Consider the following 57,671-nt stretch of genomic DNA (forward strand, 5'->3'; position numbering starts at 1 on the left):
ATTTATCAAAACCGATTTTCCCTGTCCTGGTGCTCCCATAATACAAAGACCAGTAGCAAGAGAGATTCTAGGGATTACAAGATCTTCCACTTCATCATAATATTGATCATCCTCTTCATTAAGGTGTGTCATCTTAATTTTAAACATTTCTAGCGACTTAGGATTATGGCTTAATGCCTGTTCTTCTTCCATGTACTGCTTTATATTTTTGTTAAAATTGACCAATGTATCAAATTTTGCACCTTTCTGATAGACATCTTCACTTAAATCATTTGTTTCTTTTTTTAGGGCTTCCTCGACTTTCGGTTTTGCATATTTAATAGAGGCGATGCTTATCAAACCCCCTAAAAAAAATACGATAATTCCAGGGGTTTGAAAGTAGGAATAATCAATGCCATAGGGTGCAAATGCATTTTTTATAGTAATGTAAAACCACCATCCTGCGACCAAAAATAACATAGGAGCAAAATATATCCCCTCTTGTATCATCCAGCTTTTAATCCTCATGTCTGTTTCATGTGATATTTTTTCGATCGCTTTGTAACGTTTATTTTCTAGCGATTTTTCGATTATATTTTTTTTCTTCATTTTTCCCCTCTCTACTTCAAGATTTTAAGGTATTCAGAATTTAATACTTCTTCATCATCATCCCATGTCCCTACCGCTACCGCTTCATTCAACGCATCAATTTCTACTTTGACATCGAAATTCTTTAAAGAAATAAAAGTAAAATCACCGTTGTATTTTTCTTCTTTTCCCTTGTTTAAAATTTTAAAATTAAGATTTTCAAATCGATCTAAAATGATAGAATTTCCACTCACTAATCTTGCGGTGTTTACAATTTGTTGTAGCAGTCTTACGACTGTCTCATCATCGCTCCAAACTCCGTCAATTTGCATAATCTTGTATTTAAGAAGATCTTTACCGATATACACTCGGTTTTCATCTTTCACATAAAAAAGATATTTTTTATATCTTGGATCCACAACGGTTATTACGAAACTTAAAAATTTAGCAATTGACCAAATTTTTGATGTGATCTTTTCAAGTTGACGAGGTAAACAGAGTGAATCAATCAATTGCTCTTCTTTTTCCCGCAAACTTAGGCTCGCTGTTCTTTTCCGTTCTAGCTCTCGTTCCAACTCTGCGATACGAGCCTTTTGCAACTTCTCTTTTTGCAACGCAATCTTTGCCTGCGCTTTTTGTTTATATTTAATAAAGGCGTTATTTCTTGCTTTGGTGCTGGTTTTTTTAATATGCCATGGTTTTTTTGTGTTGGGGGCGATTAACCCCCATGCACGTTTCCCTCTTGTCGATGCTCCTTTCCCTGCTCTTGCAACCTCTCTTTTGCAGGGATGTCTTTTTGTTGCTCTTGTTTCTTGCTTTCTTGCTTTTGCTGAATTTCTTCAAGTTTTTTGTTGCCCTGTACTTTTGTTTTTTCTGCCTTTTCCTTTGCAACTTCTTTTGAAGGTTTTTGAAGTTGGACACGATTATCTTTTTTGTCAAGCACGAAGTTGTCTTTGTGCTCTTCTAGGCGATTATTTACGCCCGCCTTAAGCTCCTTAAACCCATCCTTGCCCAATCCAATTTCTTCTCCAAATTTTTTGAGATCCTGATGTAAAGATGTCGTATCTAACTTCCCGTCTTTTAAATTGTTTTTTACGAGATAATCTGTCGTTAATTTATGTAATTCAAGTTTTGCCTGTGCGGTTGGCAGTTTAAGATTATGCATCTGCTTAAGATCACCTCTAATCTCTTGTCCATCTTTCATTTTGTTTCTGGCTTCTTTTACGAACCCTTTAAACTTTTCTTCTCTTTGCTGTGCCATTTTGCTCACACCATCGAGATGTTCGGACTTTGTAGGAGAATTTGAATTATATGTTTGATATGTATGTACTAAAGATTGGGATGATTGGGATAGCATTTTGCCCGTTTGTTTAAAAGCGAAGCTTCCTGCTTTTTGTAAACCTTTGCTGATCGCCGGTGCATTTTTTGCAATTGCGATTGACGTTATCGCCCCAACTGCGGCAATACCCGCGACACCTATTAGTGGCGCGGGTATTGCCGATATACCTAGCACCGACATACTTTTACCTATTGCCATAAGCCCCATTGATTTTACCGCCCCTGCTGCTGCAAGAGCCCCACCTCCAGACGCAATCGCTTTGTCTGTATCATTGGCTCCTCTGGAGGAGTATGAACTAGCAAGACCCTTCCCACCCCAGGCAGATACGATCCCTCCCATATTTGCCATGCTTGAGTTACCATAGCCACCGCCACCATAACCACTCGTTCCCCAACCATTACCACCTTGATAGTATCCACCCGGAGCATCTTGATATGCTGTTGTCATTATTTCCACCCTTCCTCAGCTTTGAATTTCTGCCAATCGTACTTTAAAAATTCCCAGTTTGTCATCTGACTTTCTTTCACAATCTCAAATTTTTGCGCTTGTGATAAAGTTGGATATACCGTAGCATAGTAATGATGTACTAGCAATTTTGCACCTTGAATCGTTAAAAAACTTGCAAGTAAAACCGCAAAAAATCCGGTTAATTTGCCTCCTTTGGTTTCTTCGTTCATTTTTTAATCCTTGTCATCTTGAAAAACAGTGTCATACCCGATGTCATTCGCTTCTTTGGCAATTGCTATCGCACGTTCAGGTCCATCCGAAATATCTGCATGCAACGTCATCACTTGATGTCTTACCGCATACTGATTCATTTGTAAATTCATAACCCTCGGTAGAATCTCATTTGTTAGCATCGCCTCTACGCGCGACATTTGCAAAACAGCCAAGCCGTTGTCAAAACTGTATTCGATCAGACCGTTTACGAACTCATCAACGCTCATGTTGTTTTCTTGCGCCGCCTGCGCAACTGCTGTGCTTACTGCTTCACTTAATTTAACTTCCATCTTTTCTCCTTTTTCTTTAATGTATATTCAGAAAATCATCAAATTTTTTTTAAAAGTTCTTCCAGTCCTTGTCAAACTTCGCGTCCCAATTGTTCTCAATATTTTGCGGTTTAATAATGACTTTAACTCTAATTTTGCTGCTGTTTGTTTCATTGCTCTCATTGTTGTCATTTACAACCGCCGTGGGCGGTTGTAAATGAAACTCTCTTGTTACGATTTCTCGCGCAATTTTATTATTTTGTAACGCTATTGTCGAAAATAGAATCGTGAGAATAAATGTAATAATTCCTAATCCTGCTTTCATTTTTTTTCCTTAAAATGCGAATGAATAGCCGAATCTGACGCTTACATCTTCTTGATTTTTCACCCCACTAAAGTGAAATTGATCGTATTGAGCGGTCAAATTCCATCTCTGATAGTGTATTCCTGTACTGACGCTATACGCACCTGTCATGTCTGAGCGATCGAGTGGTATTTTAAATTTTGCAGCTGCGGTTAAAATCACCCCATTATGCAAAACGATACTACCTTGCACCCCTGGTGTCAAATAGGGTGCTTTTTGCGATTGTATTGTCTTTTGCTCATTCACTTTTGATCGACTATCATGTTGCAAAAAGCCAATCCCAAGCGTATAACTAAAAATATATGTATTCCCGTTTTGAAAATTTGAGACCGACGGCAAAATAGTTTCGATTGAAAAATTTTTGTAAGGGTCGCTAACCGTCACATCGATGACACTATTGATTTTTGTGTTGAAATATTTTAAATTTACAAAATTTTCATTTTTGCCGAGAGTTTTAAAATTCTCGACCCCTACGCTAGTTTGTAAATAATTGTTATGCACTCCATTTTGTGCAAAATTTAATCCTTCTGCGAACAAAGGAATGCTCATCCCTAGTGCACAAATTGCACTTATTTTTATTATTTTCTTCATCTTCATCTCCTTTTAAATTTTTATCTAATATAAGTCAAGCTTATACAAAACCCAAAATAGCACCGGTACACAAGCCAAAGCAACCAAAATATGCAATGTCAACATTTTTTCTCCTTTTTGTTGATTTCTCTTATCTACATTCAGAAATTATCAAATTTCTTCACAAAATCTAGTATGTTTTTATCTTTCGCGATTTTCGCAATCTCTTTGATCTGTTGTTTTGTATCTTCGTCACTCAGCATTGCAAACGCGACAATCTTTAGCACAGCCATCATTTCTTTTACCTCGCCGGCAAGACCCAAAGAGGATCTCGCCTCTTTTAGTTCTTGCGCTGCAAGTTCCATCTTTGCCGTAGCAAAATTTATCTCATCGATCATTGACAGAAGATCGCTATCATATTTCATATTCCAACTCTTCCTTAATGGTGTCGATAAAAGAATCCAAAAAATCTTTTGATCTTTTACTTGCTCTAAATTCTCTCAACTCTTTAAGGTATAGTTCTTTGTTGTTTTTATGCTCGTTAAAGGCGACTTTTTGAAATGTTGCAAGATCAACGGCTCTCGCCTGTTGTGCAAAATCACTTATCGTCATCCTGCTTAACGACGCTAGCTCAAAAAATGATGATCTAGGGATGATTACGGTTTGTGGCTTACCCAATTTTTCAAAATAGCTTTCAAGACCTAGGGATTCATCTCCGAACCAAAAAAGCCAATCCTGCTTAATTTTAGAGATGTCTTCAACGGCATTTAGAGCAAAAATAATATTTTCATCTTTTAGAATTTTTGCCATGTCAACGGCATTTTTTGCTTGCACAAAAGAGTTCATGATCGGTACGATATAGGTTACTTTTGCGATTTCTTTAAGGTCCAAATCTTGTATCGCCTTAAGTACGCTCTTTGTGTCGTTACCGCCTCCGGCATCAATAATCAAAACATCTTCTGTATCTTCCAGAAGCGTAAAAGTAAGTTCTTCAAGTTTATTTTCACACTCATTGACTTTAATACTCTCAAATCTTTTAATATATCCGCTGTTTTTAAAGATATCAGATCTATTGTTATCGTCGATCTCTAAGATTTCGCAACCTGGAAAAACGGAAGACATAATGTGTGATGCAATTGTTGTTTTACCAACCCCTCCTTTTGTGCTTGCGATTACAAAAACTTTTTTCATTTTTTCTCCTTAAAATTTATTTTTTATATTTTTTTGAAAATTTAACAATCAAACCAAGCGTTTTTTAGGGCATTCCTAAATTGGGCTCTCGTGACTGAATCCGTTATTTGTATTAATCTTTCCGCTTCTTTTACATCTCCTTCCTTGTACATTTTAAAGCAATAGCAGACTTGCTTATCGCTCGTTAGTTTCTTAAAATCTTGATCCGAAATGTGATTATCCTTCGCCTTTTTTTGTATATTCTTGGTTACGGAGTTCTTACTCTCAATATTTTGTTTAGGCTGCGTTTTTAAAAAAATACAAATTGTCGAAATAGAAACCTTAATTTTTTTGTATTGGATCAAAAAATCTTGGATTTGAAGAAGAGAGCAGTTGTTATCTCTTAGGGCTTGGATCTCATTTCGATAGTCATTCAATTTCATCCGCCGTTTTTTTTTCTTTGGAATTTCCTCTAAGTATTTTTCAACTTCTTTCAATTTCACCTCCTTAAAACTCTTCCTTTGTTGGTTTTTGATTTCTCTTATCTACATTCAGGAATTTTTATTTATTTTTAGAATTTTCGATAAATTTCTGTTTATTTTTAATAGTTTTTATTTGTTTCGAGTTGTTTTAATGAGTTTAGGTTAATTTCGATTTTAGTTTTAATAAGTTTCGATTTGATATTTTTAAATGCCGATTGTATCGGAGTTTCAAAGCATTGTCATTTTTTTTCTTAATTTTTTGGAATCGTAGTAAATACCCTTGTCATCGAGCCCGAAGGGCAAAACAACACCTTGCGTAAGGTGTCTAAGAAAATAGAGCGATAAATAGGGCATTTTGTAAAAAAATATATTTGGGGAGAAAAGGGCGGTTGAGCTCGTTTATAGTCAAAATTATTCGTTATTTCTGAATATATATGTTAAGGATAATATTCAACTATTCAATTTTTTTGAGTAGTTCAAAAAGGAGAAATATGAATAATAATCCAATTTTAGAGTTTGAAAAATTTATCAAAAATTCTAAAAATAATGAAACATCAGAACACGTGAGAAGAGTATCCTCATACACAAAACAATTGTGTATTTTATTGGGGATTGAAAATGAGAAAACTAACATAATATCAAAGGCCTCAGTTTTTCATGATATTGGGAAAATACTGATTCCAGATGCGATACTCAACAAAGCAGACAAGTTAAATCATGAAGAATGGAAGACAGTTAAAACTCATGCTTTGCTTGGATACGAAATGCTAAAAAGATCTAATAATGATATTTTTCAAGTTGCATCTTTGATCGCATATAGTCATCATGAGAAATGGGATGGTACGGGCTATCCATTGTCTCTTAGAGGTGATGAGATTAATCTCTTTGCGAGGATAGTTGCTGTTGTCGATGTGTTTGATGCTCTCTGTAGCATAAGAAGCTATAAGAAAGAGTGGGCAGTTGAAAAAGCGCTTGACTATATAGCAGATGAAAGAAGCAAACATTTTGATCCTGGCATTACTGATATATTCTTAAAAAATTCAAAGCTTTTCATCAAAATTAAAAATGCCCATAGATGAAAAATAGCGTCGCTGCGCTTCACGCAGAATAGGCATAAAGCTTACGCATTATGCCTCTTGAAAAATGTTAGCCTATAGTAAGCCATGATTTTTCATTTTTTCATTTCTTTTATAAGTATCCTTATAGGATACGAAATAATAGCCCCTGTTAGATTTAGCAAAGTGGCTCCTACCCCTGCAATATATATAATAGGATAAAGAGGTAAAATGATTATTTTTTCGATACTATTTCTTTGCTGTGCTGTTGCATTTATGTCTTTTTTCTCTTTGATATTTCCGGCGGCGAACATTAAAGTCGTGCACAACAAAAGAGATATTAAAGTTTTCATTCTTATTCTATCTCCTTCATTTTGTAAAATGATCATGCAAAAACATTGCAGCAGCATAATAAATAGTAGCAATTACAATTACAATTGCCGGTAGAAATTTAAATATTAAGTTGATTTCGTGTAGTGTCATTTTCTTTTCCTTTAAATTTTTCTCTCTACTATATATTCAGAAAAATTCCATGAAATTTAGATAAAAGTTTTGAGTTACAAATACATTATAATCCTTAAATAAAAGTCGAGATGGTCATTCATTTAACAAGCCTTGCATGTGTAATTGTAGTGAATTGCCTACCATTCTATTTAATTTTCTCAAATTTAATAACTAGATAGCTGAAATCCCAATCGTCTTTAGCGGTTGGGCTGAAAGCTATAAGGCTTTAGCCTTGGTTAGCTATATAATTTCGTATTGTCTCAGGGTTGGCTTCCCCAATGCTACATACAAAATATCCATCAGTCCAAAAAGTTTTTTCTTTCCAAAAATGCTTTTGTAAGAATTGCTGATGAATTTTCCAGATTCTTTTTGTTGATATAGATTTTATACGATTGACAATAGCAGATATGGAAACCCTAGGGATATATTGTATCATTAAGTGTATATGGTCTTTATCTGTTTCCATCTCTATAATATCAAAATCACTGTTGCTCTCAATATCTCTAATGATATTTTTAGTATCTGTTTCTACTCCTCGCACAAGCAACTTTTTTCTATATTTGCATACTAATATTAAATGCACTTTTAGATTGTGTTTCGCCCTGTTTGTTGTTTGGTAGCCGTATAGTTTTTGATTGTTTTTCTTCATGCTTCTTGCTCCTTGACATATTTATAGATAAATACTATAATATTATAAATAAGTGAAAAATTAAGGATTGTCAATGAAAAAGATAGATGAACAGAGTCTTGAAAATGCCTATCGTCTATTTGATAATGGCGACATAGAAAACATTGAAGTAGGCACAATAAAAGGGCTACAGCAGATACATCTTTATCTTTTTGATGGACTCTATGATTTTGCAGGGCAAATAAGAGAACTAAATATCTCCAAGGGGAATTTCAGATTTGCAAACAGTTTGTACCTTAAAGATATTTTGCCAAAAATAGAGTCAATGAACGAAGATAGTTTTGAAGAGATCATTGAGAAATATGTCGAAATGAATATTGCTCATCCTTTTATGGAAGGTAATGGCAGAAGTATGAGGATATGGCTTGATCTGATCTTGAAAGAAAGGCTGCAAAGGGTTGTAAATTGGCAGTTTGTGAACAAAGAAGCCTATCTTCAAGCTATGGAGAGAAGCCCGATTAATGATTTGGAACTTAGAACTTTACTGGGCAACAACCTAACAGATGAGATTAACAATAGGGAGATCATCTTCAAAGGAATAGAGCAGTCTTATCACTATGAGGGCTACGAAAAAAGCGAGCCTCAAAAAGAGAGCGCAAAGAAGCAAGAGCAAAGCAGACCATAAAATGCTCAAAGCCTACAAATACCGTATCTACCCGACCAAAGAGCAGATCACGCTGATCGAAAAGCATTTCGGTTCTACACGGTTCTTGTATAACTACTTTTTGGAATACAGGCAAAAAGCCTATGCTAAGGGCAATCAGAAAGTCGGGTACATGGTCACACAGGCAGAACTTACCAAGCTGAAAAAACTCAAAGAGTATGAATGGCTTAATGAATGCGGAAGCCAGTCGTTGCAGATGGCGTTGAGGGATTTGGACTCTGCATACAGCAGGTTCTTCAAGAAACAAGGTGCTTATCCTAAATTCAAATCAAAAAAGCATACATCGCAGAGTTTCACTGCTCCACAGAACATTAAGTTAGCGAGCAACCGTGTTTATCTTCCAAAGTTTACCAAAGACGGCATCAAAGTAAAGCTGCATAGAGAGATGCCAAACAATGCCGTACTGAAACAGGCTACTGTATCAAGACAGAACAACCAATATTTCGTATCTATTCTCATTGATGATGGAAATACTATACCTAAGCCAACCAAAGCCAAAAATGCGGTTGGTTTGGATATGGGATTAACCGATCTCATTATTACTAGTGATGGAGTAAAGTATTCAAACAACAAATACTTTGTAAAGTCACAACAGAAACTCAAAAAACTGCAAAGACGATTATCTAAAAAAAAGAAAGGAAGCAAAAACAGACAAAAAGCAAAACTAAGAGTGCAAAAACTTCACACTAAAATTACAAATCAAAGAAAAGACAATCTTCATAAAATATCAAATGAGATAACCAATCAATATGATATTATCTGTCTTGAAACTTTGAATGTTAAGGGTATGATTAAAAACCATAAACTAGCTAAATCAATAGCTGATGTTGCGTGGGGTGAGTTTATGCGACAATTAGAGTATAAGGCAAGCTGGAGAGGCAAAACTATTATAAAAATAGACCAATGGTTTCCATCAAGCCAAATATGCTCTTATTGTGGAGCAAGTACAGGTAAAAAACCTCTAAATGTTAGAAAATTCGATTGCCCTGAATGTCATAAAAAAGATATAGACCGTGATATAAACGCATCAATAAACATTAGAAACTACGGCTTAGGACAAATAGATAATAGAAATACGGCAGGAACTGTCGAAGTATAAGCTTGTGGAGTGTCATAGAGTTTTTAGCACTTGCTAAAAATCACGGCATTATGAAGCAAGAAGCCCAATCGTCTAAACTTGTTTAGCGGTTGGGTAGTTCACTGGTTGACTGCCTTTTTTAGCACCGGATCATTCAAAATAAAATATCTCAAACTTGTAATCGTTATTGGCTTTGGAAGCTGTGCATTAACAATCTTTAAGATACTTGCATATGAAAGATTAAGATTAAGATATTTTAAAATCTCATCTTTGAGTGGATCTAAAACTCTTTCCCGGTTGCGTGAACCTTTTGGTCGCCCAAGCATTTTGCCTTTTGCTTTGGCTGCAGCCAAACCTTGTTTTGTACGTTCACTTATTATTTCTCGCTCTGTCTCTGCAAAATAACTATAGATAGAAAATAAAAGTTTTGAGAGAGAATTATTTTGATTTGTACTGAGTTCTGGCTGATTCACAAAAATAAGATTCACTTTCTTCTGATTAAAAAATTCTATGAGATTTAAAATCTCTAGCATATTTCTACCAAGCCGGCTGAGCTCTGTAACAATGAGAGTATTACCTTCTTGCAGCTTGTTTTTCAAATCATCAATGAGTCGTTTTTTTTGATCTTTTTGTGATGATATTTCTATTTCGACAAATTCATCAACCAACATTTTATGAGATTGAGCATACTCTAATATTTTATGTTTTTGATTATTGAGGTTTTGGGTATCTGTTGATACCCTTATGTAACCGATTGTCATTATTGTGAAATTCCAACAAAACCCAGAGGCCCTGGCACTAATATTGAATTTTTTGTTATAGAAACTGGTTTAGTGATATCGATTCGGTCTTCATCATAAAAAACGATTTTAATGTTATCTTTTTCTTTTGAGTATATTTCATTTTTCAATTCAATTTCCTTTTCCTTAACTATAGCCGTTTTGGTTAAGTTGCGCATATACTTTGTTCCTTTTTGTTTGAACTTTCCAGTGATCATATAATAATCATCATTTTCCGAAAAATAACATTTTTCATTTTCAATAGGCTCATAATAAAATTCCCAAACAGTATTACGGGGCGCAGGCTTAATAATATTCATCGAGAAATTTCTTTCTTGTTGTAATTGAACAAGTTCCTCTAACAAAAAGGTTTTAAGAATATCTTGTTTTGTGCACTCTTTCCTTTGTAAAACGCCATTCTCATCTCTATAAATTTCAAAATACGCTCTTTTGTAAGCTTGTGAGATATAATATCCAGTCTCTTGAATATTAAATTCCAAGACTCCTCTTTCTTTTCCCCAGTGTCCATTCATAAAATTCAATTTTAATGATGGGTCCATAACCTTGCCAATCCATGTTTTTCTACCTCTTTCGGCCATAAGATTAACTGTCATTTTCTTCTCCTTGAGTTTTTTTAGAGATTTTATACTCTTTATATATATTCAGAAAATTATTAATTTTTGCTAAAAAATATAAAAACCTTTTTTATCGAGTATATAAAATCAAAATAGAATATCAAAAGCTGGGGTTATTATATAATTTATAAAAATTGTTTAACGGCCGTTAATATATATTCTATGGAATCTATTATGAAAGATGATGATTAATTAATTAGCATTATTTAATGTGAGGGTAAAAATTCAAATTTGAGAAAATTAAATAGAATGAGCATTTTTTGAAATTATCATAAACATCTAATATTTTATATTTCAATTTAGAGTTACTGTCCTATAATTTTAAGTAATTTATAATTACTACTGCGTAAGTGAACTACCCAACCGCTAAACAAGTTTAGACGATTGGGATTTCAGCTATCTAGTTATTAAATAGAATACAAAGTATTTTATTGAATAGTGTACGGATATCCGGATAAGTTAGATAAGTCCTACTTTAGGAGTATTAAGGGAAGAGAGCTAAACTACTTAAGAATATTTATAACCTCAAGTAGCGCATCTTCACTTTTATCTGGGAAAAGAGTTTTTAGTTTTTCTAGCTTATCATTTTTCTTTATTTTATTTTCATCAAATACATCAAAAACCTTATCTAAAGTTTCTTTTACAGCTTGAATTTTAACATTGGAATATCTCTCTGTTATTTGCATATTTGAATGTCCTAATGTCTTGCTTATGGCTGCAAGAGAAACTCCCTCATTTACTGCGATAAAACCAATAAGATGTCTTAAATCGTGTAGTCTGATTTTAACTTCCAATTCCTTTGTAATTTTATTCCAGTGGTGTCTTATGTCTTTGTATGGTTCTCCGTCCTCTTTTAAAAATATATATCCATTTTTTTGAATACCTATCTCCTCTAGCACTTGAATTTGTAATTCAGATAGCGGAAAAGCTTGCTTTTTTCTTGATTTGTTTTGCCAATCTTCTAAATAATAAAGCTTTTGAGATATGTTTATGTTTTCCCATTTTAGGTTTAAAACTTCACTTTTTCTACGCCCGTGTAGTAAAAATATAAATATGCCTTTAATTGCTGGATTTTGATAATTTATAATAATATTATAAAGCTTTTGAGCATTTTCATCTTCAATGGTAAAGTATCTTTGGTTGTCAAATTTTGGTATCTCTACATCTTTTGCAGGATTTATTTCACAATAGTCATTTTTTTTTGAATATTCAAATACTGGTGAGAGTATGTCTTTTACTGTTTTAACTGTTCTTGGAGCTTTACCTTTGTTCAAAAGAGTATTGACAATATTTTGAATTTTTTTCGTAGTAATATTATTGATTTTTAAATCACCTATTTCTTCTCTTAGGTGGGCATCATACGAATATTTAGTTCCAGTATAATGGTCCTGTGAAATAGAGTTTTTTTTATATTCAATATACTCATCAAAAATTTGATTTAGCGTTTTTGATGTGTCTTTGGCTTTAAAAGTTTTTTCAATTTGCTTTATTTTTCTTTGAGCAGATATTTCATCACATATTTTTTTAACAGTTTTTGTATTATTAGTAATTGAGTATTGATCATATACAGATTTTTTACCCTCATAGAATCTTACGCAAATAGTGTAGGGTGGTTTAACTTTTTTTTGAATATCATTAACAGTAATTGCTTTTTGATTTGGAAATGCACAATTGCTATCTTGAAGATATAATCCAGTATAATTTGATATTTTAACGAGCTTCTCTAATAATGCCATTCATTCCCTTTCAAAAATGTGGTTGCGGTAATGGTAGCGGTAATTATAGATAAAACTTGATAAAAGAAAACTTGTAAGGTTTTATCAAAACCCCTAATAAAAGGGATTTGATAAGGTATGATAAGGTATGATTAATACTATGTTCTAGGCTTAGGATCTGGTGCTTCACGGCGTGGGAGTTCGAGTCTCTTCATCCGCACCATCCCTTAAATACGAACTTTCAATGACTTTAAACAAACTTTTAAAATTTTCCAAAAAATCTTTTTTACTACTTTTTTACTACAACTTTTTATTTATGTTTTTTTTCTTTGTCAATATCACACAAATCGAGAAGGTTTGATGGGAGCGAAAAAGCAGAGTTTGGCTGATGATAAAATCTAGTTTAACAACAACCAAACTCAAGTATCGATCAGGAATCGGGTCGCTTTATTTGGTAAATATTTTTATCCAATAATATTTAGATATAATTTAGAAAAGTGGAGAGGATTAACATGAAAAAAATAATTGTATTGTGTTTGGTTTTGGTTGCCTTTTTAAATGCTCAAGTTAAAAAAACTTATTATCCAACTGGTGAATTGAATACTGAAACCCCATTTAAAAATGGACAAAAAGAAGGTATTAAAAAAATATATTATGAAACGGGGGAGCTAAAAGCTGAAATTCCATTTAGAAATGGGAAAGAAGAAGGCATTCAAAAAGCCTATTATAAAAGTGGAAAATTGCTTCTTGAGGGAGCAAATTTAAAAGGAAAAGCTGAAGGTATCATTAGAATTTATTACGAAAATGGTAAATTACAAAGGGCACAATCATTTAAAAATGGGAAAGAAAATGGCGATTTGAAAGGCTATTACGAAACAGGAGAATTGCAATATATTACTCCATTTAAAAATGGGAAAAAAGAAGGTATTAAAAAACAATATTATAAAACTGGTGTGTTAAAAGATGAAACCCCATATAAAAATGGAATAATAGAAGGTATAGAAAAGCAATATTTTCCAACTGGTAAAATAGAATATCAAACCCTATATAAAAATGGAAAACCAGAAGGTGTTTCAAAAAAATACTATCCAACCGGTGAGGTAGAAATGGAAACTCCATATAAAAATGGAAAACTAGAAGGTCTTGGGAGAATGTATTACCAAACCGGAGAATTAAAAGCGAAAGTTTCATTTAAAAATGGGCAAGAAGAAGGAATTGAAAGAATGTATTACCAAACCGGAGAATTACAATTGCTAATCCCATTTAAAAATGGAAAAGTGGAAGGTGTTGCAAAGGCATATTATCAAAACGGCAAATTGCGTGCGGAAACTCCATATAAAAATGGAATAATAGAAGGTATTAAAAAAATATATTATGAAACGGGTGAGTTAGAGATGGAAGTTTGGTTGAAGCATGGGAAAGCTGTTAAAGGTTTTTTGTATTCGATACAAGGAAACAAAAGAGAAATGACTCCTGCTGATTTTGAGAATAGAAAAATACCATATGTTAATTTAATGAATGATGGTGTATCTGCATATTCTAAAGGAAAGGTGAAAGAAGCTGCTGAACTTTTTAGCAAAGCATGCGATAATGGGAATATGCAAGGTTGTTTAGCTTTAGGGATTTTACTTGATACCGACAAAGGAATAAAACATAATAGGAAAAAAGCAGGCGAACTATATACTAAAGCATGCGATAGTGGAGTTTTGTATGCTTGTGGTTTATTGGGAACTCTATACGCCGCGGGCGATGGCGTAGAAAAAGATACAAACAAAGCAATAGAACTCTTTACTAAAGCATGTGATGGTGGAAATTCAGCTAGTTGTAATAATTTAGGAGTTTTATATGCTACCGGCGATGGTGTCAAAAAAGATATAAAAACTGCAATGGAACTTTTTACTAAAGCGTGTGATGATGGCGTGGACTTAGGATGTAAGAATTACCAGAGTATTAAATCAAAATCTATCACTCAATAACAAGTAGCTAGTGTAGCAAAAGAGGGTACCTAGAATATTTAGCAATTCTGAGTATGAAATAGGGTTGACAGATCAGTGCATGATATTGCCACCAATCATTTAGAAAGAGAGCTTGAGAAGTGATATTCCTGATATTTTAATACTGACTAAGGCAGCCAAAACTAGCCAATGCGGTTGCATAGCAACATTGCTGTGAATACACCAGCCTTTGAGCATACAAATATCCTCAAACAACACAGTTGATAATATTGCCATTGAGAGATTTTTTAGAACGCTAAAATGCGATGAGATCTATATCTACGAATACTCACCGATTCATGAACGATTTCATTCAGCACTTGGATATGAAAAATCAATGAATGTTTATCTTGGAGGAGTAGAGAAAAGTGCTTAGGCACTCAAATAGAGGTTAGAATATAATTTCTCAGAATATTGTCTTGACTTTTGGTGGCAGTATACGTATATGTGGGAATATCCAAGATTCCCACATATGGTGCTAGTCAAAGGGCAGAACCACACCACCGTTTGGTTTGATAGTGACATCTGTTTTTGCTTCGCCTTGATTTTCGATGATTTCTGATTTTTTTCTTCTTAAAATCATGCCTTTTGAGATATGACCATTTAAAGCTCTTGCATATGAAACTTTAGGATTAACCTTGGTAATTATAATTTCACCTGCCTTAATCTCTTCATATCCAAGGAATTCATGGGTATATGGATCTGTTAATCTTTTTCCTGTTTTGTATGCCTTAAAAACCTCTCCATTTTCCATATTGTCTCCACCTTCATTGACAATGATACTACTAGGCGTTACCATTATAACCTTTGGAGGATATATGTTGGCCAAAATATTATTGAGTATTGTTGAAGAAATATTTTGTGAAGCGTTTGCTACTATAGCCTCAGTCGTATTTTGAGCAATTGTAAAAGATTTAGATATGGTTTGACTCCATTTGATTTGTTGAGTAGCCATCATGATAATACGATACGAGATAGTTGCATTACATGTAAGGTTTGGTGCCTGGGGCAAACCTATATTGTTGTGTTCTGCTATGTTTTCTATTGAAAAATTATTTATTTGTCCAATCAACAAATAATCAGCTCCTAATCTCTTACCAAGTTTCAACAATTCTTGCTTATTAGTATCACCTGAGAGGATAAAGCTTTTTTCACTCTTATAATATTTACTATTTTCTCTATCTAAAACAGTAAATTTTCTAGCTTGAGTTATTTTTGTTATTAAAGCTTGTGTAAATCTTCTTGAAATCTCTTTTCCTGAAACATTGTTGCTTAGCACGACATAAGAATTTTTAAATTCAAACGGTATTATAGCAATTTTCCTTCGTTTGCTTGGATTTAATCCAGGTGCTTTATATTGTTTAAATTCTATTTTAAGCCCCACGTGCCATTCATTATCAATCTTTTCTGCGCTAGTGATACTATAATTTCTTATAAATCCACTCGTAGCTTCTCTTATAAGCTTTTGCGTATGTTCTGTAATTAATGCGCTATGCTTACTATCTCCATTAGTAGAAGAACCAGCCTCTTTTATGGCTTTAAGATACCCCTTCTTGGATTCAATTTTAACTCCGCTTGTCTGTTTTACTGCTTCGATGAGGCCATCTTTGATAGCATCTGCTCTACTACTTCCAACACCTTCTATACTTAGATATGTCACTTCTACTTTTCCAAATAAAGCTAAAGGGAGCAATGAAAATATAAAAATTATGAATAATTTTTGCATCCTCATTCCCTAAAAGTCGTTTACGTCGTTAACTGGTTTGCTAACACTTAGCGATTTTTTGTATGTTGGTTTTTTAGTTTTTGATTTGGCTGATTTGTATTTCTCATTATTAAAATTATTGACAGCGCTAAGTGATTCATACTTCCAAACTCTAACTGCCCCAACAAATTTTACACCTTTATCTGTTGTATATCTCCAAGTTTTAACCGTACTGATGCCTTTTAAGCTCATACTAGCATGGCTTTTTGCACGATTATTGGTGATTTTGACGATATTTTTTATGGTTTTTTCAATAGTATCAGAATTAGGTTTCATTTTTCTTTGAACATATTTTTTGATTTCTTCACCGTTTTTTCTGCTCTCTTGAGCATTCATATAACCATTTACTATTTCTGCTATTTGTCCATCAGCATTGCTAATCGCATTATCTTTAGCCTCTGATTTTAGTTGGTCATTAATATAGCTATCTCCACTATTAGGAGTATATGAACCTACACCATAAGAGATAATCATTGGAGTTCCATCTAAATCATAAGATAATCTAACACCAAAAGTGCTTATGTAGTCCTTCGGTTCTGCGGGGAGGAGGTCTTCAACTTTTTTGCCTTTTCCTTTGATTAGTGTCGACCTTTGTAGGCTAATATCTTTAGCAATTTGTATCGTTTTCTGACTTGCTACAGCAATGATCCCAACAACATACTGTCCATTTGCATCTTTTGCAAGCGATGTTTGAATTGGAAATAAACCAGCAATTTGCTCTGATGCAGTGTGGATTATATTTTTTAAAAATTCATCTTTATATGTATTTTTTTTCATACTTGGGGTCATTTGGGCAAGCTCTTGAGGACTGGTACCGAGCTTGATTAATTCTGAATCAAGTTTTTTATTTGTAACATCTAATGTTTTGTCAAAGATTTTGAGTACTTTACCTAAAAAGCCTTTTGTCGAAGGAGCAGGCAGTTCTATATCATTTGCATTAGTAGAGTTGTCTTGGTGTAATTCTTTTATTTTGTGTATGATAACTTTTCCAGACCTCGCCATAATATATTCATTCTGAAGTTTCATCAGCGCTTTATCATAAGCATTTACAAGAGCATCTCCAAACTGTGGATCACTAGGCATAAGAGAGACACTTTGACTTGCAAAAAAGAAAAACTTTCCATTATGCTCACCAAATTCGTTAATACCAAATTTCTTGATTGCACTATGTGCCCAATCATCAATAGTGTCAGATGCAGACTGAACACTTTTGGGATCAGATAATTTGTTTAATTCTTGCACATCTTGTTTAGTAACACTAGAAATATTTTTTGTGTTTGCCGCAAAAATACCAGTACTCAATAAAATAACGGACGATACGATTAGTATAATTTTTCTCATGCTTAGTCTCCTACCAATTGACAGTTTTGCCACTGCCGGCTTTTGTTATAACTGTTTCACCTTCCCAATATGCCAAACCTGTTTTGATATCTGTTAAGGTTAACTGAATGTAATAGTCTACTTTTGTCTCTCCTGTCGCAAGTGTAGCATCTCTTTGTATGATTTTTCCAGAAAGAGAGAAATCCGGTGCAATCATTTGACCTTTTTGGGCTACAGTTTTTTGATTGAATTCATCAGAATTACGTAATTGTCTGGCCTCATAGCTCATGGTGTCTTCAGCGCCTCCAGCTCGAACGGCAGTGGTGACAATCACTTTGCCACTTTGCAAGAGTGAAATGCGGATACTTTTTACTAACTGATCCATATCGATTCTTTGGGTTGTATCGTTGATGATAGTAGAGATGGCTAATACATAGCGTCCACCGCCGGGTCGATTTAAAGCGCCACTTTGCAGCATAGATTGAATGGCATCAGATGATGCTTTCCTAAAATCTTGATAATCCAAACCTAATGTTTGTGCCTTGTTTGATTCAGGATGGTTCGCATCTAAATATCGTGGCTGTTCATTACAACCGGTTAAAAATAGTGTTGTAGCTGCTACACTAAAGACTAGCTTAGTTGCTGTTTTTAATAGTCTCATGTTGACTCCTTTGTTTGTTGTTATCATAATCTACAATTTTGATTTTATATCTTTTTGCTTTTGGTGAAGTGGAGATGATGCGAAAGGTCTTTTCTGCCTCGGCTCCTAAATGGATCTTCTTAAACGTATCGGTGATACTTTTAATCTTGAAACCATCTTGATTAAACCATTCGACATTAAAAAGCGCATCTACATCATGATCAGATGCTCGGTTTTTGAGGGTAAATTGTACTTCAGGGAGATTGTCATCTCTTTTTCTACTGATACAACTTAAAACCTTAATGCTACTTTGTAGCGATGAGTCGATTGTAATTGGCCAATTTCCCCTCATCGGCTGAGGTTCTTTTTGGCATCCAAACAGTGTGAAGCCGACGATAAAAATGAGTACAATTTTAAAAAGATACTTCATTTACAATCTCCTTTCCATCTTGATGTGGAATGCTGATATAAATAATATGATTTTTATTTTGATTGATATCAAGGTTTATACTCCATTTGGCTTGCGGGCTTCTTATCATCACGTGAGGATTTGCAAGCTCAATTCTTGCAATCTGAAAATCTTTTGGCAATAGATTCCATTGTCTTGTGTCGGCATGATTCATCAAGCCTTGATAAACCGCACCTAGGAGTCCACCAAAGACGCCCCCCTCTTTTTGCAATTGGTATTGGATGATACTTTGCGTGACAGCTCTTGTGATTGCACGTGTCATGATTGTTGGGAATCGTTTTTTAAATTCTGTTTTGATAATCTTGTCCATGCTTGCAATCTCTTTGGTTTTGACAAAGTGCTTACCATTGTGGACTATTAAGTAAGGATATACGGCGGGATTTTCTTGTAGTGTTGGAAGTGCAATACCGGTATAATAGACTTTATTGGTGACTAAAAATAGTGGGATATCAAAGCGCATCTCCTTTTTGCTGATGCTTTCGCCGTTTGCAAAGACAATCCAAGCATAATGCTTTTTCGAAACTCCGTTTAAAGAGGCACTAGCCTTCATGGCATATAGGAGATCCTCTTTGACATAAGAGGCTCCTGTGGCATTGGCTTGGATCATACCATAGGTCTCTTTGAAAAGATCGGTTGCCTTTGCATAGTCGTGAACACTTAAAAAGAAGAGTCCTGACATATAGGTCGTAAAGGGGTTGACAAAATCGGGATAGGGTTTAAAAGCAAAAAGATTGGAGTATCTTCTTTGTATGAAATCTTTTGTTCTTGCGTCATTTGAGGCTTTTTGGGTTTGTGCGAGGTTAATCTTTTTGTCTTTGGCTCTTGCTTTGGTATCCTCTTCTATTTTTTTCTGTTCTTGTTCAATCTCTTTTATAAAAAAATCTTTAGCCCTTCTTTGTCGCTCTAAGGCACGATTGAACTCAATGCGTGCATTTGTTAAATCTCCTTCGCTCATAAAGCCAATTCCCTTGTAGGTATTGACCATGATGCCCTCATAAATTTTTGGAGTGTAGTCCATAAAGGTATCGTTGGTTAAAATGGCACCTACGTTTGAAAACAGCGTGCCGGCCCAGACTTTTTTATTGAAGGCTTTGATTTTCTTTTCGGCTTGATCAAAAAAATGGGTGCTGGTATTGTAATCTTGTGCATAATAGGCTACTAAGCCCGCATCCATATACCAAAGCAGATCATCTTTTTGGTTTTTTTTCATGTTCGCGTTTTGCATTTCATAACTTTTTGTTTTTTGATTGCTCTCACAGTTATTTGATTTGCCAATTTTTCCTAGATTAGGCGTTGTCCCCGAACAACCTACGAGAAAAAGGGTACCAAAAACTATGCCCATTAATGTTTTCTTTCGCATTTTTAGCCTTTGTAATATAGTGATTGATAGTTAAAATTTTTGTAGTGATTTACTGATTTGTTACGGAGAACGGAGATACTTACTTTTTGTATGCGTTGTATTTTTGAACAATAATTTTTTTGTGTAGCCCACAATTTGCTCCTTTTCAAATTGATTTCCAGTAATTTTTCGTCTTTTATACAATTACCTTCATTTAAATATTAGGTGCATTAATGTTTAAAATTCTAACTATTGTTTGTTTAACTATCGATTAAAAATAATTTTTTTGTGATAATTTATAAATACGCAATTGTATGATGTCAAATTACTGCAAGATATTGATTTGTTTTGTTCTCGTATTTATTTCATGATAAAAGTTTGCCACAAGCGTGTCATAAATTGTGCCGGAGCGTTTATTTTTTTAATCTTGTGTCACAAATTGCTCAAAATCGATATTTTGGTCGGATATTCTTTTGATTTGGTCTTGAAAATGTGAAATAGTGATGATGGTCATATGACTTTTGAGGGAGATGAGAAATGCTTCTATCTTGAGTGCAAGGGTTTCGTTGAGCGAGGCGGTTGGCTCATCTAAGAGCAAGATTTTAGGTTTGATTGCCAGTGCTCGCGCGAGGATTAGTCTTTGTTGTTGGCCTCCTGAGAGCATGGTGGCTTGAGCGTTTAATCTCTCTTTGACTTCATCCCAAAGCAAGACATCTTTGAGTGCTTGTTCGACCCGTATTTTCGTCTTGGATTGACTCACATTTTGTAGATGCAAGCCAAACGCGACATTTTCATAAATTGAAAAAGGCAAAAGGTCGGGGTTTTGATTGACATAGACGATTTTTTTCCGTAATTCTGGCAATGATTTCTTGGGCAGTGTGTTGAGATCCATCACCGAATCTTCATCTTGAAATAAAATCTCGCCGGTGATTTTAGTATGTTCTTCTTCTCGAATCATTTGATTAAACATCAATAAAAGCGACGTCTTCCCGATACCACTTGGCCCCGATATTGATGTGATGGTATGCTCGGGCACCCGCATAGAAAGATCCCGAAATATCAATTTCTCACCATAGTGCAAACTCAGATTTTTGATTGTTATGAGATCGTTGGTCTTCATCGTATGATTCCTTTTTTGTTGATAAGCTTTCGAAAAATCGAAGCGAGTACAAAGAGTGCGAGGGAGGTGAACAAGAGAATCAATGCCGCACCAAAGCCTTGGTTGAGTTCGCTTTTGTCCGTGTATTCAGAAGAAATATGATAGATAAAAAAGGGCAATGCTTCATATTTTTGAAGTACAGAAGTCGGGATACCTGCCATCGCCACCGCACCGGTCATCATGATCACAGCAGTATCTTCGATAGCCCGCCCCATCGCTAAGATGATGGCCCCAAAAATCTCTTTGGTAGCATAAGGGAGCTCAATCAAAAAGAGATTTTGCATGGGTGTCGCCCCTAGGGAGCGTCCGATATTTTTAATCTTTTTGGGAATCGAATCGAGTGATACTTCCGTCATCTTTACCAGATAAGGCATCACCAAGATGGACAAAGAAAGGGCAGAGATGATGAGTGATGGCAAGAGATGGTGAAAGTAATATTTGTGCAAGAATATCGTCACGCTGAGCCCAAACAATCCGATGACAATCGAGGGAGTTGAGGCCAAGATTTCATATAAAAATCCCAGCGCTGATTTGACCTTCTTTGAGGCAAAACTTGAAAGATAGATACCGCTTAATAAACCAAAAGGCAACGCAATCATGATAGACAAACAGACGACAAAAAGAGAACCCACAATAGCATTGTAAATTCCATCAAAAACTCTCGCTTGACCCAATAGTGCTTTGATTGGGTCGGCACTACCAAAGATTAAATTCAAAGAGAGCGCTTGAAAGCCACGATACAGCACGAAAGAAAACAGCGCGACAAGGGCGAACAATGTCAAGATGGTGATGAGGTAAAAGAGTTTGACGAGAAGCTTTTGCATCTACTTTTTCCTCACATTAATCAATTTTAAAACCATCATGATACAAGCGGTGAACAAAAACAGAAGCAATCCGCATAAAAAGATAGCTTTAAATGCGATAGACTCATAATCACTTGCATTGATGAGGGCGATATGCGCGGTCAATGTCCTCGCAGAATCGAGCAGATGATGGGGAATTTGTAGCGTATTTCCTGCTAGCATGAGTGAGATGAGCGTATCTCCGACGGCTCGTGAAAATCCGAAAATCAAAGCGCTGATGATTCCTTTTTTAATTTGGGGCATGACCAATTTAAAAAAAACATCGTCTGTACTCGCTCCGATAAAATATAAGGCTCTGATTTGACTTTTTGGGATGGTGCGCATCGCATTGAGCAGTATCATCGCCATCGTCGGCATGACCACAAAACTGAGCACAAAAGAGGCCGTAGCCAGACTCAATCCTCTCCCACTGAGATAATCATTCATCAAAGGTACCAGCAAAAAAAGCGCGGCAAAAGCATACAATACTGTCGGTACCCCAAACAAAGAGGTCAGGATTCGCTCCAATTTGTGCGCGTATTTTCGTGGTAAAAAGTAGGCAATCAAAGCGGCCATCGAGAAGCTACTCAAAGCGGCTAACACCGTTGCCAACAAACTAATATAAATCGTACCCACGATCATCGGAAGCAATCCATAGAGTCCCCGTGTCGCATCCCATGATAGGGTGAAAAATTGCAGAAAATTACCCGAATCGAGCAAGGGCAGTGAAAAATAAATCAAAAACCCAAGAATCGCAAAGATAAACGAACTTGTCGTGATAATCGATACGACAAGTCCGAGATAAAATAATAAAGACATTATTTTTGGTAAGGTATAAATCCGTGTTTTTTAGAGATTGCTGCTCCAGAATCGCTTTTCATATAGCTGATAAACGCTTGTGCCAATGGTGTTGGCTTGCCGCTTGTTAACATATACAATCCTCTAGATACAGGATAAGTTCCATCGATAACACTGGTGACGCTAGGACATTTTTGATCCAAACAAACAAGTTTGACAGAATCATCAGCCACACCCAAAGAGATAAAACCGATACCGTTTCTGTCGCTGCCTACTGCTGTTTTCATCGCAGCATTTGAGGCGACGACTTTGGCACTTGAAGTGTACTTGATTTTGCCTAATGCTTTTTTGGTAAATACCGATCGAGTACCGCTTGAGGCATCTCGGGTATAGATGTTGATTTTGCCCTCTTCAAAGCCGAGTTGTTTGAAATCAGTCACTTCCCCACTGAAAATCGCTCTGAGTTGTTTTTTGGTTAGATTTTTGATTTTTGAATTCGGATTGACAACGATAGCAATACCATCAATCGCAAATACGAATTGTTGGAGATTGCCTCTTTTGACTTCATCAGGTTTTGGCGCTCTACCTGCATTGGCAAGATCGATTAAGCCTTCACTGACTTGTTTGATATCCACACCGCTACCGCCACCGGCTATGGTGATATTAATCGATGGATAGGCCATCATGATATCTTTGATTGCTTCTTTTTCCGCACCGATATGTGCGGTTCCCCCTGCGATATTTAAGGTACCGCTTAGACCTTTAAATAATGATAAGTCTGAAGCATTTAGAACTAAACTTCCCAATACCAGACAACATACTAACGCGATTTTTTTCATAGTGTTCCCCTCGTGTGGCACCGCTGCATCAGTAAGTAAGCTAGAAAACATACGTCTTTATGTCATGCTTAGAACCTAAGCAGTATGCCGATTTTGATGCCCGCAGTATAGTTGAAATCCTCTAACAAGTTTCTTAAAATGATGCCGTGTGACATTTTTCTTTTTAGGTATGTAGGGGTTGTGTATGAAATCGGTGTTTTTAGAGCTTTTTCAGCTGAAAACTTAACAATAATCCAAGACACAGTAACACAATACTGATACTATATATGAGTTGATAACTTCCCAAATACTTCAAAAGGATACCTCCTAAAATAGGGAAAAATAGTCCAATGGAAGTGATATTGGTTTGAAGTGCCGTATAGATGGGTCTTTTATCCTCAGGCGCAATCTCGATGACTAAGTTCATCCCGCTGATACTCAAACCATCAAAACCGATACCAAAAAGTAAAAAAATCGCACCATAGGTATAAACATTATCGGCAAATAGTGCGATGACAAAAGCTAAAATCATAAAAATAAAACTCAACGAGAGCATCTTCTCATAATCGCTAATACGCCTCCAAATCAGACTACTACCGATAATACTCCCAATCATCTGCAAGGTGATAAATCCACCTAGCATCCATCCGGTGAGGTGAAAGGAGTGGTTGGCATTTAAAATCACAAAAGGCATGGATAAAAAGTAACTAAAACTTAAAAAGATGGTAATAATTTGCTTTTGTAAGCGTTTATCTTGTTTGAGAATTTTGGTGGCATTTTGAAGAAAAAGTGTAAAGTTTTGTTCTTTGATGGAGACATTATTTTTAGCCGGTTCTTCTATCGTGACAAATGCCAAAAACCCGATGGCCATGATGGCGCTACTCACAAGAAAAAGATACGCAAAACTCAGGGGCGCTTCAAAATTTGCCAAGACATATCCTGCGACACCACCACTAATGATAGAGGCGATACTGCCAGCTACTTGGCGATTGGCCATGGTGGTACCACGGTATTTTTTAGAAAAGAGTTTGGCTTGTAATTCTTTAAAATAGATGGCTCCAAAACCCGCACTAAAAGAGAAGAAAAAGAGTCCTAGTCCGATAAAAAACAGAGTCAAAGGTTTATTGGAGTCCCCGATAAAATAGATACTCAAACCAATCGACAACCACGCAAGCCATCGTGCAAAAAATACTTTTCCAAGATAGGGTAAGACTTTTTTATAAGCTTGTGCATAAAACGCTGCATAGAGTTGAATCACAATGGCCCCACCGCGAAGCAGGGATACAAAAATACCGACCATGATAACGTTATTGCTGAAATGATGCACAATAAGCGGCAAGATTGTGGAGGGCTCGGCTATGGTGATGGCCAAGGCGAGGAAAAATGCGTGGGCGACGTTTTTATAATTATTTTTTGGATTGTCTATTTTATACATATACTTTCTCTAAACCTATTTTTGATGTGTCACATAGAGGCTTTCTTAAAATGCATAGAGTCTCGAGAGGTGTCTTTTATATCGCATCTAAAAGTTTTTCACGAATGTGTTTTCATATTATAGCAAACTTATCATGATAATCACAAATAATCGATACGCGGCTTCCTTGCTGCGCTTGTTTTGTTGTTACGTAAATTTTACTTTTGCTTGTTACCATCCTGCCATTGAAAATTTGGGTTTAGATAATAAACACGGTTTTGAATGAGGTTAGAACGATTCGTTCTTCATTTTATTTGGATGCTTACTGTTGTGTAATCATCCATTTTAGGGAAAGGGAATTCATGGAATTTTTAGAGTTGTCAATGATGATTCTAATCGCTTATTGGATCTGGAAGAAACCAGAGAAAGAGGGATTAGCGTTTAAATTGTTCGTCGGGGTCTTTTTGGTGATTGTTGTTGTGTTTTACGGCATCGACATCCAATATTTTGTGCTTCCACCAATGAATTTATAAGGAGATATGATGGAAAAAACTTCAAGATTTTATACATTGATATCTCTCGCCGTCATTGGTATCATAGCACTTCCTGTTGGAATTGCCAATATTGTTTTTGGTTATATGTTGGGAGATTCTCCCTGTACCAGTTGCTGGTCACTAAGAATCACGATGATCGTGATTGCGACATCAGCACTATTTATCATTCGCTATGGTCTTCGTCTCAAATATGTCGGGATGATGCTCATCGCTGCGGCTTATGGACTTTGGAATGCGTTTTGGCATCTTGGGATTTATGCGCAGTTAGATATGGGACAAGGTCAAGCGCTGATGGTTTTTAACTTGCACACACAATTGTGGGCAGGCGTCGTTATGTGGGCTGTGATTTTATTGTTTGCATTGATTTTGCTTTTTACGGGTCCTTCTTTGCAAGAGTTAGCAGCGGAGTTTAAAGGGCAAAAGTATCGAAAACTCTCCAAACTCGATGGTATTGCTTTTATTGTTTTTATTGTCATTGTTACGTCCAATGCGTTTCAAGCATTTGTTGCGGTGGGACCTCCTCCTTTTACCGGTCCGGATTCTCCAGCAAGATTTACTTTAAATCCAAAATATATTTCATGGCAAACAGGGTTGACAAACCTCTTCTCTGATCCATCATGGCGTGGCCCTATGGGTGTGAGTGATCCTGATCTTGCTAGTAGTCAGGCTCCTGGATTTGAATTCAATAATAACCCAGCAGATGCTCCTTTAGTGGTTAATGAAGCTCTTAATATTGAATCTAAAAAAGTCTTGGATTTACCTTTAAATAGTCCTATCAATGGCTTACGATTTAATCCAAAAAATAATAAATTTGCTTTAGTAACAGAGGATTGGGGTCTGTATTTGAGCGGGATTACTTTGGATTCTGTTGAGAAACATTTTGTCCTTGATCATCTCTATTTTCCTGTTGTATTAAATTTCGTCGGAGTAGATTTTATGGGAGATAATATCAAAGTCATGGGCTATAACAAAGCTTATATCACCGTGAAAGTAGATGATAATGCCGATGAAGTTGCGGGATTTGCTAATTTTTATGAAGGTGCTGATCAATTTACACCCGTTGAGCGCTCCATGTTTCAAACCGTTAGAGCAAAGACGAGTTATGTGGGTAGCTTTGTGGCAGATGAAAAATATAGTTATGCCATCTCGGTACCAAATAACCTAAATCCTAGCTTTATTTTAATCAAACAATCCAATGCAGATGGCATGCTATCAGCTGAATTAACACCGGAAATTGGCAGTGGTGTCACACTCAAAGAGAAACGAACCTTGGGTGAATTATATACAACCGCCCTAGCGTATAAAGATGGAAAGCTTTATGCCGCGAGCAAAAACTTTAACATTATCGTCGTAATCGATACGGCGACAGATTCAATCGTAGACACCTACTCTTTCCCTAGTGAAATAAAAAATATACGAGGTATGGATTTTGTTGATGACGCACTGTATGTCGTGAGTTATCAAGATAACAAAAACATGCTTTATATTTTGAAATAACATCAAGGTTTTTTGCCCCAGGAGTCATCTCTATGGGGCAATCTCAATCAACATAATTTCGCAAGGAGGATTTTTTGCAAGTTTTAAAAGAAGAGACTAAAGTAAGTCGTAGAAGCTTTCTTAAAGGCGCAAGCTTAGGTTTGATGAGTGTTCCACTTTTTGGTATGAAACGTACCATCGCCGGAGAAACACCACTTTTTAGCCCAACGCAACCCAAAGGCAATACCCAGCTACATCATGTAACCTGTCCAAGGAACTGCCGTGATGCGTGTGCGCTTATCGCTGAAGTACAAGATGGTGTCATGATTGATATCAAAGGAGACCCAGCCCATCCTGTGACACGAGGAACCGCTTGTGTTAAAGGTCAAGCTTATCGAGAGTATTTATATGCAACCGATAGAATCATGTATCCGATGAAAAGAGCCGGAAAAAAAGGCGAAGGAAAATGGGAGCGCATCAGTTGGGATGAGGCATTCAAATATACCGCAAAAAGATTAAAAAGTATTAAGAAAAGATACGGTGGAGAGGCGATTGCTGAGTTTGTATATTCAGGAAACGAAGGTTTCATCAGTAAATCAATCGCTCCGGGAAACTTTTTTGAAAAAATCGGTGCCACAAGGCTGGTGAGAAACCCTTGTGACTGGCCACGATATGTGGGTGAACCAAGTACAATTGGAACACCATTTTCCAAAGATGCTCTAGAGGCGCAATACTCTGATATGTACATCACATGGGGTTCAAATGAAGCGTATACTGCGGTACACTGGGCAAAATTTGGTCAAGATGTGAGAAAAAGAGGCGGTAAATTAATCACGATTAATACCGTGAGAACGCCTATGGCAAATCAATCTGATATGTTTATCCAACTCAAACCTTGTAGTGACGCTGCTTTTAGCTTAGGTGTATGTAAAGTTCTGATTGAAGAAAATTTATATGACAAAAAGTTTGTAGAAAACTATACGATGGGTTTTGGTGAGTTAGTCAAAGAGACCAAAGAATACACCCTCATACAATTGGCTGATATGTGTGGGATTACCGTGAAAGAAATCGAAGTGTTTGCGCGAGAATATGCAAAAGCAAAAGCACCGTTCATTTGTAGTGGTGATGGCGGACAACGACACTTCTGTGGTGCGAGGATGATTCGTGCTGCGACTTTCTTGCCAGTACTTGTGGGTGCTGTAACAAAACTCGGTGGCGGTATCTTCTGGGCGTATACCAATCTAAAACCATGTTATACGTTTGATAAAGTATCTCCAGATCTCTCACCAAAAGACAAACATGGTAAAAAAATCAAAAGACAAACTGCCAATTATGTCCAATTTGGTCGTGCCTTGAGATTAGATAATCCAACCAGTTTGGATACTGAGTCTGATTCTTACAAAGAGGTCAAACTCAAAACTCCAATTCGCGCGGTTATTAATTATAACACCAACTTGATGGTGACCGCACCAAATACACAACTCATCAAAGATCGTTTGGTAAAAGATGATTTGTTCTTGATTGTTATGGATCCATTTAATACCGACACGGTCGATTATGCAGATATCGTTTTACCAGCGGGTACCTTTTTGGAATCAGAAGATATTCAAAATGACCAAGTTTCTGGTTATGTACACTATAACGCCGCCGCCGCCAAACTGGTTGGTGAGAGTAAAACAAACCTAGAGATTTTCAACGGTCTTGCAAAAGCCATGGGTTATAATGATGAGTGTTTTAATTGGAATGCCGAACAAATTTTACGAATGATGCTCGATACGGATTTCAATAAATCTCAAAATATTACGTATGAAAAATTAAAAACCATCGGTTGGGTTAAACCAATCAGAAATGCCAAAACTATGAAAGATCATTTTCCTTATTATCCTTATCATGAAGAAAATAATCTTGTGTTTAAAACCAAATCAGGTAAATGTGAACTCTATTCTCAACATTTTAAAGATGAAGGTTTTCATCCGGTCATCGACATCGGAACCGATGAAGATTATTACCGATCACAAAAAAGATACGGTGCTGCGTATTTGAAAAAACATCCACTCTGTTTTATGACTCCAGGAACACAACTCCAAAACAACTCAAACTGGGGTAGCACCAAATATATTGCCAGTCGTGTGGATTATGATGGTTATCCTGAACTTTTCATGACCAAAGAAGATGCCGCACCTCGAGGAATCAAAGAGGGCAGTGTGGTGAGTGCTAAAAACGAACTGGGCGAAGCCTTCTTTAGGGTACGAATTACCACACAAATCAAACCAGGGATTACGTATGCTTGGAACAACATTTGGCATAAAACCACAAAAACAAAAACGGGTGCGAACTATTTGTGCTGTGATGGGATTGGTGATTTAGGTCAAGGTGCTGTATTTACAGCCACATTTATTGAAGTAAAAAAAGTATAGAAAGGAGTGGATGATGTCAAAAAGTCAAAAAGGATTTCTATTTGATCAGAATTTTTGTATCGGTTGTAAAGCCTGTGAAATTGCTTGTCAAGTATATCATAGACAAGAAGAACTTATCAATTGGAGACATGTTGATACTTTCTTCTATAACGATGGAAATATGGAAAAAGAAGTATATATCTCCAATGCGTGCCATCACTGTGAAGAGCCCGCTTGTGTAGAGGTTTGTCCTACTTCTGCTTATACGAAAAGAGATGATGGAATTGTCGTGCTTGATCGTGATAAGTGTATTAGCTGTGGTTATTGTGAAGAGGCCTGTTCTTATGGTGCCATCACACTAAAAGGCCAAGATCACAAAGCACAAAAATGTAATATGTGTGCAGAAAAACAAGATGTTGGCGAGCTTCCTGCTTGTGTTGCAGCGTGTCCTGTTGATTGTTTAAAATTGGTAGATACGAGAGTTTCAGATGCGGCGGGAATGTCAAAAACAGCCGTAGGATTTGTTCCATCTAAGATGAAACCATCTATCAGATTTTATCCAAAATTTAGAAGTGGCGATTACATAAAAATTAATTAGCATAGAGAAATAGGGAATCAAAATGGAAAATTTAGAATTAGAATATCATCAAAATATAGCAAATGCATATGATTTGTTGCGCGTTGTATTTTTCAATCAGTGGAGAGAAGAGACCGTACTTGATCTTAAACAAAAAGCAGATGCATTGAAGGATGAATCTAAAAAATTAGCATTTGTCCAAGATATTGAACTTATAAAAGGCGATGCTCTTGATACGGCAAGGTGGGAATATAATCGATTATTCATAGGCCCTCAAAAACCATTGGCGACTCCTTTTGAATCGGTTTATAGATCAAAGAAGAAACTCATGATGCGAGAGAGTACCTTTGAGGTAAGAGAATTTTATGCCAATGTGGGATTGGAAGTCGAGAGAAAAGACCATTTTCCTGATGATTTCATCGGCTTTGAATTTCAGTATCTTTTTTATGTATCCCAATTAACCGTCGCGTTGATTGAGCACAAAAAAGAAGACGAAGCCATCGCACTCATACATGAGCGAAAAGATTTTTTAGCGCAACATCCAAATCAGTGGTTTCCTGCATTTTGCGATGATATTTCAAACCACAGCAAAGAAAAAATATGGAAAGATCTTGCTGAATTTATTCTAAATATTTCGAAACAAGAGGAAACGTTTTTTGAACTTTTCTCAATAAAAAATAAGGAAAAATGATGTCAAAAAAAGTGACAATTGACCCATTAACAAGGATAGAAGGGCATTTAAAGTTTGAAACAACTCTGAATAACAGCGGAGTGGTTACGGATGCAAAATGTACTGCAGATATGTACAGAGGTATTGAAAAAGCACTGATTGGCTATGATGCAAAAGTAGCACAACAAGTGACACAAAGAGTATGTGGTGTTTGTCCTTATGCTCATGCGGAAGCTTCTGCATTGGCTTTAGAAAATGCCATGGGATTGAAGTTAAATAAAAACGGCTATCTATTGAGAAATTTGATTGTCGGTGCGTATCGTTTACAAGATTATTTGTTGCACTTTTATACCTTAAGTGCGTTGGATTTTATCGACATTACCGCAATCACAAAATATCAAGGCAAGGATAGTGGATTGTTGGCGTTGAAAGATTGGGTAAACAAAGAGCTCAAAAGTGGAAAGATTTTCCCAGCAGCACCTTTTTTACCACGATATGAAGCTGCATATACCACCAACCAAAATCTAAATATCTCAGCGGTAAAACACTATTTAGAATCGATTCAAGCGATGGCTGAGATTCATAAAATGGTAGCAATTTTTGGTGGCAAATCTCCCCATCCTGTTGCGATTGAAGCAGGGGGTGTGACGACACGACCAACTGTCGATGCCTTGATGAAATATGAAACACTCTTGAAGCGTACGAAAGCATTCATCAAAGATGCTTATGTCCCCGATGTCAAAGCGGTAGCCAAAGCGTATAAAGAGTACTTTAAGATAGGAAAAGGAACGGGGGATTTGTTGAACTTCGACTTTATGCCAGATGAAAATGGAGAAAATTTCCTCTTCATCGGGGGGTCTACTATCAATGGTAAGTTTGAAGCATTAAAAGATACAAAAATTTTAGAATCTCAAAAATATTCTTATTATAAAGATGGCAAAAAAGATTATGCTCCAATGGAACAAGACTCAGAACACCCTCTTAGCTGGTATGAATATGAGCGAGAACAAAAGAAATCAAATGGTAAATACAGCTGGAGTAAAGCACCAAGATATCGTGATAAAGTAGTCGAAGTTGGGGCTGTCGCTCAGGTAGTAAATACCTACAAGAGTGGCCATAATCCAGAGCTTAATCGATTGGTCGATAGTATCAATACCGAACTTGGAATCAAACTAAGCGATTATAACTCTGTGATGGGTCGCCATCTTTGCCGTGCTATTGTTTCCTTGATTGTGGTGGATAGATTGGAAAAAGATTTGAACAAAGTAGTCCCAGGAGAGCTTGGATTTATCGAAAAAGAAGTGCCTAAAAATGCTTCAGGATTTGGTTTTACAGAAGCCAGTCGTGGTGCTTTGGCGCATTGGATTGAGACAGACGACGAGGGACTTATTAAAAATTATGAAATGATAGTACCAACGACTTGGAATATCTCTCCTAAAGACAGTAAGGACAGAGCCGGTGCAGTAGAGCAAATGCTAATTGGAACAAAAGTAGCAGATGCCAACAACCCAATTGAGCTAGCAAGAATCGTCAGATCTGCTGATCCTTGTATAGCTTGTTCAGTACATTAAGGATAAAATGATGACAAGAAGAGAAGTACTCAAACAAATGTATGCAGTCGTAGTTGCTGTCGGAGCATCAAGTTTTCTAAGCTTTGACGATCTACTTGCAATGGATAAAGGTGAGATAGCTAAACCCAACCTCGTATGGTTGCATGGTACCTCCTGTTCTGGATGTTCTACATCCTTTCTCAATGTCGAGGGCGTGCCACTTGTCGATATTCTAACAGAATACACTAATGTCGTTTTTCATCCAGATATCTCATTGGCCACAGGACATCAAGTGACTGATATGTTGGAACGTGCGGATGAATACAAAGATTTTATTTTTGTATTTGAAGGTTCCATCCCGATGGCGATGCCCCATGCTTGTATGCTAGGTGACAAACCGATGACCTATTGGGTGGATAAATTGGTTCGCAAATCAAGTGTTTGTATTGCGGCTGGTACGTGTGCGAGTTTTGGTGGTATCACCAATATGGAAGGCATGGTAACCGGTCCAAAACCATTGGCAGATTTTATCAGTTATCAAGGGATTAAAAAACCGGTTGTGAACCTACCAAACTGTCCTATGAAACCAGAGCAATTATTGTATGTGTTGTTCTATTATCTTAAGACTCACAATACACCAGAACTTGATGATGAGAAACGTCCGCTTAGATTTTTCGGCAATACCGTGCATGAGAGATGTACGCGTCATGATGATTTCACCAGAAAGAAATTTGCTAAGAAAATCGGTGATGAGGGCTGTCTATTTTATCTTGGCTGCCAAGGAATTGTCACCAAAAATGATTGTCCGATCAATGGACACAATGGCAACACCAATATTTGTATCAAAGCAGGGCATCCGTGTATCGGTTGTGCTGGCAAATATTTCCCTCGAAAGATTATGTTGCACACTTATGATGATAAGCGCCCTAATGAGAGATTTAAAGTTATCTCCTAATAATTTATAACTGACATAGCGGTGTGAATCTTGATATATTCAAGGTTGGCACCGACTATGTTATCATTGCCGCGATATTTTTTATGATACTATCGCCATCTTCTTTAGAGTGGTTGTATTTGCCGTGAATATTTAATCCGTGCACGAGCGTGATAATGGTGAGTGCCATTGATTTAGGATCGCCACTGAACTCTTTATGTGCCTTCGCCTCTTTTAGATTTTCCTCGATTTGTTGTTGTAGCTTTGTAAAAAAATCTTTTGGGATATGAAAAGCTTCCGCTCTCATAAAGTCACCTTTGTTCATACAATTGGTAAATAGACATCCTTTAAATCCTCTATCAAAAGCAAATTTTTCCAGAAATTTAACGATTCCCTTTTTGCCCGGATGACTCTGGAGTAGTTGGATATTACAGAGGGCTCTTTTTGCATAATAGTGCTCAAGGGCTTCTTTAAAAAGACCTTCTTTATCGCCAAATAGCGCATACATCGTACGACGGTTTAATCCTGTAAAAGAAACCAAATCGGCCATCGATACTTTATCGTATCCTTTTTGCCAAAAGAGTTCCATGGCGTTCTCTAATACTGTGTTTAAATCATATTCTGCTGGTCTTGCCATACCTATCTCCCTTGCCACATTATAGAATTATAGTTCTACAATGTCAAGGATTATGATAAGGGCGGTGTCAACTCTTTGATGAAGCCAATCATCCTGATGGGGTTGTTGTATCTGTCATATTTGAAGATTCTACTACGCGATTCGACATATTTTAATGCCCCTGATTGTGAGATGATTCGAAATTGGATACGACAAAATTCATCGGTACTGTTAAAACACTCTTCAATATGCTGAATCACAGCGGGCAAATCTTTTTGATGGATAAATTCCTTTTGAAATTGATCTATGGGCATTGAGATTTCATTGTTTGAGCACTCAATCAATGCGGCAAATACTGAATTTCCCGTGATTGTTTTTTGCGGAATATCCCAATCCCAAGCGCCTATTTTTGCAGATTGCAAACTACAATTGAGCCACTCTCGGTTGCGTTTGAGAGAATTTTCTGTCGCTTTTCTTTTTTTTATTTCTTTTTTTAAACGATACGTCCAATAGAGAAAAATCCCAATCAAAATAGCACCAAAGGCCGATATTTGCCAGACGAGAGTATAATCAACCGCTTTTTGAAACAATGGTGGGAACCACTGACAATAGATATTGTCTTTGACTTCTTGGGGGATTGCATGAATACATTTTTGCAATATATCCCTCAAAATAGGCGCATCATCTCGCACTCCCATAGCATAATCAAATCGATACTTGGCGATGCCCGATATCGCCAGATTTTGAAAACCATCATTTTGGATAGAGTAGGCGATTTGAGATAAATTTCCAACATAAGCATACGTCTTGCCCGCAAGCACTAAATTAAGCCCCTGCGTCAAATTTTCGGTTTTGACTAAAAAGATATCTTTATGAAACTCTTCTAGGATGTGATGGCTCATATAATCATCAATAACTGCTACGGTTTTGCCGTTTAACTCTCTTAATCCATCAACATACCCCACAATCTTATTGGTCACAATAGCCATAGGAAAAGAGAGGTAGGAATGTGTAAAGAGGAGGTATTCTCCCCTTTTATGAGTGGGTGCGATACAAGAGAGTACATCAACCGATTTATCTCTTGCTAATTCTGTGACTTCCTTCCATGTTTTGGCGGTGACAATGTTGATTTTGATGTTGAGCATCTTTTTGATTTCAGCGAGATAATCAATGGCAATACCTTTAAATTCCCCATGACTATCTTGAAATTCAAATGGCGCATAATTTCTATCGATGCCTACGGTGATGCTAGGGTGCTGTGCTAGCCAATCTTTCTCTTTTTGCGTTAATCCAATATCGACTGCAGCCCATACGTTTATTTGTAGAAACAGACCGATACAGAGTAATTTAATCACTGTGAATTTCCTTCTTTTAATATTTTTGATGGGAGGTAATAGCAAAAGCGCGTATGCCCCTCTTGTGTTGATGTAACCTCAATGTTAATTTTATAGATATGACAGATATGCTCCACCATACTCAACCCTAAGCCAAACCCGCCTAAAATATTATCCCCTCGATAATACCTTCGAAAAATCTTTTTGGTGTCTTGAATCTGTTCTCCCCAATTACTAAAACACAACCTACCCATCGATGCGTCTTTAAAGAGTGTGATTTTAATTGTCGTTCCTTTGTTGGAATATTTGATAGCGTTGGAGAGATTGTTATCAATTAACCGTTGCAACTCGACCACATTGATGTGTAAAAACAGATTGTCTGTGATGTCACTCATGATTTTTAGATCTTTAATCTCTGCCAAAATACGAAAAAATTCTATTCTGTTTTTTAGCAAAGGAGCGACATGAACCCAATCTTTTGGATACGAGGTTTTTGAATTTTTTATGAAGTATTCGATACTTTCATAAACAGACGTGAGATTACGCAATCCTCCCTGTGCTCTTTTTAGTGCCATAGAGGATTTAATTGTATTTTCTAAAAACTCCAAATTGATTTGAATCACTCCCAAAGGGGTACGTATCTCATGCATGGCATCTTTGAGGAAAAGGTCTAGATTTTGATTGATGATATTGTGTACTTTAGTGGTGTGTAAATACAAAAAGATACTGCACAAAATCAAAAATGTGATAATACTAATGACTAAAATAAAAATCCTATTATTGATATCTGAATAATTCAAATCTTTTTCCAAGATAATGCGTACCGGCCCTGAGGGAAGAAATGTTTTGGTATGGTTATAAAAAAGATGATTGCCCCGCATATAAATCAGCTTATGGGGATTATATGTGGGAGTGTTGGTAAAGGTTGTATAGAGTATGGAGCCATTGGTATCGATGAGGGCAACGCGATATAAGAAGGATTCTAATGTCCCAAAGATAGACTCTTTGAACTCTTTTAGTGTGCGATTATATTTGGTGATTTTATTGGCATAATGCTCGATTTTGTACTGCTCTTGTATTTTGAGCATGGCTGTGGATTCTTGGATATAAAAATATGAAATGAGAGCAAATGCTGAGGTAATGATGATGGCAGAAGCAAATGAGTAAAGGGCTATAGAGATGTTAAGTTTTTTCAATTTGGTATCCAAGCCCTCGGGAATTGATGATGAGATTTTTGTCTGTTTTGTCGCGAATGCGTTTGATGTGCATTCTCAAATCCGCTTCAGTGATAAATTCATCATCCCAAAGGGTGCTAATGATATCATTGGTGGTGAAAAAAGAGCCTTGTCTCATGATGAGATAATTGAGGATTTTTTGCTCAATTGGTGTCAGTTTAATCATCTCCCCATCTCGGGAAAGTTCGTGTTTGAGTAGATCAAATATAAAGTTATATTTTAGTTTTATGATACTTTTACTGGTTTTGTATTGAAAATTATTGACCGTTTGTGTGATGCGGTATTTGAGCTCTTTTAAGGCAAAAGGTTTCCGGATATAATCATTGCAACCGACTTCATAACCGGTGCTTAAATCATCAATATCGGTGAGCGAGGTCACGAGGATGATAGGCACTTCTATGTCATTTTCTCGCACAGCCTTCACCACTTCATAACCTGAAATCGTCGGGACTCTCACATCCATCAATAACAAATCATAATCAGTTTCAAATACTGCATCTAGCGCGTCTTGACCCCTCTCAAAATCATCCACGTCATAATCTAAAGATTCAAGATACTCTTTAATGCTCACTCGGTAACTAAAATCATCCTCTAACAGTAAAATTTTCATATCAACCTTCCTATTGGCGCCATCTTAGCGAATTTTTGTTGAAAAAGATATAGTTTTTTCTAATAAAAATGGCATCAAAAAAATGAGAAATTTTGACGAAAAAATTTTAAAAAATTTGCAAAAAAGCCTAGAAGCCCAAGATTAGGGAACAAGATAGGGGAAATGTCCCTTCTATCATGATAAAAAATAACAATTTTTATCCTGTTTGTTACGTTAATTTTACATTGACATGATAAGGCAGATATAAGGGCTAAGATATGTCAATAAGATACATTTTTCTAATACTTCTACCCGCGTCAATTTGCGGTGATAGGGGAAATTAATTTTATATGATATAAAATGATAAGAGAAAAGAAAAAGGAGCCCTGTGGTGCGGATGAAAAAAACACTTGCAGACCTAGCAAAAACGGCGCAAAATGCGATACCAGAATTGCCCTCTTTGGAGGCGACGACAAAAATCGCCATTACTGGCTTGAGTCATTCGGGAAAGACGGTTTTTATCACCTCTTTGATTGATCAATTATTGAATCAAAAAAAAGTCTCATGGCTGACTTCAAAACACCGTCCATTCAAAGTGAGACTTGCGCCTCCAAAAGCCACTATGAAGCGTTTTGATTACTATACTTTTGCCCGAGAGATTAAGCAAAAATCAGCATGGCCCAACGGTACTGATACCATCACGTCGACGGTGTTAGAATTTGAAAAAAAGAGCAAGTTCTCATTTTTGAAAAATTCAAGATTTAAATTGGAGATTATCGATTATCCAGGGGAGTGGATTTTAGATATTGGCCTCTTAAATCTCAGTTATGAAGCGTGGTCTACTCGAGTACTAACATGGCTTCAAGAGAGCGAAGAACCCGAGGCATTGCGTTATTTGGATGAGCTTAAAACACTCTGCGACCAAAGTGGTGGTCCTGTACTTGAGCACAAGCTTCATGATAGTTACTGCACACTGTTGCATCATCTCAAAGAGCGTCACTACTCGCTTCTCACACCGGGACGCTTCTTGATGCCCGCTGATCTTGCGGGAGATCCATTGTTGGTTTTTGCACCGATTGCCAATACAAAGTGTGCCTTGCATGCGGTCTATAAAAAACGCTATGATGCTTATTTGCACGATATTGTTCGAGATATTCAATTGAAACACTTCCATGGATTTGATCGACAAATTGTCCTGGTTGATATGGTAGAGGCCTTGCAACATGGTCCCAAATGTTATCATGATATGAAAACAGGACTCGACCGAATGCTGTCGCTTTATAGCTATAAAAATAGAAAATTCTTTTTCAAATTTTTTCCCTCCATTCGTAATGTCACTTTTGTCGCAACCAAGGCAGATCTGGTGGCCGCCTCACAAAGTAATAATTATCTCGCACTACTTGATGAAATGACAGAGAATATTCGAGCAGAACTTGATATTAGCCACATCAAGACCAACACTCAAGTGATAGCTTCGGTGAAATGTACACAAAGCATCACCCAGCAATATCAAGGCAAAACACTCTCATTTGTGCGAGGTGTGAGTGCCAAAGATAAAAAACTGGTCGAAATCTATCCCGGAGAAATGCCATCTTCTTATCCTCCCCCAACACAATGGCGTGCGGACCATTATGCGTATGAAGCATTTTTGCCACCACAAAAATCGTACAAAGAGAACGAACCCTTTGATCACATCCATATGGATCGCGTGATTGAATCCCTTATTGGAGATTTGTTATGAGTATTAAACCGTTTAAAAAAATCATACAACCCCAACAACCCGATGATTTTAAAGAACCACCCATCAAGCCATTTAAGATGGAACCAACCGGAGCGCTAGATACACATATGGAGAATGTAGAAGATGCAACGGGTGCATATGATGCTAAAAATCGCTCCTCTTTTGAGAAGTTTTTTGCTTCTTTTCGTACTATTTGGGGAATTGGCATAGCACTTTTGTTTTTTATTGTTGTGATGATTGTTTCAGATACAATCCAAAGCATTCAGGACATCATGATAGAAGGAAGTGTTGCACAATATCTCTACCTTGTGGGGTTGTTGGTGTTGTTACTAGCCTTAATCTTGAATCTTTTTAGCACGGTCAAACAGTTAAAAACATTGCAGCGTGTCACCGATATCCAAGCTCAATTTGAGCGTCAAAAAAAGCAACCAACACAAGAGATTGTCGGTTTGGTACACCATCTTTTGAGGCGATATGAACACAACCCTGACCCCAAATTGCAACAGCACATTACCCAAATACGGACCGCACTCGATTCGGCTGTTGTGTATCATGAACTCTATCATGATATCGATGGCGGGTTGCTTTCAATATTAGATGAACATGCCAAAAAAAGAATCCACAAAGCTTCCTTGCAAGCGGCACTCTCCACGGCGATTTCTCCGATACCCCTTTTTGATATGCTGTTGATTTTTTGGCGGAGTTTGTTGCTGACCAAAGAGATTGCCTTAGTTTATGGGTTTTGCCCAGGAGGGCTCACGCGTCTTATCTTGCTCAAAAAAGCAGTCGTTCATATTGCTTTTGCCGGTGTTGCAGAATTGGCCGCAGACCTTGCCAATCAAGTAACAGGAGCATCCATGCTCACAAAATTTTCAGAATCTATAGGGCAGGGTATTGCCAATGGCGTGCTGCTCTCACGTTTGGGTTATGGTATCATGGACGCGTGTCGTCCCATCGCACTTGGAGAGAAAAAGAGCAGCTTTGCAAGAGAACTTCTCAAAGATATTGCGCAATATTTCAAAATTTATACCCCACATGAACCCATATAACCTGAAATCTCTTATTTTGCGAAGCATAAGTCTTATGTATCATAATTAAGGCAGTATCTCACAAGTAAAAAAGAAAAATTTTGTTAAAATACTGCCATTCTTTTAAGGGGCAGGTTGTCATGGAGAAAAAATTTAGTTTATTTAATTACTTTCATATTGCTTCGTATATGGTACTTCTTGCCCTGGTTACGGTTTTGATTACATTTGTTTTTTATGATGCCAATACCAAATTCAAACAAGAATCTATCAAGATAGAACAAGAGCAACTCAAGAGTAAAAAAAAGAAACTAAAAGAATCCGTACAAAATTTTGTCAATTATATTTATCTACGGCAAAAAGAAGTCTATGCACAGACTAAAGAGAGTGCAAAAGCACGTACTCTCAGAGCCTATGACATCGCGATGAATCTGTATCAAACTTATAAAAATCAACGCAGTGATGCTGAAATTCAAGAGATGATTATTGCGGTTTTGCAATCTTTTAAATACAAAAATAAACAAGAATATTATTTTATTGTACAACGTAATGGCACGGGGTTATTGTTCCCTATAGAGCCTAGTTTGAAGGGTAAAAATGTGCTAGAGACTACCAATCAGCATGCCAAAGAAGTATCCCAAAAGATTTTGAATACGATGCGCAATAAAAAAGAGGGGTTTTTAGAATACAAGTGGAAGCAATCCTATCATGATAAGCACCAATATGACAAAATCTCTTATATGAAAGTGTTTGAGCCTTATGATTGGATTATCGGTACGGGCGTTTATGTCAAAGACATTGAAGCAAAAATCAAAGATGAGATTGTTAATGATGACAATAGACTCAGATATAGTAAAAATTATATTTTTATAGGCAAATGGGATGGGACGTCATTGACCTATCCGACAAAAAACAAAAATATGTATGATGTTGTTGACAAATCTGGTTATTATGTTGTGCGAGAATTAATCAAAAAGGCAAAAGAAGGCGGGGGCTTTATCAGCTACACCATGCCTAAATTGCAACACGAACGCAGTATCAAAAAACTCAGTTATGTCCAAGGAATCCCACAGTGGCACTGGTATGTCGGCTCGGGTGTTTATTTGGATGATATGAATCATGAAATTGAAGTCTTGCGTAAGGCGATAGTACAACGTTCAAATGAACAATTGGTCTATATGTTGGTTTTTGTTTTGGGCGTGGCCGGTATCTTTGCGTGGTTTTACACTTTTATTACAAAAAAGATAAAAAAAGATTTTTTAGTCTTTTCTGATTTCTTTGATACCCTCTCTCACCGGAATTTTTTTATTAATACGCATGCTCTTAAATTTAGTGAATTTAGAGAACTGGCACATCATGCCAATAAAATGCTCGAGTCAAAATTAAAAGTTATGGAAGATTTAGAAGCGTATAAGAAGATTGTCTCAAATTCCGATGATTTTCTTGCTTTGATTGACCAAAATTATATTTATCGCGCGATTAGCGGAGGATATGAGACACTGTTTCAAAAAAGTAAAGAAGAGATTTTAGGCAAGAGTATTGCCTCGTTGTTGGGAGAAGAATTTTTCTATAAAAATATCAAAAAATATAGTGATCGTGCACTCTCTGGGGTATCGTTTGAGCGAGAGTATTGGTATGTCACAAATGAACAACGATACTATTTTCATGCCAAGTATTTTCCTTATTTTAATCATCCCGATGATACATTACCAGCAGCATATGTCGTCTCTGCACGCGATATTACAGAAAAGAAAAAATACCACGACCAATTGATTGCTTCAGAAAAAGAATTGGTATTTTTGGCACACAATGATGCTTTGACATCACTACCAAATCGTCTCTTATTGCTTGATCGCATTCAACAAGCTGTTGCGCATCATCATCGTTATGGTAACAAGTTTGCCGTGTGTTATATTGATTTGGATAATTTTAAAAAAATCAATGACAGTTATGGACACTCTTATGGCGATGAAGTGTTAAAACAATTCTCTCAAAAGGTTTTAAAAATCATACGAGAATCTGACACATTATCACGTATTGGTGGAGATGAATTTATTTTGTTATTAGAGACCATCAAAGACCCTGTTGAAGTGTTGTCGGTTATGTTAAAAATACAAAATATTTTTTTAGAGCCTTTTATCATCAAAGATTTTACATTTTTTCTCAGTTGTAGTATCGGAATTAGCGTCTATCCCGATCATGGCAGCAACAGTGAAACCCTCATAAAAAATGCGGATATTGCCATGTATAAAGCAAAAAATTCAGGGAAGAATACGCATGCCTTTTTTAAAGATGAGATGTCCATAGCCACCGTTGCAAAAGTCAATATAGAAAATGATTTGCGCGAGGCAATCAACAAGCAACAATTTCAAGTCTATTATCACCCTCAAGTCGATTTAAAAACTCAAAAACTCGTCGGATTGGAAGCTTTATTACGATGGAATCATCCTGAAAAAGGCTTGCTATTGCCGCGACATTTTATCGATATTTGTGAAGAAACACGTTTGATTATTTCGATTGGTGAATGGGTGATGCGACAAAGTTGTGAGGATTTATTGTCTTTGCAACACGAGGGATTACTCTCAAAAGATGTGCGAATTTCTATCAATGTTTCTGGCGTGCAGATTGAATACAGTGATTTTTTACCGGTAGTTCAAGATGTGATTGAAACAACGGCCATTGATCCGCAAATATTAGAGATTGAAATCACAGAATCGTTCATCATGCAGGATCCAAAGCGTTGGATTAACCTTTTGGAAGTATTACGCGAGATGCATGTCAAAATTGTGATTGATGACTTTGGTACGGGATACTCTTCGCTGAGCTATTTACTACGATTGCCGATTGATAAATTGAAAGTGGATATGTCGTTTGTGAGTAATATTCCAGAAGATGAAGATGCCTGTGCCATTGTCCGTACGATTCTTGATTTGGCATCGAATATGAAAATCTCCTCTTTGGCTGAGGGGATTGAAACAAAAGAACAAGAGCAATATCTCGCAAAACACGGATGCGAACAAGGTCAAGGATACCTGTATGCCAAACCAATGAGTTTGGAAATGTTGAAAACCTGGATAAAAAATAGAAATACGACACACCACTGATCTGATGGCATCTCAGATCAGCGTATGAGGGGTTATGCTTTTGGGATTTTAATAACCAAAACCCCCTGTTTATATTGAGTCTTCATCTCTTTCATCTTGGCGTTATTGGGAAGTAAAAAGCTCCTAAAATATGAATTTGTATAAGAGGAACTTTGATAGTTCTGTTGATTTTTCGTCACATTTTTTTGATAACTTCTTGCATTGATGTAGAGCATATTTTTATTGGTTTTGATATCAATATTACTCTGTTCAAATCCAGGTAAGTTTACCGTGATGACATAAGCATCTCGGGTGTTTTTAAAGCTGCTTTTTGCTGCTGTTACGGGATTTGTTATCGCGTGACTTCCAAAATATTTCTGATGCAAATCTCTAAACAGCTTTCCCATCGTTTGTTCCATATGCTCAAAATCACTAGAAATTGAAGATGGATTGGATGGATTCGTTTGCGCGTTGGCAGATATTAAAAATCCACTTAGAAGTGCTATTGTCAATGCTGTATTTACAGTTTTCATGCGTCTCTCCTATCTGTTTTTTAATATTTTCATTGATAATTTTAATACCCTTTTTTAAAGATTTAGTAAATAAAAAAACAACAAACTTATAAAAATTATTTTATAACTTAATTTTACATTTAAAAATAAAGTTAACTTTTATTCTGTCTTAGAGCTTAAAACAATCTGCAATAGAATCCATAAAAAGGTCATTTTAATCTTTTTAATTCAATATAAAGGTAGAAACAATGGTATATTCTAAACCGACATATAAACCTCGTTATGAGAATTTTATCGGAGGTGAGTGGGTCGCGCCCGTAAATGGTGTATATTTTGATAATCTTTCCCCTGTTGATGGTGAAGTTTTAACTCAAATTCCTCGTTCGAGTACGGCCGATGTTGATGCTGCAGTTGCTGCTGGTGTCAAGGCTTTTGAATCCTATAAGCACACTTCTGTGATTGAACGCAGTACGTTACTCAATAAAATGGCAGATGCTATCGAAGCAAATCTAGAATCCATCGCAATCGCTGAGACTTTAGATAACGGAAAAGCCATACGTGAAACACTGAATGCCGATATTCCTTTGGTGGTAGATCATTTTAGATATTTTGCTTCTGTGATTCGAGGAGAAGCAGGAAGTGTGGCTGACCTTGATGAAAATACTACTTCACAAGAAATCTATGAGCCCCTTGGTGTGGTCGCACAGATTATTCCATGGAATTTCCCTCTTTTGATGGCCGCATGGAAAATCGCTCCAGCTATCGCTGCTGGTAATTGTGTGGTTTTAAAACCAGCCAGTGCGACTCCGATGTCAATCTTACTCATGATGGAAGCCGTTCAGGATATTGTGCCAAAAGGGGTGATTAATATTATCAACGGAGCCGGTGGCAAAATCGGAAAACACCTCTCCACCCATCCAGATATCAAAAAAGTTGGCTTTACCGGTGAGACGACAACGGGTCAGTTGATTATGCAATATGCTACTGAAAATATTATCCCTTCCACGCTAGAATTAGGTGGCAAATCTCCTAATATCTTTTTTGAATCCATTATGGATAAAGATGATGAATTTTTTGATAAAGCCATCGAAGGATTGGTATTATTTGCCTTTAATAGTGGTGAAGTATGTACCTGCCCATCTCGAGCATTGATTCAAGAGTCTATTTATGAACCTTTTATGAAAAGAGTTTTAGAGCGAGTCAAAGCCATTACGCAAGAAAATCCGTTAGATACCGAGACGAAAATGGGAGCACAAGCCTCAGTCAATCAAAAAGAAAAAATCCTCGACTATCTTCGTATCGGTAAAGAAGAAGGAGCAGAATGCCTCATTGGGGGTGAAGAATACGTCAATAAAACATTTCCAAACGGCAACTATATCCAACCGACCATCTTCAAAGGTCACAATAAAATGAGAATCTTCCAAGAAGAGATTTTTGGCCCAGTGCTTTGTGTCACGACGTTTAAAGATGAAGCCGAAGCGCTTGAAATTGCTAATGATACAATCTATGGTCTTGGCTCTGGTCTTTGGTCACGAGATGTCCATCAGGTGCATAATGTATCACGGGGTATTGAAGCCGGTCGTGTTTGGGTGAATTGTTATCACCTCTATCCATCCCATGCTTCATTTGGGGGATACAAAAAATCAGGTATTGGACGTGAAACACACATGATGATGTTGAATGCTTACCGACATACTAAAAATATCTTGACATCATTTGACAAAAATAAATTAGGATTTTTTTAATCATGATGAGCGTATGGCATCGTGCTATACGCTCCTTTTAAGGAGATAAAAGATGGAAAAAGTGAAACGACTCGTCGCGACTCCCGAAGCACTGGAAGTCATTGAAATGCTCAAAAAAGAAAATGGTGAATTGGTTTTTAATCAAAGTGGCGGTTGCTGTGATGGTACCGCGCCTATGTGCTATGAAAAAGGTGATTTCCACATTCCTTCAAGAAATGTCAAACTTGGTGAAATCGGGGGATGTGAGTTTTTTATTGATAAAGACCAATTTGAATATTTTCGCTACTCCCAAGTTATCGTTGATGTTAAAAAAGAAAACGGCGCCTTTGGCAATTCCTTTTCTCTTGAAATTGATTTGGGGTATCAGTTTATCACCCGCTCGCGCATTTTTACTGATGAGGAGAATAAGGCCTTACAAGATAGTAATCTTACCTCCTCTTAAAGCCTACATCAATTTACTATAGACAATGTAGGTAATTATAAATCCAAACGCAGATGATGCGATTAAAGGGGCACCGTATAAGAAAGCGGCAAATACTTTAATCAAAATACTTTTTTTGATTTTGAGTAAAAATATAATAAGAGAACCGATAAATGTCGTCAGAAAGATGTATAAGAATACTTCTACCAACGAATGCCCCGCTTTAAAAAAGCCAAAATAACTCATGAAAATAGTAAAGACAAACATCACAGAAAAATAAAAAGTCACATTGCTTTGTGTGTTGTAACGTTCAAAGTTTTCATTGATGGTCATCTCACTCGCTTTGAAGCCATTTTTTTCATGCCTTCTTTTTGCTTCGATGGCCTTTTTTTCGAAGTATAAAAAGACAATGACGCTGATGATGACGCCGATAAATACCAGTGGAAATAATTGTGCCATGAAAACTCCTCTTTTAAAATAGATGTAACTTAGCTTTATTATAATATAAAAAACTATAATATTTATTAAAAATAAAATTAAGAATGAAAAAAGTGTGCGTCGTGATACTATCGGTGCAATAAGACCAAAATATGATGATATTTTGGTGATAGTTTAAATTCTGATAAAGTGATGTTATTATGTACAAAATTATAGTAAGAATCGCATCAAAAAGTTTTATAATTCCAAGGATAAAATATTAGGAGACACAGTGAGAACAAGAATCGAACATGATTTAATCGGTGAAAAAGAGATACCCAATGACGTATATTATGGTGTACAAACAGCCAGAGCGATGGAAAACTTTCATATTACAGGGGTGCGGTTGTCGCGTTTCCCTACTTTCATTGTTTCGTTAGCGAAAGTTAAAAAGGCCGTGGCTTTGGCAAACTTTGAATTACAGCTTTTGAGCGAAGAAAAAGCCGAGGCAATTTGCAAAGCTTGTGATGCTATTATCGAAGGAAAATATCATGATCAATTTGTCGTTGATATGATTCAAGGGGGTGCAGGAACTTCTACCAACATGAATGCCAATGAAGTGATTGCGAACATTGGATTAGAATTTATGGGACACAAAAAGGGTGAATATCAATACCTCCATCCTAATAATGATGTCAATCTCTCACAATCTACCAATGATGCTTATCCTACTGCTATCAATGTCAATCTCTATGAAAAATTGATAGAGTTTACCGAATCCTTAGCCGTAATTCGTGATGCATTTTTTAATAAAGCCTCAGAATTTAAAGATGTGATTAAGATGGGACGAACCCAACTCCAAGATGCTGTGCCGATGACATTAGAGCAAGAATTTCGAGCTTATGGTATTATGATTCATGAAGATATTTATCGTGTGAGTGAAACATTGCGCTTGGTCAAAGAGATTAATTTAGGCGCTACAGCGATTGGTACAGGGATTAACACCCACCCTGATTATGCCAAGACGGTAGAGGCGAAATTGCAAGAAGTGACCCATCGTCCTTTTGTGACAGCAGAAGATTTGGTAGAAGCCACACAAGGTACGGGAGCTTATATTCAAATATCAGGCGTACTCAAACGTGTCGCAACAAAAATGTCCAAAATTTGCAATGACTTGCGTCTTTTAAGTTCGGGTCCTAGAACCGGATTTGGAGAGATTAATCTCCCCGCAATGCAACCGGGTAGTTCTATTATGCCAGGCAAAGTCAATCCCGTGATTCCAGAAGTCGTCAATCAAGTATGTTTTCAAGTAATCGGAAGCGATGTAGCCGTGACCATGGCAGCAGAAGCGGGACAGTTACAACTCAATGTTTTTGAACCGTTGATTATCTACAATCTGAGCAACTCAATCAATATGATGAAAAATGCCTTTGAAACCTTAGCGTATAAATGTGTTGATGGGATTACCGCCAATAAAGAGCATTGCTTGGATTTGGTGCTCAATAGTATCGGATTGGTGACAGCGCTCAATCCGTATTTAGGATATGAAAATTCGACTCTTGTGGCCAAAGAAGCGCTCAAAACAGGAGGTTCTGTTTATAATATTGTTTTAGAAAAAGGTTTGCTCTCCAAAGAAGAGTTGGATGAGATTATCAAACCTGAAAATATGATTAGTCCTAAAAATATTACAACAAAACATTAAGGCAAGGCTTCCTCTTCCATCGCCATCATCAAAAATCCGGTAAAGGCGGCATTTTCAAAGCTGAGTGATTTATGAACCAGCGCTTGCATCTTTTTTAGTGTTTTAGTGTAGGCTACATAAAAGTCATACGAAGGTCTTGGTTTGTACACAAGCCCTTCGAGTTCGAAAAATTTGATGATATTTTTAGTCGTTGTCGGTTTGATAAAAAAATTTTTGTTTCGTGCATAGTAGTAGGGAATCAGCGTGATGATAGACCATTTGGCCAGTCGGTGAATCAAGAGGACATCTACCATACTCTCAAAACCGGCTCTTTTATCACCGTGTATGAGTTCATATAACCCGATGGAGAGCATATCTTTTTGCTCGTGCCCCATGCCTTTGATCATATCGCGTACTTTGGGTTTTTCAAACAGCGAAACAAGTGAGGAGCGAGAGACGATTTTCGTAAAATTTTCGCAAATGAGTTCGGGATTGGCAAATTGATCGGGGGCAAACAACGTACGCACATGCGCTTCTACTTTTGCGGTATTATGTCGTTTCATGACAGGTTGTAGACCAATATCTTCAAACCCTTTGGGATAGAGCTCGAAAAAGTATGCCTGGGTATTTTTGAGTTTTTCTATATTCATGAGATTACCTTTATAAAAAGGGTATTTTATCATTTTCTTATCAATAAGTTTGATTTTCAAAAAGTTAAGAGATATTTGAGCGCGAGATTTTGGATTTCTAGGCGTTATTTCTCTTCTTCTATATCAGCACTTTTTTATATGGGCTATTGTAAACTCTTTAGTATTATTAACAAAGATTATAGAGGAGTACCTTATGAGATTACTATTGATGATGGCGGTGATAATCGGGTCACTTTGGGCACAAACAGATGAGAATCCGAGTATGATGATTACAAAAACGCAAACATTTACCGCAACGGTTGCGCCTGATAAACTCTCTACAAAACTTGTCTTTAATATCATAGAAAAGGATTATACCAAAACATCCCAGACGCTCACATCGCTTTCTCATATACTAAAAAAGCATGAAAAGATTTGTAAAAATAGTGGTTACATGATCAACAAAGCTATGGAGTGGGACAGTAAAGCGCGCAAAAATGTCTTTATAGGATATCGTGGTGTGCTCACTCTTGAGTGTACCTATGACCAAGCCAGTCAGATTGAAACAGTCTATAACGAACCGGCAATCAAAAGTATGATTGCGCGAAACAAAAACGTGAGTGTCTCCAATTTTGGAACGCAGTGGATTGTCTCACAAGAGACGCTCAAAAAGCAACAAGATGCATTGCAAGAGCAGGCTATTATCTTTAGCAGTGATTTTGAAACGCGCCTTTCGAAACTTTTGAAACGCACTTGTATGACTAAAAATATCAGCCTTATAGGGGTACAAAATCAGCCAATGCCGATGATGAAACACGCCGTGATGCTCTCTCGCAGCGCGGCATCAGACCGCATTGAAGCTGCCCAACCTTCAAAACAAGATTTGACGCTACGTTATCGCGCCCGTTATGTGTTTACTTGTGTGCCAAAAAGCGTGCTTAAATAAAAGAGCTGAGCATCTTAATACTGAGTGTGATGAGTAAGAGTGCAAAGATTCTCTTCGTGATTTGTACCGGTAAAATATGTGTTAATTTGACGCCGATGGGTGCGGTAAAATAACTACAAAAAGCGATGATAAAAAAGGCAGGAAGTGAGACATAACCAAAGACAAGATGACTCATATTGGTGTGATCCCAACCGTTGATGATATAACCTAGTGTCCCACTAACGGCAATAGGAAATCCAATCGCCGCACTGGTACCGATTGCTTTTTTTATATCCACATTTTGCCAGATGAGATAAGGCACACTCAAAGACCCTCCTCCGATGGAAACTAACGCAGAGATAGCCCCGATGATGGACCCTGAGAAAAATTGTCCAGGGGCATTCAAGAGTTTTCGACTTGGTTTTGGTTTTTTGTTCAAAAACATTTGTATGGAAACATAGGCCATAAAGATAGAGAAAAATATTGCCAGATAAAAAGAGCTTAAAACCGAGGCTAAAAAAGTCGCCAAAAACGTACCGATTAAAATCCCTGGCGTCATCATTTTGACGACATCCCAAATCACGCCCCCACGTTTATGGTGGGCTCTCAAACTCGCAAATGACGTGATGACGATGGTCGCCATCGAAGTTCCAAGTGCCATATGGACGACCTCAGCGGGTGCCATACCTTGCATCAAAAAAAGCGTGGTGAGTGTGGGCACGATGATACCACCACCCCCAATACCCATAAGCCCCGCGGCCACGCCGACAAATGAGCCTAGGATAATATAATAAATGATAAATTCAAAACCGGGCATGTAGATTCCTTTGAGCGATGTTACATTATTTTGAAGTATCATATCGTTTGTATTTAAATATAATCTTAAATTGGGTATGATGTATTAAAGAAAATTTTCGATAAAAGTGAAGCCATGAAAACAATTGATATTTTTCCTTGGGATGATCATTTTGATACGGGCATTGATGTAATTGACCAACAACACCGAAAATTGGTCGCGATTATCAATGAGTTGGCGACGCAAGTAGCCTATAGCACAAAGATAGAAGACCTCAGTAAAATTTTTGATGAATTGGTTGCTTATACTTTATATCACTTTGCAACAGAAGAAGAAATCTGGAATACTTATATTCCCAATGATCTCTTAAAGCAACAACATCACGCCGGACATGCTGATTTTGTTGAAAAAGTAAAATCCTTTCAGATAGAACAACAGGACAAATCACTCGACCTCTTAGCAGATGAAGCACTGAGCTTTTTGACCAATTGGTTGGCGGTACACATTTTGGATGTGGACCGATATATGGCTCATGTGGTTTCGGGTATCATGAAGGGATTAAATCTCACCGAAGCCAAACATTATGCCAAAGAGCAGATGAGCGGTTCGAGCCGCGTTTTAATCAACATTATTTTATCGATTTACAGTACGCTATCGACCAATACGATTCATCTGTTGCATGAGTTGAAAATTCACAAATCGTATGAAGAAAAAGTCGCCTATCAAGATAAATATCGCAAACTTCTTTTAGAACTTTCCGCATCATTTATCAATATTCCCTTAGAAAAATTAGAGGTTACGATTCAAGATGCCCTTGAAAAGATGGCCGCATTTGTGGGTGTCAATCGCGCTTATATTTATGATTATGACCCTAAAACCGATCTGTTTTCAAATACGTACCGTTGGCATGTGGATGACAAAGCGATGGATACGCTCAATCCTGTTTTAGAGGATATCCTCCTTAGGTTCAAAACATCACATCACTGTGGCGATTATCTCTGTTTGGACAATCTCTCCTCTATTGGTATCAATCGTTTGATTGCGATTCCTTTGTTGCAAGGAGGGGTGTGCAAGGGTTTTATCGGATTTGATTCCTCAAAAAAAGAGTATAAACTCAAACAAGATGATATTGAGTTATTGACGCTTTTTGGCCGACTTTTGAGCAATGTGCATGAACGACGTGATATTGAGATGAAACTCTCTCATGAGCGCATCATGTTAGAAGCGATTTTGGACAATGCTCCTTTGGGTATTTGGATGACAGATATAGATGGTAAGGTCAAATTTGTTAACAAGACCTATTGTGATATCACCGGGATTTCAGAAGAAGAATTTCTAAATGCAGAGCACTATACTTCATTGTTCCCAAAAGAGGTAAGCTCAGGTTGTCTAAATTCCGATAAAGAGGTTCTTTTATGTGATAAAAAAGCGCACAGTTCTATTGAAACGCTTCCCATGAAAGATGGTAAAAAACGACTGCTTGAAATCACAAAAGTCAAAGTCTTGGATGAAAATGGACACATTGGAATTATCGGTTTGAGTACTGATATCACAGAGCGTCATGCCCAGCAGCAGCATTTGGAATATATCGCGCATTATGATACGCTGACAAAGCTCCCCAATCGTGTATTGTTATCTGATCGTTTGAATCACGCCTTAGCGCAAGCGGACCGACACCAAAATTCACTCGCTGTGGTCTATTTGGATTTGGACGGATTTAAATATATCAACGACCAATACGGTCATGAAAGTGGGGATTTGTTTTTGAGTGCCATGGCACAACGGTTGCAAAAAACGCTTCGCAAGATGGATACGATTGCACGATTGGGCGGCGATGAGTTTGTCGTCATTTTGCCTGATCTTAAAAATCATAGCGATAGCATTCCTCTTTTGGAGCGATTATTACAAGCAAGTTCAAAAAAAATTATTATTAAAAATACAGAACTCAATGTTTCGGCGAGTTTGGGGGTGACTTTTTTTGATGCGGGTGATAAGATAGATGCTGATCAACTGTTGCGACAAGCCGATCATGCAATGTATCAAGCTAAAATTTCCGGAAAAAACCGCTACCATATTTTTGATTTAATCAAAGATGAAAAAATACGTACGAACAACGAACAGATAGAAGAGATCAAAACAGCTTTATCTCAAGGGGAGTTTGTGTTGTATTATCAACCTAAAGTCAATATGCGAAGTGGTGAGGTTTTGGGTGTTGAGGCATTGATTCGGTGGAACCATCCTCAAAGAGGGCTCTTGGCTCCTTGTCACTTTTTGCCGGTCATGGAAGGACATCCTCTATCCATAACTCTTGGGTCATGGGTATTAGAAACGGCCATGCAACAGATTGAAATATGGAAAAAACAGGGAATATTTATGAATGTGAGCGTCAATATCGATGCCTTGCAATTTCAAAATCATGATATTGTAAAAGAGCTAGAGATGCTCCTCTCTTCTCATCCTCTTGCTCATAATGCTATCTCTTTAGAAATTCGAGAAACCAATGCACTTGAAGATATTATTCATGTCATTGAGGTGATGCAAGCGTGTCAAAAACTTGGTATTTCATTTTCTTTAGATGACTTTGGGACGGGATATTCCTCTTTGACCTATCTCAAAAGATTGCCGGTCAAAGAGCTCAAAATCGATCAAACTTTTGTTTGTGATATGCTAGAAGATACCGATAATTTTGTGATTTTAAATGGTATCTTGGGACTTGCTAAAGCGTTTCACAAGGAGATTATTGCTGAGGGCGTTGAGAGTATTGAGCATGGTGTCATGCTGTTGCGTATGGGATGTGACAGAGCACAAGGCTATATCATTGCCCATCCGATGCCTGCAGATGAAATCGCTCAATGGAGGGAGACATGGAAACCTGATATTCGGTGGGAAAAGAGCCATGCATTGTCTCCTGAACATATTCCCTTGATACAAGCGGCGATGGAACATCGATCTTGGATTTCAAGTATCAAAAATTATTTGAGTGTGCCACATCAACAGATGCCGGTTTTAAATCATGCTGAATGTGATTTTGGTACCTGGCTTTATAATCAAGGCATCGCACAATATCATGATAATCCACACGTGCAAAAAATCCAAGAGATTCACAATCGTATTCATGATGAGGTGCATGATATCATTCACAAATTTCACTCTCACACTTTAAAAAATATTCCAAAGAAGCTTGAGTACATTGATCAATGCAGTCGTGAATTGGATGATGCGTTAGAAGAGTTTATTGAGAGTTTGGTTTGAAAATTTATGCCAAGTGGCACCAGCATCCTATCTCATGATCATTCACCATGCCACATGCTTGCATAAAGGCATAAAGGGTCACCGAGCCGACAAATTTAAAACCGCGTTTTTTGAGATCTTTGGTCATAGCATCTGAAATTTTGGATTGGGTTAAGGCCTCTTTGGCATCATGATGATGATTGATGATGGCGCGACCTCCTACATAATTCCAAAAATAACGATCCAGTGAGCCGTATTCCTTTTTGATTTTCAAAAAACCTTTGGCATTGTCAATGATGGATTCAATCTTCGCTCTGTGTTTGATAACCTGACCGCTCTCAAGAATCCGAACGACATCTTTTTCTCCATATTGTGCTACGTTTTCCAATTCAAACCCTTCAAATGCCTCACGGTATCCTTCGCGTCGTTTGAGTATCATGAGCCAGCTAAGACCCGCACTTTGGGTTTCCAGACAAAAGAGTTCAAAAAGCGCACGATCATCATGAAGCGGTTTGCCCCACTCTTTATCATGATACTCCACATAAAGAGGCTCATTAAGCTTGACCCAGCTACAGCGTTGTTGGTGCATCAGATTCCTTTCTTTTGGAAAAATATAAATAATCTATCATGATAACATAAGAGCGTTGAGAATGATAGGCTTGAAAATAAGTAGAAATCATTGTATAATCGGACACTATAAAATTAGTGCTAGGAGTGCCGGGAAAACCGGCTGAGATAAAGAATAGTGATTCTTTGACCCTTTCACCTGATCTGGGTAATGCCAGCGTAGGAAAGCCAAATTGACACACCATACTTTCACCATCTCTTTTCTCTCTTTTCACTAATCTTTTACTATAAGGAAGATTATGAAACATTGTCTAACCATCGCAGGTTCCGATAGTAGCGGAGGCGCGGGAATTCAAGCGGATTTAAAAACATTTAGTGCGCACGGTACCTTTGGGATGAGTGTGATTACTGCGGTGACCGCTCAAAATACCCAAGGGGTCTTTGATGTGCAAGATATCTCCCCCTCTACTATTGCCAAACAGATTGAAGCCATTTTTGATGATATTCGCGTCGATGGTCTCAAAATCGGTATGGTCTCCCGTCCCGAGACGATTGAGGTAATCGCCACAACACTTCAAAAATACTCCCTTCCGCCACTTGTTGTGGATCCGGTCATGATTTCAAAAAGCGGATTTGACCTGCTTCAAAGTGATGCCAAAAAAGCATTGATTGAGCTGTTGGTTCCCATGGCAACCATCATCACGCCCAATATCCTCGAAGCTGAAGTGATGCTCAATCATAAAATAAAAACATTAGAAGATATGATGGATGCGGCCAAAGAGCTCCATGCTTTTGGCTCTTCTTATGTACTGATCAAAGGAGGGCATCACATCGAAGATGCTACCGATGTGTTGTTTGATGGCTCCCACGTGTTTTGTTTAACAAAAGAGCGCATTGATACGATCAATACCCATGGTACCGGATGCACGCTCTCATCTGCCATTGCAGCCAATTTGGCACAAGGGATGAATGTGCGTGATGCGGTGGATGCCGCCAAAAAATACATCACAGAAGCGATTAAACAAGGCTTTGCGATTGGTCAGGGTGTGGGACCGGTGCATCATTTTTATAATTTTTATCACAATCAGGAGTAGAATATATGAATCAAGATACGATGAGGCTAAGTGGCTTCCAACTTTTTGCGCTATGGTTTGGCGCAGCGATTTCATTGGCAGAGATATTTACCGGTGGATTTTTGGCGCCTTTGGGCTTTATCGATGGATTAAAAGCGATTTTATTGGGACATCTCATCGGTGGGATTGTGCTGATTTTAGGAGGGGTGATTGGGGCTAACAGTAAGTTGCCTGCGATGATGAGTACGCGTATTTCATTTGGAAAATATGGCTCATATCTTTTTTCACTTTTTAATGTTTTGCAACTCATCGGCTGGACGGCGGTGATGATTATCTCAGGAGGACGCGCGGCCAATGAGCTAGGAAAAAGCCTTTTTGGCTTTGATAATATCCTAAGCTGGTCTTTATTGATTGGCATTTTGATTCTTTTATGGATTCTGTTAGGGAAAGAGGGCTTTAAAAAACTCAACGTCATTGCTGTTGTGTTACTTTTTGCTTTGACCTTGCTACTTTGTTTTGTTGTTTTTAGAGAAAGTAGCGTCTTTCAAAGTGCTAATAGTGGCAAGATGAGTTTTGGCTCAGCGTTAGAACTCAGTGTCATCATGCCGCTCTCTTGGCTCCCGTTAATCGCCGATTACACCCGATTTTCACAGAAAAAAAGCACGGGACTTTTGGGGAGTTTCTTTGGGTATTTTCTGGGCAGTTCTTTGATGTATACCATCGGTTTAGCCGTGGCGATTTACTCCAAAGATGGTGATGTGACGGTGATGATGAGTGCGATGCATCTGGGATTTTTTGCCTTGTGTATTGTCCTCTTATCGACGGTCACGACCACATTTTTGGATGCCTATTCTGCGGGGGTAACCTTTTTAAATGTGTTTCCAAAGTTCAGTGAGCGAACCGTTGCTTTTGTGATGGGGTTGATTGGTTTGGTGATTGCCATCGTCGCACCGATTGAAGAGTATGAAAACTTTCTTTATGCGATTGGTTCAGTGTTTGCGCCACTTTTTGCAATCTTATTGAGCGATTATTTCTTTTTCAAAAAAGAGCGTATTGACGAAAACCTTAACCTACATATTGGGGCATTGATAATTTGGGCTATTGGGGTTTATTTATATTATCAGTTTATAACATTAGACCTCTTAATTGGAGCGACATTACCGACGATGTTAGCCACGGCGTTATTGTTTGTGATAACTAAAAAAGGAATAAAAACATGGATATTAGAACAGAAATAAATCAAGCATTAGAGAAAATCAAAAGAGAAAAACCGCTCATCTATCATATCACCAATTATGTGACGGTGAATGATTGTGCTAATGTCGTTTTGGCTATTGGTGCGAGTCCCGTGATGGCCGATGAGGTGCAAGAAGTGGCCGAGATGGTGAGCTTTTGTGGGGCATTAGTGTTAAATATCGGTACTAGCAATACCCGTGTATTGGAGTCTATGATTGTAGCCGGACGGGCTGCTAATGCCAAAAATATCCCCGTGATCTTAGACCCGGTGGGTATTGGTGCTACTGCGTTTCGGTTTAAATCCGTAGAAAAATTGATGCAAAATGTCAAATTTAGTGTGATTCGAGGCAATATGGCTGAGATCAAAACCATCGCAGGGCTAGAAGCCAAAAGCGCAGGGGTGGACTCTTTGGAAGATGAGAAAGAGAGCCCTAAGATTGCGCAAGCCTTGGCGAAGCATCTTGGCTGTGTGGTTGCCATCACGGGTCAAATAGATAGTATTTCAGATGGAGAGCGTACCTATCTTTTGAGTAATGGACATAGTAATCTTTCCAAAGTCACGGGGACGGGGTGTATGAGTAGCTCTTTGATAGGAAGCTTTTTAGGTGCAAAAAACACTCCTTTAATCAGTGCCATCGGGGGTATTTGGAGTATGAGTATGGCGGGAGAGATGGCAGTAACACAGTTAGATGATATTCATAAAATGGGAAGTTTTCGAATCCTTTTGATGGATGAAATCGGTCAGTTAAGGGGGGAAACTTTTGATAAAAGAGGTAAAATAGAACAATATAAGTAAATTATTTTATACTTAATATGCTTTTTATCTTTAAAAATGTACAATGGCGAAACATTAAACTTCGTGAAGGACTATGATGAACAAATACGCAATAAAGTTAGCCCAAACGTGTTTGGGATGTAAAAAGCCATCGTGTCAAACCGGTTGTCCTGTCAATACTCCTATTGCGGAGATGATTCGACTTTTCTTAGCAGGCGATATCAAAAAAGCAGGACAAATGCTGTTTGATAACAATCCTCTTTCTGTTATTTGTTCGTTAGTTTGTCCTCATGAAAAACACTGTGAAGGGCATTGTGTGCTCAACAAAAAGCAAACAGCGGTGAGCGTGGGAAGTATTGAAAACTATATTTCTGATTTGTATATTAATGATGTGCAAAATACCAAACCTCAGACTAACGGGCACAAAATCGCCATCATCGGGAGCGGACCGGCTGGGATTGCATTGGCTTTTATTATGGCGACCAAAGGGTATGAGATCACGATGTATGATTCTAATGATAAAATTGGAGGCGTATTGCGCTATGGTATTCCAGATTTTAGACTCAACAAAGAGACGCTTGATATTTTAATTACCAAACTACAGCAACTCGGTGTCATCATCCGCCCAAATATCACCATCGGGAAAAATATCACGGTGAGTGACTTTTTTAGAGATGGCTTCAAAGCCGTGTTTATCGGCACAGGGGTTTGGTCTCCTAAGAAGCT

The 57,671-nt window shown here is 37.3% G+C and carries 57 protein-coding genes, 1 pseudogene and 1 riboswitch (2 of these 59 cut by a window edge); of the genes and pseudogenes, 24 read left to right on the plus strand and 34 right to left on the minus strand.

Going from position 1 to position 57,671, the window contains the following annotated elements; all coding sequences use genetic code 11:
• The 10 genes from SFB89_RS00605 to SFB89_RS00650 form a co-directional block, all read right to left on the minus strand.
• On the minus strand, positions 1-588 hold the 5' portion of the coding sequence (locus tag SFB89_RS00605) for a type IV secretory system conjugative DNA transfer family protein (RefSeq protein ID WP_331775015.1). It extends 1,248 nt beyond the left edge of the window; the window shows 588 of its 1,836 coding nt (coding positions 1-588); the start codon lies at positions 586-588; the stop codon falls past the left edge of the window.
• An 11-nt stretch (positions 589-599) separates the two neighbouring features.
• Complete coding sequence (locus tag SFB89_RS00610) at positions 600-1,181, minus strand: hypothetical protein (RefSeq protein ID WP_331775016.1); 582 nt, start codon at positions 1,179-1,181, stop codon at positions 600-602.
• A 104-nt stretch (positions 1,182-1,285) separates the two neighbouring features.
• The gene (locus SFB89_RS00615) at positions 1,286-2,353 is read right to left on the minus strand and encodes a hypothetical protein (protein WP_331775017.1); all 1,068 of its coding nucleotides are present in this window, start codon (positions 2,351-2,353) and stop codon (positions 1,286-1,288) included.
• Complete coding sequence (locus SFB89_RS00620) at positions 2,353-2,583, minus strand: hypothetical protein (RefSeq protein ID WP_331775018.1); 231 nt, start codon at positions 2,581-2,583, stop codon at positions 2,353-2,355. Before SFB89_RS00620 ends, SFB89_RS00615 begins: the two co-directional genes overlap by 1 nt.
• A 3-nt stretch (positions 2,584-2,586) precedes the next feature.
• On the minus strand, positions 2,587-2,916 hold the full coding sequence (locus SFB89_RS00625; RefSeq protein WP_331775019.1) for a hypothetical protein: 330 nt from the start codon (positions 2,914-2,916) through the stop codon (positions 2,587-2,589).
• 49 nt (positions 2,917-2,965) lie between these two features.
• Positions 2,966-3,220 carry a hypothetical protein gene (locus SFB89_RS00630; protein ID WP_331775020.1) on the minus strand — a complete coding sequence of 85 codons (255 nt, stop codon included), beginning with the start codon at positions 3,218-3,220 and terminating at the stop codon, positions 2,966-2,968.
• A gap of 9 nt (positions 3,221-3,229) precedes the next feature.
• On the minus strand, positions 3,230-3,850 hold the full coding sequence (locus SFB89_RS00635; protein ID WP_331775021.1) for a hypothetical protein: 621 nt from the start codon (positions 3,848-3,850) through the stop codon (positions 3,230-3,232).
• A 140-nt stretch (positions 3,851-3,990) separates the two neighbouring features.
• Positions 3,991-4,254, minus strand: coding sequence for a hypothetical protein (locus SFB89_RS00640; RefSeq protein ID WP_331775022.1), 264 nt, complete (start codon positions 4,252-4,254; stop codon positions 3,991-3,993).
• Positions 4,244-5,020: a nucleotide-binding protein gene (locus SFB89_RS00645; protein ID WP_331775023.1), complete on the minus strand. Its 777-nt coding sequence runs from the start codon at positions 5,018-5,020 to the stop codon at positions 4,244-4,246. The genes SFB89_RS00640 and SFB89_RS00645 overlap by 11 nt, the downstream gene beginning before the upstream one ends.
• Before the next feature lie 41 nt (positions 5,021-5,061).
• Positions 5,062-5,496, minus strand: a complete 435-nt coding sequence (locus SFB89_RS00650) for a hypothetical protein (RefSeq protein WP_331775024.1) — start codon at positions 5,494-5,496, stop codon at positions 5,062-5,064.
• A 476-nt stretch (positions 5,497-5,972) separates the two neighbouring features.
• On the opposite strand from SFB89_RS00650, the gene SFB89_RS00655 reads away from it, so the two are divergent.
• Positions 5,973-6,560: an HD-GYP domain-containing protein gene (locus SFB89_RS00655; protein ID WP_331775025.1), complete on the plus strand. Its 588-nt coding sequence runs from the start codon at positions 5,973-5,975 to the stop codon at positions 6,558-6,560.
• Between the two features lie 92 nt (positions 6,561-6,652).
• Here the strand turns inward: SFB89_RS00655 and SFB89_RS00660 are convergent, their stop codons facing one another.
• The gene (locus SFB89_RS00660) at positions 6,653-6,889 is read right to left on the minus strand and encodes a hypothetical protein (RefSeq protein WP_331775026.1); all 237 of its coding nucleotides are present in this window, start codon (positions 6,887-6,889) and stop codon (positions 6,653-6,655) included.
• Between the two features lie 377 nt (positions 6,890-7,266).
• Positions 7,267-7,689: an IS200/IS605 family transposase gene (gene tnpA / locus SFB89_RS00665; RefSeq protein WP_331775027.1), complete on the minus strand. Its 423-nt coding sequence runs from the start codon at positions 7,687-7,689 to the stop codon at positions 7,267-7,269.
• A gap of 73 nt (positions 7,690-7,762) precedes the next feature.
• On the opposite strand from tnpA, the gene fic reads away from it, so the two are divergent.
• A complete protein-coding gene (gene fic, locus SFB89_RS00670) occupies positions 7,763-8,353 on the plus strand; it encodes a protein adenylyltransferase Fic (protein WP_331775028.1) in 591 nt (196 codons plus the stop codon).
• 1 nt (position 8,354) lies between these two features.
• A complete protein-coding gene (locus SFB89_RS00675; RefSeq protein ID WP_331775029.1) occupies positions 8,355-9,491 on the plus strand; it encodes an RNA-guided endonuclease TnpB family protein in 1,137 nt (378 codons plus the stop codon).
• 98 nt (positions 9,492-9,589) lie between these two features.
• Here SFB89_RS00675 and SFB89_RS00680 read toward each other — a convergent pair whose 3' ends face one another.
• The 3 genes from SFB89_RS00680 to SFB89_RS00690 form a co-directional block, all read right to left on the minus strand.
• The gene (locus SFB89_RS00680) at positions 9,590-10,231 is read right to left on the minus strand and encodes a recombinase family protein (protein WP_331775030.1); all 642 of its coding nucleotides are present in this window, start codon (positions 10,229-10,231) and stop codon (positions 9,590-9,592) included.
• A complete protein-coding gene (locus tag SFB89_RS00685) occupies positions 10,231-10,863 on the minus strand; it encodes a hypothetical protein (protein WP_331775031.1) in 633 nt (210 codons plus the stop codon). Before SFB89_RS00685 ends, SFB89_RS00680 begins: the two co-directional genes overlap by 1 nt.
• 524 nt (positions 10,864-11,387) lie before the next feature.
• Positions 11,388-12,620, minus strand: coding sequence for a tyrosine-type recombinase/integrase (locus SFB89_RS00690; protein ID WP_331775032.1), 1,233 nt, complete (start codon positions 12,618-12,620; stop codon positions 11,388-11,390).
• Between the two features lie 491 nt (positions 12,621-13,111).
• On the opposite strand from SFB89_RS00690, the gene SFB89_RS00695 reads away from it, so the two are divergent.
• Positions 13,112-14,575: a hypothetical protein gene (locus SFB89_RS00695; RefSeq protein ID WP_331775033.1), complete on the plus strand. Its 1,464-nt coding sequence runs from the start codon at positions 13,112-13,114 to the stop codon at positions 14,573-14,575.
• Between the two features lie 211 nt (positions 14,576-14,786).
• Positions 14,787-14,969, plus strand: a pseudogene (locus SFB89_RS00700) (IS3 family transposase); the annotation flags it as partial.
• Positions 14,970-15,071: 102 nt separating this feature from the next.
• Here the strand turns inward: SFB89_RS00700 and SFB89_RS00705 are convergent.
• From SFB89_RS00705 to SFB89_RS00750, 10 genes are all read right to left on the minus strand, one after another.
• Positions 15,072-16,319, minus strand: coding sequence for a CsgG/HfaB family protein (locus SFB89_RS00705; protein ID WP_331775034.1), 1,248 nt, complete (start codon positions 16,317-16,319; stop codon positions 15,072-15,074).
• A 9-nt stretch (positions 16,320-16,328) separates the two neighbouring features.
• Complete coding sequence (locus SFB89_RS00710) at positions 16,329-17,699, minus strand: DUF6844 domain-containing protein (RefSeq protein WP_331775035.1); 1,371 nt, start codon at positions 17,697-17,699, stop codon at positions 16,329-16,331.
• 10 nt (positions 17,700-17,709) lie between these two features.
• Positions 17,710-18,339: a penicillin-binding protein activator LpoB gene (gene lpoB, locus SFB89_RS00715; RefSeq protein ID WP_331775036.1), complete on the minus strand. Its 630-nt coding sequence runs from the start codon at positions 18,337-18,339 to the stop codon at positions 17,710-17,712.
• The gene (locus SFB89_RS00720) at positions 18,314-18,748 is read right to left on the minus strand and encodes a YcfL family protein (protein ID WP_331775037.1); all 435 of its coding nucleotides are present in this window, start codon (positions 18,746-18,748) and stop codon (positions 18,314-18,316) included. Before SFB89_RS00720 ends, lpoB begins: the two co-directional genes overlap by 26 nt.
• The gene (locus SFB89_RS00725) at positions 18,732-20,129 is read right to left on the minus strand and encodes a COG3014 family protein (protein WP_331775038.1); all 1,398 of its coding nucleotides are present in this window, start codon (positions 20,127-20,129) and stop codon (positions 18,732-18,734) included. The genes SFB89_RS00720 and SFB89_RS00725 overlap by 17 nt, the downstream gene beginning before the upstream one ends.
• 418 nt (positions 20,130-20,547) lie before the next feature.
• Positions 20,548-21,246, minus strand: coding sequence for a phosphate ABC transporter ATP-binding protein (locus SFB89_RS00730; RefSeq protein ID WP_331775039.1), 699 nt, complete (start codon positions 21,244-21,246; stop codon positions 20,548-20,550).
• Positions 21,243-22,109, minus strand: a complete 867-nt coding sequence (locus SFB89_RS00735) for a PstA family ABC transporter permease (protein WP_331775040.1) — start codon at positions 22,107-22,109, stop codon at positions 21,243-21,245. Before SFB89_RS00735 ends, SFB89_RS00730 begins: the two co-directional genes overlap by 4 nt.
• Positions 22,110-22,946: a PstC family ABC transporter permease gene (locus SFB89_RS00740; RefSeq protein ID WP_331775041.1), complete on the minus strand. Its 837-nt coding sequence runs from the start codon at positions 22,944-22,946 to the stop codon at positions 22,110-22,112.
• Positions 22,946-23,764, minus strand: coding sequence for a phosphate ABC transporter substrate-binding protein (locus tag SFB89_RS00745; RefSeq protein WP_331775042.1), 819 nt, complete (start codon positions 23,762-23,764; stop codon positions 22,946-22,948). Before SFB89_RS00745 ends, SFB89_RS00740 begins: the two co-directional genes overlap by 1 nt.
• 199 nt (positions 23,765-23,963) lie before the next feature.
• Positions 23,964-25,178, minus strand: a complete 1,215-nt coding sequence (locus SFB89_RS00750; RefSeq protein ID WP_331775043.1) for an MFS transporter — start codon at positions 25,176-25,178, stop codon at positions 23,964-23,966.
• Positions 25,179-25,519: 341 nt separating this feature from the next.
• On the opposite strand from SFB89_RS00750, the gene SFB89_RS00755 reads away from it, so the two are divergent.
• From SFB89_RS00755 to SFB89_RS00785, 7 genes are all read left to right on the plus strand, one after another.
• Positions 25,520-25,690, plus strand: a complete 171-nt coding sequence (locus tag SFB89_RS00755; RefSeq protein ID WP_331775044.1) for a dihydroneopterin aldolase — start codon at positions 25,520-25,522, stop codon at positions 25,688-25,690.
• Positions 25,691-25,699: 9 nt separating this feature from the next.
• Entirely contained in the window at positions 25,700-27,208 is a 1,509-nt protein-coding gene (locus SFB89_RS00760; RefSeq protein ID WP_331775045.1) for a disulfide bond formation protein B, read from the plus strand.
• 74 nt (positions 27,209-27,282) lie between these two features.
• Positions 27,283-29,604 (plus strand): molybdopterin-containing oxidoreductase family protein, encoded by a 2,322-nt coding sequence (locus tag SFB89_RS00765; RefSeq protein WP_331775046.1) that lies wholly within the window; start codon positions 27,283-27,285, stop codon positions 29,602-29,604.
• Positions 29,605-29,617: 13 nt separating this feature from the next.
• Entirely contained in the window at positions 29,618-30,181 is a 564-nt protein-coding gene (locus SFB89_RS00770) for a 4Fe-4S dicluster domain-containing protein (RefSeq protein WP_331775047.1), read from the plus strand.
• Between the two features lie 22 nt (positions 30,182-30,203).
• The gene (locus SFB89_RS00775) at positions 30,204-30,851 is read left to right on the plus strand and encodes a TorD/DmsD family molecular chaperone (RefSeq protein WP_331775048.1); all 648 of its coding nucleotides are present in this window, start codon (positions 30,204-30,206) and stop codon (positions 30,849-30,851) included.
• Entirely contained in the window at positions 30,851-32,401 is a 1,551-nt protein-coding gene (locus SFB89_RS00780; RefSeq protein ID WP_331775049.1) for a nickel-dependent hydrogenase large subunit, read from the plus strand. The genes SFB89_RS00775 and SFB89_RS00780 overlap by 1 nt, the downstream gene beginning before the upstream one ends.
• 10 nt (positions 32,402-32,411) lie before the next feature.
• Entirely contained in the window at positions 32,412-33,335 is a 924-nt protein-coding gene (locus SFB89_RS00785; protein ID WP_331775050.1) for a hypothetical protein, read from the plus strand.
• Between the two features lie 55 nt (positions 33,336-33,390).
• Here the strand turns inward: SFB89_RS00785 and SFB89_RS00790 are convergent, their stop codons facing one another.
• Genes SFB89_RS00790 through SFB89_RS00805 form a run of 4 tightly spaced genes read right to left on the minus strand, consistent with a single transcriptional unit; the run spans position 33,391 to position 37,109 of the window.
• Positions 33,391-33,951, minus strand: a complete 561-nt coding sequence (locus SFB89_RS00790) for a TetR/AcrR family transcriptional regulator (protein ID WP_331775051.1) — start codon at positions 33,949-33,951, stop codon at positions 33,391-33,393.
• Positions 33,952-34,001: 50 nt separating this feature from the next.
• Positions 34,002-35,285, minus strand: a complete 1,284-nt coding sequence (locus SFB89_RS00795; protein ID WP_331775052.1) for a transporter substrate-binding domain-containing protein — start codon at positions 35,283-35,285, stop codon at positions 34,002-34,004.
• On the minus strand, positions 35,282-36,460 hold the full coding sequence (locus SFB89_RS00800; RefSeq protein ID WP_331775053.1) for a sensor histidine kinase: 1,179 nt from the start codon (positions 36,458-36,460) through the stop codon (positions 35,282-35,284). The genes SFB89_RS00795 and SFB89_RS00800 overlap by 4 nt, the downstream gene beginning before the upstream one ends.
• On the minus strand, positions 36,447-37,109 hold the full coding sequence (locus SFB89_RS00805; RefSeq protein WP_331775054.1) for a response regulator transcription factor: 663 nt from the start codon (positions 37,107-37,109) through the stop codon (positions 36,447-36,449). Before SFB89_RS00805 ends, SFB89_RS00800 begins: the two co-directional genes overlap by 14 nt.
• Before the next feature lie 376 nt (positions 37,110-37,485).
• Between SFB89_RS00805 and SFB89_RS00810 the strand changes: the two genes are divergently transcribed.
• The 3 genes from SFB89_RS00810 to SFB89_RS00820 all read left to right on the plus strand — a co-directional run bounded on the left by SFB89_RS00810 (position 37,486) and on the right by SFB89_RS00820 (position 42,958).
• Positions 37,486-38,829: a YcjX family protein gene (locus tag SFB89_RS00810; protein ID WP_331775055.1), complete on the plus strand. Its 1,344-nt coding sequence runs from the start codon at positions 37,486-37,488 to the stop codon at positions 38,827-38,829.
• Positions 38,826-39,878, plus strand: a complete 1,053-nt coding sequence (locus SFB89_RS00815; RefSeq protein WP_331775056.1) for a TIGR01620 family protein — start codon at positions 38,826-38,828, stop codon at positions 39,876-39,878. The genes SFB89_RS00810 and SFB89_RS00815 overlap by 4 nt, the downstream gene beginning before the upstream one ends.
• A 119-nt stretch (positions 39,879-39,997) precedes the next feature.
• Entirely contained in the window at positions 39,998-42,958 is a 2,961-nt protein-coding gene (locus SFB89_RS00820; protein ID WP_331775057.1) for a cache domain-containing protein, read from the plus strand.
• Between the two features lie 32 nt (positions 42,959-42,990).
• Here SFB89_RS00820 and SFB89_RS00825 read toward each other — a convergent pair whose 3' ends face one another.
• Positions 42,991-43,470: an Hsp20/alpha crystallin family protein gene (locus tag SFB89_RS00825; protein ID WP_331775058.1), complete on the minus strand. Its 480-nt coding sequence runs from the start codon at positions 43,468-43,470 to the stop codon at positions 42,991-42,993.
• 227 nt (positions 43,471-43,697) lie between these two features.
• Between SFB89_RS00825 and SFB89_RS00830 the strand changes: the two genes are divergently transcribed.
• Together SFB89_RS00830 and SFB89_RS00835 are read left to right on the plus strand one after the other, a co-directional pair.
• On the plus strand, positions 43,698-45,194 hold the full coding sequence (locus SFB89_RS00830) for an aldehyde dehydrogenase family protein (protein ID WP_331775059.1): 1,497 nt from the start codon (positions 43,698-43,700) through the stop codon (positions 45,192-45,194).
• Positions 45,195-45,246: 52 nt separating this feature from the next.
• A complete protein-coding gene (locus tag SFB89_RS00835; RefSeq protein WP_331775060.1) occupies positions 45,247-45,636 on the plus strand; it encodes a DUF779 domain-containing protein in 390 nt (129 codons plus the stop codon).
• Positions 45,637-45,639: 3 nt separating this feature from the next.
• Here SFB89_RS00835 and SFB89_RS00840 read toward each other — a convergent pair whose 3' ends face one another.
• Positions 45,640-46,074, minus strand: a complete 435-nt coding sequence (locus SFB89_RS00840; protein WP_331775061.1) for a hypothetical protein — start codon at positions 46,072-46,074, stop codon at positions 45,640-45,642.
• Between the two features lie 250 nt (positions 46,075-46,324).
• Between SFB89_RS00840 and aspA the strand changes: the two genes are divergently transcribed.
• On the plus strand, positions 46,325-47,734 hold the full coding sequence (aspA, locus tag SFB89_RS00845) for an aspartate ammonia-lyase (protein ID WP_331775062.1): 1,410 nt from the start codon (positions 46,325-46,327) through the stop codon (positions 47,732-47,734).
• Here the strand turns inward: aspA and SFB89_RS00850 are convergent.
• Positions 47,731-48,363, minus strand: coding sequence for a hypothetical protein (locus SFB89_RS00850; protein WP_331775063.1), 633 nt, complete (start codon positions 48,361-48,363; stop codon positions 47,731-47,733). The two genes, aspA and SFB89_RS00850, sit on opposite strands and share 4 nt — an antisense overlap.
• Before the next feature lie 193 nt (positions 48,364-48,556).
• On the opposite strand from SFB89_RS00850, the gene SFB89_RS00855 reads away from it, so the two are divergent.
• Entirely contained in the window at positions 48,557-49,288 is a 732-nt protein-coding gene (locus tag SFB89_RS00855; protein WP_331775064.1) for a hypothetical protein, read from the plus strand.
• Here SFB89_RS00855 and SFB89_RS00860 read toward each other — a convergent pair.
• On the minus strand, positions 49,281-50,084 hold the full coding sequence (locus SFB89_RS00860) for a sulfite exporter TauE/SafE family protein (protein ID WP_331775065.1): 804 nt from the start codon (positions 50,082-50,084) through the stop codon (positions 49,281-49,283). The two genes, SFB89_RS00855 and SFB89_RS00860, sit on opposite strands and share 8 nt — an antisense overlap.
• A gap of 114 nt (positions 50,085-50,198) precedes the next feature.
• Between SFB89_RS00860 and SFB89_RS00865 the strand changes: the two genes are divergently transcribed.
• Positions 50,199-53,315: a bacteriohemerythrin gene (locus tag SFB89_RS00865; RefSeq protein WP_331775066.1), complete on the plus strand. Its 3,117-nt coding sequence runs from the start codon at positions 50,199-50,201 to the stop codon at positions 53,313-53,315.
• A gap of 4 nt (positions 53,316-53,319) precedes the next feature.
• Here the strand turns inward: SFB89_RS00865 and SFB89_RS00870 are convergent, their stop codons facing one another.
• Positions 53,320-53,883, minus strand: a complete 564-nt coding sequence (locus SFB89_RS00870) for a DNA-3-methyladenine glycosylase I (RefSeq protein WP_331775067.1) — start codon at positions 53,881-53,883, stop codon at positions 53,320-53,322.
• 111 nt (positions 53,884-53,994) lie between these two features.
• A riboswitch (TPP riboswitch) is annotated at positions 53,995-54,104 on the plus strand.
• A 56-nt stretch (positions 54,105-54,160) separates the two neighbouring features.
• Here SFB89_RS00870 and thiD point away from each other — a divergent pair.
• The 4 genes from thiD to SFB89_RS00890 all read left to right on the plus strand — a co-directional run.
• Complete coding sequence (gene thiD, locus SFB89_RS00875; protein ID WP_331775068.1) at positions 54,161-54,955, plus strand: bifunctional hydroxymethylpyrimidine kinase/phosphomethylpyrimidine kinase; 795 nt, start codon at positions 54,161-54,163, stop codon at positions 54,953-54,955.
• 5 nt (positions 54,956-54,960) lie between these two features.
• A complete protein-coding gene (gene cytX, locus SFB89_RS00880; protein WP_331775069.1) occupies positions 54,961-56,172 on the plus strand; it encodes a putative hydroxymethylpyrimidine transporter CytX in 1,212 nt (403 codons plus the stop codon).
• Positions 56,151-56,966 (plus strand): hydroxyethylthiazole kinase, encoded by an 816-nt coding sequence (gene thiM, locus SFB89_RS00885; protein WP_331775070.1) that lies wholly within the window; start codon positions 56,151-56,153, stop codon positions 56,964-56,966. The genes cytX and thiM overlap by 22 nt, the downstream gene beginning before the upstream one ends.
• Positions 56,967-57,042: 76 nt before the next feature.
• On the plus strand, positions 57,043-57,671 hold the 5' portion of the coding sequence (locus tag SFB89_RS00890; RefSeq protein ID WP_331775071.1) for an NAD(P)-dependent oxidoreductase. Its footprint extends 568 nt past the window's final position; the window shows 629 of its 1,197 coding nt (coding positions 1-629); it begins with the start codon at positions 57,043-57,045; its stop codon lies off the right edge, out of view.

It is taken from the genome of Sulfurospirillum sp. 1612 (assembly GCF_036556685.1).
Lineage (GTDB): Bacteria > Campylobacterota > Campylobacteria > Campylobacterales > Sulfurospirillaceae > JAADIZ01.

What these genes read in the sequence shown, in the direction of transcription:
- SFB89_RS00685 (WP_331775031.1), bottom strand. Translation starts at nt 10,863, where the DNA reads ATGACAGTTAATCTTATGGCCGAAAGAGGTAGAAAAACATGGATTGGC.
- SFB89_RS00860 (WP_331775065.1), bottom strand. Translation starts at nt 50,084, where the DNA reads ATGCCCGGTTTTGAATTTATCATTTATTATATTATCCTAGGCTCATTT.
- SFB89_RS00835 (WP_331775060.1), top strand. Translation starts at nt 45,247, where the DNA reads ATGGAAAAAGTGAAACGACTCGTCGCGACTCCCGAAGCACTGGAAGTC.
- SFB89_RS00620 (WP_331775018.1), bottom strand. Translation starts at nt 2,583, where the DNA reads ATGAACGAAGAAACCAAAGGAGGCAAATTAACCGGATTTTTTGCGGTT.
- SFB89_RS00690 (WP_331775032.1), bottom strand. Translation starts at nt 12,620, where the DNA reads ATGGCATTATTAGAGAAGCTCGTTAAAATATCAAATTATACTGGATTA.
- SFB89_RS00630 (WP_331775020.1), bottom strand. Translation starts at nt 3,220, where the DNA reads ATGAAAGCAGGATTAGGAATTATTACATTTATTCTCACGATTCTATTT.
- SFB89_RS00815 (WP_331775056.1), top strand. Translation starts at nt 38,826, where the DNA reads ATGAGTATTAAACCGTTTAAAAAAATCATACAACCCCAACAACCCGAT.
- SFB89_RS00660 (WP_331775026.1), bottom strand. Translation starts at nt 6,889, where the DNA reads ATGAAAACTTTAATATCTCTTTTGTTGTGCACGACTTTAATGTTCGCC.
- SFB89_RS00850 (WP_331775063.1), bottom strand. Translation starts at nt 48,363, where the DNA reads ATGAATATAGAAAAACTCAAAAATACCCAGGCATACTTTTTCGAGCTC.
- thiM (WP_331775070.1), top strand. Translation starts at nt 56,151, where the DNA reads ATGGATATTAGAACAGAAATAAATCAAGCATTAGAGAAAATCAAAAGA.
- SFB89_RS00775 (WP_331775048.1), top strand. Translation starts at nt 30,204, where the DNA reads ATGGAAAATTTAGAATTAGAATATCATCAAAATATAGCAAATGCATAT.
- SFB89_RS00825 (WP_331775058.1), bottom strand. Translation starts at nt 43,470, where the DNA reads ATGAAAACTGTAAATACAGCATTGACAATAGCACTTCTAAGTGGATTT.
- SFB89_RS00870 (WP_331775067.1), bottom strand. Translation starts at nt 53,883, where the DNA reads ATGCACCAACAACGCTGTAGCTGGGTCAAGCTTAATGAGCCTCTTTAT.
- SFB89_RS00635 (WP_331775021.1), bottom strand. Translation starts at nt 3,850, where the DNA reads ATGAAGAAAATAATAAAAATAAGTGCAATTTGTGCACTAGGGATGAGC.
- SFB89_RS00705 (WP_331775034.1), bottom strand. Translation starts at nt 16,319, where the DNA reads ATGCAAAAATTATTCATAATTTTTATATTTTCATTGCTCCCTTTAGCT.
- SFB89_RS00625 (WP_331775019.1), bottom strand. Translation starts at nt 2,916, where the DNA reads ATGGAAGTTAAATTAAGTGAAGCAGTAAGCACAGCAGTTGCGCAGGCG.
- SFB89_RS00680 (WP_331775030.1), bottom strand. Translation starts at nt 10,231, where the DNA reads ATGACAATCGGTTACATAAGGGTATCAACAGATACCCAAAACCTCAAT.
- SFB89_RS00755 (WP_331775044.1), top strand. Translation starts at nt 25,520, where the DNA reads ATGGAATTTTTAGAGTTGTCAATGATGATTCTAATCGCTTATTGGATC.
- SFB89_RS00770 (WP_331775047.1), top strand. Translation starts at nt 29,618, where the DNA reads ATGTCAAAAAGTCAAAAAGGATTTCTATTTGATCAGAATTTTTGTATC.
- SFB89_RS00750 (WP_331775043.1), bottom strand. Translation starts at nt 25,178, where the DNA reads ATGTATAAAATAGACAATCCAAAAAATAATTATAAAAACGTCGCCCAC.
- SFB89_RS00710 (WP_331775035.1), bottom strand. Translation starts at nt 17,699, where the DNA reads ATGAGAAAAATTATACTAATCGTATCGTCCGTTATTTTATTGAGTACT.
- SFB89_RS00785 (WP_331775050.1), top strand. Translation starts at nt 32,412, where the DNA reads ATGACAAGAAGAGAAGTACTCAAACAAATGTATGCAGTCGTAGTTGCT.
- SFB89_RS00790 (WP_331775051.1), bottom strand. Translation starts at nt 33,951, where the DNA reads ATGGCAAGACCAGCAGAATATGATTTAAACACAGTATTAGAGAACGCC.
- SFB89_RS00640 (WP_331775022.1), bottom strand. Translation starts at nt 4,254, where the DNA reads ATGAAATATGATAGCGATCTTCTGTCAATGATCGATGAGATAAATTTT.
- SFB89_RS00805 (WP_331775054.1), bottom strand. Translation starts at nt 37,109, where the DNA reads ATGAAAATTTTACTGTTAGAGGATGATTTTAGTTACCGAGTGAGCATT.
- fic (WP_331775028.1), top strand. Translation starts at nt 7,763, where the DNA reads ATGAAAAAGATAGATGAACAGAGTCTTGAAAATGCCTATCGTCTATTT.
- SFB89_RS00855 (WP_331775064.1), top strand. Translation starts at nt 48,557, where the DNA reads ATGAGATTACTATTGATGATGGCGGTGATAATCGGGTCACTTTGGGCA.
- SFB89_RS00740 (WP_331775041.1), bottom strand. Translation starts at nt 22,946, where the DNA reads ATGTCTTTATTATTTTATCTCGGACTTGTCGTATCGATTATCACGACA.
- lpoB (WP_331775036.1), bottom strand. Translation starts at nt 18,339, where the DNA reads ATGAGACTATTAAAAACAGCAACTAAGCTAGTCTTTAGTGTAGCAGCT.
- SFB89_RS00760 (WP_331775045.1), top strand. Translation starts at nt 25,700, where the DNA reads ATGGAAAAAACTTCAAGATTTTATACATTGATATCTCTCGCCGTCATT.
- SFB89_RS00840 (WP_331775061.1), bottom strand. Translation starts at nt 46,074, where the DNA reads ATGGCACAATTATTTCCACTGGTATTTATCGGCGTCATCATCAGCGTC.
- SFB89_RS00675 (WP_331775029.1), top strand. Translation starts at nt 8,355, where the DNA reads ATGCTCAAAGCCTACAAATACCGTATCTACCCGACCAAAGAGCAGATC.
- SFB89_RS00720 (WP_331775037.1), bottom strand. Translation starts at nt 18,748, where the DNA reads ATGAAGTATCTTTTTAAAATTGTACTCATTTTTATCGTCGGCTTCACA.
- SFB89_RS00735 (WP_331775040.1), bottom strand. Translation starts at nt 22,109, where the DNA reads ATGCAAAAGCTTCTCGTCAAACTCTTTTACCTCATCACCATCTTGACA.
- SFB89_RS00695 (WP_331775033.1), top strand. Translation starts at nt 13,112, where the DNA reads ATGAAAAAAATAATTGTATTGTGTTTGGTTTTGGTTGCCTTTTTAAAT.
- SFB89_RS00730 (WP_331775039.1), bottom strand. Translation starts at nt 21,246, where the DNA reads ATGAAGACCAACGATCTCATAACAATCAAAAATCTGAGTTTGCACTAT.
- SFB89_RS00810 (WP_331775055.1), top strand. Translation starts at nt 37,486, where the DNA reads ATGAAAAAAACACTTGCAGACCTAGCAAAAACGGCGCAAAATGCGATA.
- SFB89_RS00865 (WP_331775066.1), top strand. Translation starts at nt 50,199, where the DNA reads ATGAAAACAATTGATATTTTTCCTTGGGATGATCATTTTGATACGGGC.
- SFB89_RS00820 (WP_331775057.1), top strand. Translation starts at nt 39,998, where the DNA reads ATGGAGAAAAAATTTAGTTTATTTAATTACTTTCATATTGCTTCGTAT.
- cytX (WP_331775069.1), top strand. Translation starts at nt 54,961, where the DNA reads ATGAATCAAGATACGATGAGGCTAAGTGGCTTCCAACTTTTTGCGCTA.
- thiD (WP_331775068.1), top strand. Translation starts at nt 54,161, where the DNA reads ATGAAACATTGTCTAACCATCGCAGGTTCCGATAGTAGCGGAGGCGCG.
- SFB89_RS00615 (WP_331775017.1), bottom strand. Translation starts at nt 2,353, where the DNA reads ATGACAACAGCATATCAAGATGCTCCGGGTGGATACTATCAAGGTGGT.
- SFB89_RS00780 (WP_331775049.1), top strand. Translation starts at nt 30,851, where the DNA reads ATGTCAAAAAAAGTGACAATTGACCCATTAACAAGGATAGAAGGGCAT.
- SFB89_RS00725 (WP_331775038.1), bottom strand. Translation starts at nt 20,129, where the DNA reads ATGGGCATAGTTTTTGGTACCCTTTTTCTCGTAGGTTGTTCGGGGACA.
- SFB89_RS00655 (WP_331775025.1), top strand. Translation starts at nt 5,973, where the DNA reads ATGAATAATAATCCAATTTTAGAGTTTGAAAAATTTATCAAAAATTCT.
- tnpA (WP_331775027.1), bottom strand. Translation starts at nt 7,689, where the DNA reads ATGAAGAAAAACAATCAAAAACTATACGGCTACCAAACAACAAACAGG.
- SFB89_RS00645 (WP_331775023.1), bottom strand. Translation starts at nt 5,020, where the DNA reads ATGAAAAAAGTTTTTGTAATCGCAAGCACAAAAGGAGGGGTTGGTAAA.
- SFB89_RS00745 (WP_331775042.1), bottom strand. Translation starts at nt 23,764, where the DNA reads ATGAAAAAAATCGCGTTAGTATGTTGTCTGGTATTGGGAAGTTTAGTT.
- SFB89_RS00830 (WP_331775059.1), top strand. Translation starts at nt 43,698, where the DNA reads ATGGTATATTCTAAACCGACATATAAACCTCGTTATGAGAATTTTATC.